This is a genomic window from Alteromonas sp. W12, assembly GCF_001924945.1.
In the GTDB taxonomy this organism is placed as follows: Bacteria; Pseudomonadota; Gammaproteobacteria; order Enterobacterales; family Alteromonadaceae; genus Alteromonas; species Alteromonas macleodii.
Genome location: NZ_LQXH01000010.1, coordinates 230,686 through 273,126 on the forward strand (window position 1 = coordinate 230,686; position 42,441 = coordinate 273,126).

39 protein-coding genes, 1 tRNA gene and 2 rRNA genes (1 of these 42 only partly in view) are annotated in these 42,441 nt (G+C 44.8%); 17 read left to right on the forward strand and 25 right to left on the reverse strand.

The window, feature by feature from the left end:
* The 3 genes from AWH61_RS16480 to AWH61_RS16490 all read right to left on the reverse strand — a co-directional run.
* Nucleotides 1–444: the start of a BCCT family transporter gene (locus tag AWH61_RS16480; protein ID WP_075177663.1), read on the reverse strand. It extends 1,326 nt beyond the left edge of the window; the window shows 444 of its 1,770 coding nt (coding positions 1–444); it begins with the start codon at nucleotides 442–444; its stop codon lies beyond the left edge, outside the window.
* Between the two features lie 103 nt (nucleotides 445–547).
* Nucleotides 548–1,960 (reverse strand): Na+/H+ antiporter NhaC, encoded by a 1,413-nt coding sequence (gene nhaC, locus AWH61_RS16485; RefSeq protein WP_075177664.1) that lies wholly within the window; start codon nucleotides 1,958–1,960, stop codon nucleotides 548–550.
* Between the two features lie 192 nt (nucleotides 1,961–2,152).
* A tRNA-Arg gene (locus tag AWH61_RS16490) sits at nucleotides 2,153–2,229 on the reverse strand.
* Between the two features lie 264 nt (nucleotides 2,230–2,493).
* On the opposite strand from AWH61_RS16490, the gene AWH61_RS16495 reads away from it, so the two are divergent.
* Both AWH61_RS16495 and AWH61_RS16500 read left to right on the forward strand, forming a co-directional pair.
* Entirely contained in the window at nucleotides 2,494–2,901 is a 408-nt protein-coding gene (locus AWH61_RS16495; RefSeq protein ID WP_014947775.1) for a c-type cytochrome, read from the forward strand.
* Nucleotides 2,902–3,004: 103 nt separating this feature from the next.
* Nucleotides 3,005–5,596: a sensor domain-containing phosphodiesterase gene (locus AWH61_RS16500; RefSeq protein ID WP_075177665.1), complete on the forward strand. Its 2,592-nt coding sequence runs from the start codon at nucleotides 3,005–3,007 to the stop codon at nucleotides 5,594–5,596.
* Nucleotides 5,597–5,641: 45 nt separating this feature from the next.
* Here the strand turns inward: AWH61_RS16500 and rep are convergent, their stop codons facing one another.
* Nucleotides 5,642–7,657, reverse strand: a complete 2,016-nt coding sequence (gene rep, locus AWH61_RS16505; protein WP_039226949.1) for a DNA helicase Rep — start codon at nucleotides 7,655–7,657, stop codon at nucleotides 5,642–5,644.
* 112 nt (nucleotides 7,658–7,769) lie between these two features.
* Between rep and ubiK the strand changes: the two genes are divergently transcribed.
* Entirely contained in the window at nucleotides 7,770–8,021 is a 252-nt protein-coding gene (gene ubiK, locus AWH61_RS16510; protein ID WP_014947772.1) for a ubiquinone biosynthesis accessory factor UbiK, read from the forward strand.
* Between the two features lie 101 nt (nucleotides 8,022–8,122).
* Here ubiK and ubiA read toward each other — a convergent pair whose 3' ends face one another.
* Together ubiA and AWH61_RS16520 are read right to left on the reverse strand one after the other, a co-directional pair.
* Entirely contained in the window at nucleotides 8,123–8,980 is an 858-nt protein-coding gene (ubiA, locus tag AWH61_RS16515; RefSeq protein ID WP_075177666.1) for a 4-hydroxybenzoate octaprenyltransferase, read from the reverse strand.
* Nucleotides 8,977–9,546, reverse strand: a complete 570-nt coding sequence (locus AWH61_RS16520; RefSeq protein WP_075177667.1) for a chorismate--pyruvate lyase family protein — start codon at nucleotides 9,544–9,546, stop codon at nucleotides 8,977–8,979. Before AWH61_RS16520 ends, ubiA begins: the two co-directional genes overlap by 4 nt.
* Before the next feature lie 148 nt (nucleotides 9,547–9,694).
* Here AWH61_RS16520 and AWH61_RS16525 point away from each other — a divergent pair, with 148 nt between their 5' ends.
* Entirely contained in the window at nucleotides 9,695–10,108 is a 414-nt protein-coding gene (locus tag AWH61_RS16525) for a flagellar basal body-associated protein FliL (RefSeq protein ID WP_014977897.1), read from the forward strand.
* 55 nt (nucleotides 10,109–10,163) lie between these two features.
* Here AWH61_RS16525 and glpG read toward each other — a convergent pair whose 3' ends face one another.
* The 7 genes from glpG to AWH61_RS16560 form a co-directional block, all read right to left on the reverse strand.
* On the reverse strand, nucleotides 10,164–11,027 hold the full coding sequence (glpG, locus tag AWH61_RS16530; RefSeq protein WP_075177668.1) for a rhomboid family intramembrane serine protease GlpG: 864 nt from the start codon (nucleotides 11,025–11,027) through the stop codon (nucleotides 10,164–10,166).
* 140 nt (nucleotides 11,028–11,167) lie between these two features.
* Nucleotides 11,168–11,479, reverse strand: a complete 312-nt coding sequence (gene glpE, locus AWH61_RS16535) for a thiosulfate sulfurtransferase GlpE (protein ID WP_014947767.1) — start codon at nucleotides 11,477–11,479, stop codon at nucleotides 11,168–11,170.
* Nucleotides 11,479–12,504 carry an L-threonine 3-dehydrogenase gene (tdh, locus tag AWH61_RS16540; protein WP_014947766.1) on the reverse strand — a complete coding sequence of 342 codons (1,026 nt, stop codon included), beginning with the start codon at nucleotides 12,502–12,504 and terminating at the stop codon, nucleotides 11,479–11,481. The genes glpE and tdh overlap by 1 nt, the downstream gene beginning before the upstream one ends.
* Complete coding sequence (locus AWH61_RS16545; RefSeq protein WP_014977894.1) at nucleotides 12,501–13,697, reverse strand: glycine C-acetyltransferase; 1,197 nt, start codon at nucleotides 13,695–13,697, stop codon at nucleotides 12,501–12,503. The genes tdh and AWH61_RS16545 overlap by 4 nt, the downstream gene beginning before the upstream one ends.
* 163 nt (nucleotides 13,698–13,860) lie before the next feature.
* A complete protein-coding gene (locus AWH61_RS16550; protein WP_075177669.1) occupies nucleotides 13,861–16,305 on the reverse strand; it encodes a bifunctional diguanylate cyclase/phosphodiesterase in 2,445 nt (814 codons plus the stop codon).
* A 9-nt stretch (nucleotides 16,306–16,314) separates the two neighbouring features.
* Entirely contained in the window at nucleotides 16,315–17,490 is a 1,176-nt protein-coding gene (locus AWH61_RS16555) for a hypothetical protein (protein ID WP_075177670.1), read from the reverse strand.
* Nucleotides 17,487–17,960: a hypothetical protein gene (locus AWH61_RS16560; protein WP_014977891.1), complete on the reverse strand. Its 474-nt coding sequence runs from the start codon at nucleotides 17,958–17,960 to the stop codon at nucleotides 17,487–17,489. The genes AWH61_RS16555 and AWH61_RS16560 overlap by 4 nt, the downstream gene beginning before the upstream one ends.
* 479 nt (nucleotides 17,961–18,439) lie before the next feature.
* On the opposite strand from AWH61_RS16560, the gene AWH61_RS16565 reads away from it, so the two are divergent.
* On the forward strand, nucleotides 18,440–19,171 hold the full coding sequence (locus AWH61_RS16565) for a 3-deoxy-D-manno-octulosonic acid kinase (protein WP_083605976.1): 732 nt from the start codon (nucleotides 18,440–18,442) through the stop codon (nucleotides 19,169–19,171).
* 99 nt (nucleotides 19,172–19,270) lie between these two features.
* Nucleotides 19,271–19,759, forward strand: a complete 489-nt coding sequence (gene coaD, locus AWH61_RS16570) for a pantetheine-phosphate adenylyltransferase (protein WP_075177671.1) — start codon at nucleotides 19,271–19,273, stop codon at nucleotides 19,757–19,759.
* 18 nt (nucleotides 19,760–19,777) lie between these two features.
* Here coaD and mutM read toward each other — a convergent pair whose 3' ends face one another.
* The 9 genes from mutM to radC all read right to left on the reverse strand — a co-directional run bounded on the left by mutM (nucleotide 19,778) and on the right by radC (nucleotide 26,800).
* Nucleotides 19,778–20,587 carry a bifunctional DNA-formamidopyrimidine glycosylase/DNA-(apurinic or apyrimidinic site) lyase gene (gene mutM / locus AWH61_RS16575; RefSeq protein ID WP_075177672.1) on the reverse strand — a complete coding sequence of 270 codons (810 nt, stop codon included), beginning with the start codon at nucleotides 20,585–20,587 and terminating at the stop codon, nucleotides 19,778–19,780.
* Complete coding sequence (locus AWH61_RS16580) at nucleotides 20,588–21,052, reverse strand: hypothetical protein (protein ID WP_039226967.1); 465 nt, start codon at nucleotides 21,050–21,052, stop codon at nucleotides 20,588–20,590.
* Between the two features lie 266 nt (nucleotides 21,053–21,318).
* Nucleotides 21,319–21,474, reverse strand: coding sequence for a 50S ribosomal protein L33 (gene rpmG, locus AWH61_RS16585; protein WP_012516577.1), 156 nt, complete (start codon nucleotides 21,472–21,474; stop codon nucleotides 21,319–21,321).
* 11 nt (nucleotides 21,475–21,485) lie between these two features.
* Nucleotides 21,486–21,722 (reverse strand): 50S ribosomal protein L28, encoded by a 237-nt coding sequence (rpmB, locus tag AWH61_RS16590; protein ID WP_014947757.1) that lies wholly within the window; start codon nucleotides 21,720–21,722, stop codon nucleotides 21,486–21,488.
* A gap of 337 nt (nucleotides 21,723–22,059) precedes the next feature.
* Nucleotides 22,060–24,162, reverse strand: a complete 2,103-nt coding sequence (locus AWH61_RS16595; protein WP_075177673.1) for a YjbH domain-containing protein — start codon at nucleotides 24,160–24,162, stop codon at nucleotides 22,060–22,062.
* Complete coding sequence (locus AWH61_RS16600) at nucleotides 24,159–24,908, reverse strand: capsule biosynthesis GfcC family protein (RefSeq protein ID WP_075177674.1); 750 nt, start codon at nucleotides 24,906–24,908, stop codon at nucleotides 24,159–24,161. Before AWH61_RS16600 ends, AWH61_RS16595 begins: the two co-directional genes overlap by 4 nt.
* Nucleotides 24,908–25,597, reverse strand: coding sequence for a YjbF family lipoprotein (locus AWH61_RS16605; protein WP_014947754.1), 690 nt, complete (start codon nucleotides 25,595–25,597; stop codon nucleotides 24,908–24,910). Before AWH61_RS16605 ends, AWH61_RS16600 begins: the two co-directional genes overlap by 1 nt.
* Before the next feature lie 94 nt (nucleotides 25,598–25,691).
* Nucleotides 25,692–26,030 (reverse strand): hypothetical protein, encoded by a 339-nt coding sequence (locus AWH61_RS16610; RefSeq protein ID WP_075177675.1) that lies wholly within the window; start codon nucleotides 26,028–26,030, stop codon nucleotides 25,692–25,694.
* A 92-nt stretch (nucleotides 26,031–26,122) separates the two neighbouring features.
* Entirely contained in the window at nucleotides 26,123–26,800 is a 678-nt protein-coding gene (gene radC, locus AWH61_RS16615) for a RadC family protein (RefSeq protein ID WP_014977884.1), read from the reverse strand.
* 209 nt (nucleotides 26,801–27,009) lie between these two features.
* Here radC and coaBC point away from each other — a divergent pair, with 209 nt between their 5' ends.
* Both coaBC and slmA read left to right on the forward strand, forming a co-directional pair.
* Nucleotides 27,010–28,239 (forward strand): bifunctional phosphopantothenoylcysteine decarboxylase/phosphopantothenate--cysteine ligase CoaBC, encoded by a 1,230-nt coding sequence (gene coaBC, locus AWH61_RS16620; protein WP_075177676.1) that lies wholly within the window; start codon nucleotides 27,010–27,012, stop codon nucleotides 28,237–28,239.
* 115 nt (nucleotides 28,240–28,354) lie between these two features.
* On the forward strand, nucleotides 28,355–28,942 hold the full coding sequence (slmA, locus tag AWH61_RS16625) for a nucleoid occlusion factor SlmA (RefSeq protein WP_012516568.1): 588 nt from the start codon (nucleotides 28,355–28,357) through the stop codon (nucleotides 28,940–28,942).
* Nucleotides 28,943–29,199: 257 nt separating this feature from the next.
* Here slmA and AWH61_RS16630 read toward each other — a convergent pair whose 3' ends face one another.
* Nucleotides 29,200–30,837, reverse strand: a complete 1,638-nt coding sequence (locus AWH61_RS16630; RefSeq protein WP_075177677.1) for a M28 family metallopeptidase — start codon at nucleotides 30,835–30,837, stop codon at nucleotides 29,200–29,202.
* A 189-nt stretch (nucleotides 30,838–31,026) separates the two neighbouring features.
* On the opposite strand from AWH61_RS16630, the gene AWH61_RS16635 reads away from it, so the two are divergent.
* From AWH61_RS16635 to AWH61_RS16675, 9 genes are all read left to right on the forward strand, one after another.
* The gene (locus AWH61_RS16635) at nucleotides 31,027–31,362 is read left to right on the forward strand and encodes a DUF1820 family protein (RefSeq protein WP_075177678.1); all 336 of its coding nucleotides are present in this window, start codon (nucleotides 31,027–31,029) and stop codon (nucleotides 31,360–31,362) included.
* 38 nt (nucleotides 31,363–31,400) lie between these two features.
* Nucleotides 31,401–33,152: a DUF885 domain-containing protein gene (locus AWH61_RS16640; RefSeq protein WP_075177679.1), complete on the forward strand. Its 1,752-nt coding sequence runs from the start codon at nucleotides 31,401–31,403 to the stop codon at nucleotides 33,150–33,152.
* A 2-nt stretch (nucleotides 33,153–33,154) separates the two neighbouring features.
* Nucleotides 33,155–33,664 carry a hypothetical protein gene (locus AWH61_RS16645; RefSeq protein ID WP_061438886.1) on the forward strand — a complete coding sequence of 170 codons (510 nt, stop codon included), beginning with the start codon at nucleotides 33,155–33,157 and terminating at the stop codon, nucleotides 33,662–33,664.
* Between the two features lie 247 nt (nucleotides 33,665–33,911).
* On the forward strand, nucleotides 33,912–34,661 hold the full coding sequence (locus AWH61_RS16650; protein ID WP_075177680.1) for a recombinase RecA: 750 nt from the start codon (nucleotides 33,912–33,914) through the stop codon (nucleotides 34,659–34,661).
* The gene (locus tag AWH61_RS16655; RefSeq protein WP_075177681.1) at nucleotides 34,661–36,148 is read left to right on the forward strand and encodes a Y-family DNA polymerase; all 1,488 of its coding nucleotides are present in this window, start codon (nucleotides 34,661–34,663) and stop codon (nucleotides 36,146–36,148) included. The genes AWH61_RS16650 and AWH61_RS16655 overlap by 1 nt, the downstream gene beginning before the upstream one ends.
* Nucleotides 36,149–36,184: 36 nt before the next feature.
* Nucleotides 36,185–39,274, forward strand: a complete 3,090-nt coding sequence (locus tag AWH61_RS16660) for an error-prone DNA polymerase (protein WP_075177682.1) — start codon at nucleotides 36,185–36,187, stop codon at nucleotides 39,272–39,274.
* Between the two features lie 142 nt (nucleotides 39,275–39,416).
* On the forward strand, nucleotides 39,417–40,208 hold the full coding sequence (locus AWH61_RS16665) for a transporter substrate-binding domain-containing protein (RefSeq protein WP_075177683.1): 792 nt from the start codon (nucleotides 39,417–39,419) through the stop codon (nucleotides 40,206–40,208).
* A complete protein-coding gene (locus AWH61_RS16670) occupies nucleotides 40,189–41,019 on the forward strand; it encodes a substrate-binding periplasmic protein (RefSeq protein WP_075177684.1) in 831 nt (276 codons plus the stop codon). The genes AWH61_RS16665 and AWH61_RS16670 overlap by 20 nt, the downstream gene beginning before the upstream one ends.
* A 136-nt stretch (nucleotides 41,020–41,155) precedes the next feature.
* Nucleotides 41,156–41,686, forward strand: a complete 531-nt coding sequence (locus AWH61_RS16675) for an acyloxyacyl hydrolase (RefSeq protein ID WP_014975262.1) — start codon at nucleotides 41,156–41,158, stop codon at nucleotides 41,684–41,686.
* A 390-nt stretch (nucleotides 41,687–42,076) separates the two neighbouring features.
* Here AWH61_RS16675 and rrf (AWH61_RS16680) read toward each other — a convergent pair.
* Both rrf (AWH61_RS16680) and rrf (AWH61_RS16685) read right to left on the reverse strand, forming a co-directional pair.
* Nucleotides 42,077–42,192 (reverse strand): 5S ribosomal RNA (rrf, locus tag AWH61_RS16680).
* A gap of 141 nt (nucleotides 42,193–42,333) precedes the next feature.
* A 5S ribosomal RNA gene (gene rrf / locus AWH61_RS16685) occupies nucleotides 42,334–42,441 on the reverse strand; the annotation flags it as partial.

Sequence of the window (42,441 nt, forward strand, 5' to 3'; positions counted from 1 at the left end):
TTTAGCGGCTTCTGGGGTTTCACCTTCTATGTGAAACGGTGGCGCTTGGTAGTAGTACACCCATTCAATCATGGACCAATACAAAATAGACGCGCCTATGCCTGCACAAAACAACATTGCAGCCCATGATACTGGCGAGAACTCGGGTTTCTCTTCCGGGTCGCCTAGTTTTATTTGCCCGATGTCGCTGAACATGATGTAAACCATGAACCCACCAGCGCCAACGCCAAGCAAGAGGTATAAAACACCTAGTTTACTGGTTACGAAGTCTTTTGCGGCTGCCACCCACTGTGCGCCTTGGTCCGGCCAAATAATTAGGGGAATGGTGACAGAGAGAAGAAGAATAAGAGAGCCAAAAAAAGTGGGCTTGTCGATTACGCTAAACGCGCCTTCCTGTTTAATAATGGCCTTGGAGGAGGCCGCATCTCGGGTATTACTACTCATACACGATCCTTTGTTTTGTTTTTATAGATGCCTTATACGTTTGGCTTTAAACGGGCGATCTAGAAAAACAGTTTATCAGAATTGTGTTAGCTATTGGGTTGCTTCAAATCGATGTGCGTTTATTCATTCGTGCTTTGGTTGTTAGCATGCCCATGCCCAATGCAGCCATAGATACCGCAATAACGCCGTTTAGATAGTTGAAGAACGCATAGGGCACGTAATCGAGCACGTCAACGCCAAGGGTGGCAGAGTAAAACGCACCAGCCGTTGTCCACGGAATAAGGCCTGTGGTCATAGTGGCACCTTCTTCTACCGACCGAGATAGCACAGCGGGGTCAAGGTTTTGCTGTTCATATTTCGGTTTAAACAACTGGCAATTCAAAATGATAGAGATATAGGCCTCGCCCATGGCCACATTGCCTAGAAAACCAGACGCGATGGTCACGGCAATTAGGGTTGCTGTGCGTTTTACCCGTTCAATTATGCCTGTCAGCAACGCAGCTAGAAAGCCTGCACCGTGCAGTATGCCACCCAAAGCGATTGCCATTAAGGCGAGGAGCAACGTCCAGCTCATGCTACTAATGCCGCCTCGTCCTAGTAAGGCATCTAAATTTGCGATACCCGTATTTTGAGGGGTGTTTTCCCACAACGCATTGAGCACGCTAATGGTGTTGGTGTCTTGGTAGAAAATAGCGATGATAACGGCAAGAAGAATACTGCTCGACATCGTTACTTCAGCCGGCACTTTCTTGATGCTCATTACCGTAAGCAACACCAGCGGTAACAGTGTTATATAGGGTGCAAGGTTATAGTGACTGGCGAGTGCTGCTTTTATTTCAGTTATTTCGTCAACATTTAAGCTTTGGTTTGCGTAGCTAAAGCCAATTACCAAGAAAACTACTAAGGTTAGAAGAAAGCTAGGCAGTGTAGTTAGCAGCATGGCGTACATATGCCGATACAGGTTGGTACCCGCGCTCATGGATGCGAGGTTGGTGGTATCAGACACCGGGGACATTTTATCGCCAAACGTCGCACCACATACCACCATGCCTGCCACAATGGGCAGTGGTATGTTCATGGCAGCGCCAATACCCATCAGCACTACACCCATAGTGCCCACCGTACCCCACGATGTGCCTGTAGCTACCGACATTACCGCACACAAAATTAATCCCACCGCAAGGAAGATACTGGGGTTTAGCCAACTTAAACCGTAATAAATTAGCGTTGAGATAGTGCCACTTTGCATAAAGCTGGCGATAACCATACCAATGAGGATAAAAATATAGATTGCTGGCATGGCCCGGGTTAATGCGCTGGTCATTAAATCGCGGATTTGCAGGTACTTGTACCCCAAGCTAAAGGCATTGATACCAGCCCATAGCAAACACAGAAATAGTAATGCATGCAGGCTAATGCCCAGGCCAAACAATCCGCCTGCTATCAGTGCGACAATAACACCAAAACAAAGTAGTGACTGAGTAAAGCTTGGGCGTTGAATAGACTGCGGCGACATTATAGGCACGTTGATACGCTTTAAAATGAACTAGTGAAAAACAGTATAACGACTTTGCTATGCGTTGGAATGACTTTGATGTTGCATTGGATTGGACGTTAGAGTTGCAGCCACGTCTAAGGTAGGCGTGCTCGATTCTGATATAGAAAGGCTGAAGGAGATTATTCCTTCATAGGTCACTAGAAAAGGAAATGGCCCGCCCTAGAGGATTCGAACCTCTGACCTCGGCCTCCGGAGGGCCGCGCTCTATCCAGCTGAGCTAAGGGCGGATCGTGCTTCGGTTGTAATAACCGTGTACGTTCGCAAAGAAAAAATACGCAGTTAAATGTACGCTGCAAACGGGGCGTAATAATACTTACGCGGTGGGTTAGCTTCAACTCATTTATTAAAATCTCTTTAGGTGGCTTGGAACAAGTGTTAAAAATCCTTACTTTTTATGGGTAATTGGCTTCAAATAGTTGTTCAACCCCAATTAACCGTTATAATCTGGCCAGTTATATTTTAAACAAATTCATCATTGCCTGGAGACAGATGTGAAATTAAAGACTTGGTTAACTGTTGCTGCTACTGCGCTAACTGTTTTTGCAGCACAAGCACAAGAAATGAGTAACGATGAAATTGCCGATCGTATTAAGCCGGTAGGTCAGGTACACGTTGCAGGCGCAGCGGCTGAAGGAAGTGCTGGCGCAGCTGGCGGTGCAAAGTCTGGTGAAGACGTTTACAACTCTGCATGTGTTGCATGTCACTCAGCAGGCGTTTTAGGAGCTCCTAAAGTTCACGTTGCAGCAGACTGGCAACCACGTCTAGACGAGCGCGGTCTTGATGGCGTATGGCAAAACGCATTGAACGGTATTAACGCTATGCCTCCTCGTGGTACATGCGGTAACTGTTCTGATGACGAAATTAAAGCTGCAATCGAGTATATGATTGAAGGTATCTAATACCCGCTAAATCGTAACAACTTGATGGAAAAAGTAGCGTTTTACCCTCTAATCGGGTAATTTAACTCTTTGGGGAAACGTTACTTTTTTACTGGCGAGCGGAATGTCACAAGATTCGACGCAACATGAGTTGACGGAAGAAGAACTGCGCGAACTTATACCGCAGCTTCAGCAACTCACTGACAAGTACAAGCGCGCTGAACGTGTTCAGAAGGCGCTTTTCGACATTTCTGAACTTGCCAGTTCTGTAAGTCGCCTTTATTCCGCTATTCATGAAATCATTGCCGATTTTATGAATGCCGATAACTTCTTTGTCGCCTTTTACGAACCCGACAGTAACGTTGTCGATTTCGCTTACTTCATTGACGAATTCGACGAACAAACCGTTCGCCAGCTCCCCGCTGAATCGTTAATGGACGGCATGACCGGTTACATTCTCAAAACCGGCGATCATCTATTTTACAAACGTGACGACGAAGAAAACTTTGCCTCTCAGCATGATATAAAGCTAGTTGGCTCACAGCCGTTTGAGCTGCTGGGCGTGCCCCTTAAACGAGGAAGCCAAGTCATAGGTGCCATGGTAGTGCAAACTTATGATGAAGGTGTGCACTATACGCAAGAAGATTTAGAAGTACTGCTGTTTGTTTCTCAACACATTGTTACCACGGTTGATAGAGTAAAAAACCGTGAGCTCACTGAACGCACCATCCGCGAACGCACCCGCCAACTGCGAAAAATTAACGACGACCTTCAAGAAGAAATATTAGAGCGCCAAAAAGTAGAGTCGCTACAGCAGGCTTTATTCGAGATATCTGAGCTGGCGGCTAACCTTGAAGGCGATATGGATGTGTTTTACTCCAGTCTGCACGAAATTTTAGCCAGGCTAATTAGCGCACCTAACTGTTACATTGCCATTCTTGATAAGGAAAAAGAGCTACTCGCATTCCCGTATTTTAGTGACGCACAAGAAAAGAACATAAGTTCAAGGCCTTTGGGGCTTGGTCTAACTGAATTCGTATTGCGAACGGGGCAAGCTGAGCTGGTTAACCCACCCAGAGTATTGGAGCTTGCAGAGTCTGGCGATTTAGATGTGTCGGTTGCGCAAACCATGCTAAACAGTGCGAACTCGTGGTTAGGTTCGCCGCTTGTTGTAGATGGAGAAATAGCAGGTGTTATTGCTGTACAAACCTACGGTAAACACGCTAAATACAATTCTCGCGACCAAGAGCTTTTGCGTTTTGTATCACACCATATCGCGGTAGCCATTGAGCGTAAGCGCAATACCGAGTCTATGCAGCGCTATAACGTTGAGCTTGAGGAGCGCGTTAAAGAACGCACAGCTGAGCTAAACCGTGCTAATAAGTTCTTAAAGCAACAAATTGAAGAGCGTAAAGAGATTGAGCTTAAGCTTATTCACGATGCGCATCACGACTCGTTAACTGATTTGCCTAACCGCGCCATGTTCACTAGTCGCCTAGAGCTGGCTATTGCCAGTAAGCAGCGTTACAGCGAAAACATGTTTGCGGTGCTGTTTATCGACCTAGATCGCTTCAAGGTTATTAACGATACCCTAGGTCACCACGCGGGCGATGAGTTCTTAATTGAAGTAGCTAGACGTATTGCGCTATGTATTCGTGGTCACGACCTGCTAGCGCGCTTAGGCGGCGATGAGTTTGTTGTACTGCTTGATAACTTTGAAGATGAAGCAGACGTAGAAGAAGTGGCTAGCCGTATAATTTCATCTATTTCCGAACCGTTCTTGCTTGATGGTCGAGAGATGTATTCAGGTGCAAGTATTGGTATTGCGCACTTAGAAACCTACTATCGCGCCGCTGATGAAGTGCTTCGTGATGCCGATGCAGCCATGTATCAGGCGAAAACGCTAGGCCGCGGACGCTTTGTTATGTTCGACAAGAGCATGCGCGACAGGCTTATTGAAGAACTTGAGCTTGAAAATGAATTCAGACGTGCACTGCGCGAAGAAGAGTTCGATTACTTCCTACAGCCCGTTATAAAGCTTAATGACGACAGCACACTGTATAAAGAGATGTATATTCGCTGGTCGCACCCTGCCTACGGCAAGATTGCCAGAGAGCAGTTTAGACAAGTGGCAGAACATAGTGGCCTTACGCTAGATTTAGACCTGTTCCAGCTAACCAAAGCCTGCGAGCTGTTAAACCACTATAAAAACACCGACGACCCGATAAATAAAATAGCGGTTAACGTTTCAATTAATCATTTGCTACAGGCATCTATGGTAAACCAGATGATTAATGTGATTGAAACATCAGGTATTACGCCTAGCCAGCTGGTATTTGAGTTTGATGAAAACGACTTAAATCGCCGCTCTCAGTTCATTCTTCCTGCTATTAAGAAGTTAAAACGTGCGGGCGTAACTTTGGTGTTGGATAACTTTGGAAGCGGATTGGCTTCATTAAGTTATTTGTTTGCCTACCCCTTCGACTTCATCAAAATTGATCATCGCTTTGTTAAGTCACTGCCTCGCTCTCAACGAAACTTAAAACTTATTCAGTCTGTTATGCTTATTTCAGAGCACTTGAAGTTTCAGGTTATTGCTGAAGGCGTAGACTCACAGGCGCAGCTAGATGCACTTAATGAAATTGAATGCATTTATGGCCAAGGCAAAGTATTGAAGCACGCCAAAGTGCTGGATATGACGTCGCTAGCAAGCTGATAGTTAGTACTTACTTGCCAGCATAACCTCATCTCAAATAGCAGGCTACTTTTTCCCTAGAATATCCCGTAGGTTAGCAATTCCCACCTGTGCCTTTTGCTGGCGCTCTTCTTTTGTCGCCTTCGGTTTCTGATTTTCCCACTGTACATCGTCAGGCGGCAGTTCGAACAGAAAGCGGCTTGGCTCTGGGTTAATCACTTCACCAAATTGTCGACGCTCTTTAGCAAGGCTGAATATAAGCTCGCGCTGGGCGCGAGTAATTCCCACATAAGCAAGTCGGCGCTCTTCTTCTACGTTGTCTTCGTCAATGCTGCTTTGGTGCGGCAATAAGCCTTCTTCCATGCCCACTAAAAATACAATAGGAAATTCCAAACCTTTTGAGGCGTGTAGCGTCATTAACTGAACTTGATCCCCTTCCCCGTCGTCTTCGCCGCGCTCCATCATGTCGCGCAATATCAGACGGTTCACCACTTCGGTTAATGTCATGGGTTGGTCTAGGTCATTGCCTTCCAGCATATCGTTAACCCAACCGAATAAGGTACTTACGTTGGCCATGGCCATTTCAGCGGCTTTGGGGCTGGCGCTGGTTTCATATAGCCATTCTTCGTAGCCCATCGTGCGGATCATGGTGCGAACCGCGTCAGCGGTGTTGCCTCGTTCCGCATTGTCCGATAGCTCTACTACCCAACGGGCAAAGGTAGAAACCGAATGAAAGGCTTTGTCTGGCAACACGCTGTTTAAGTTAGGGTGCGTCGCCGCTTCGAACATAGACACACCCAAGCTATTTGCAAAGTTACCCAGTTTTTCCAGCGTAGCGCGGCCTATACCGCGCCCTGGCGTGTTAATAATGCGCAGCAAAGCGTTATCGTCATCTTGGTTCACCAACAGCCTTAAATAAGCCATGATGTCCTTCACCTCGGCACGGCCAAAGAACGACATACCGCCGCTAATTTTGTACGGAATGCGGTTACTCATTAACAGCTTTTCGAAAATACGACTTTGATGATTCCCGCGATACAAAATGGCGTAGTCTTTAAACTGGGTGCGGTTCATGAACTTATGCGCCAGCAGTTCTGCCACCACGCGCTCACCTTCATGCTCTTCGTTCTTCGCCTCTATTACTTTTAGCGGCTCGCCGTACTGCAGCTCTGAGAACAGGGTTTTATCGAACAAATGCGGATTGTTCTGAATAAGAATATTCGCGCAATGCAGAATACGACCTGACGAGCGGTAATTTTGCTGTAGCTTAATGACGTTTAAGCGCGGAAAGTCTTGCTGTAATAGGTGCAAATTCTGTGGCTTAGCGCCACGCCATGAATAGATAGACTGGTCATCGTCGCCCACCACGGTAAAGCGCGCACGCTCACCTACTAATAGCTTTACCAACTCGTACTGACTGGTATTGGTATCTTGGTACTCATCCACCAGCAAGTAGCGAATTTTGCTCTGCCATTTGGCTCTTATTGCTTCGCTACTTTTTAAAAGCAATGTAGGTAATAAAATTAGGTCGTCGAAGTCTAGCGCGTTATATGCCTTAAGGTTGTCTTGGTAACGCTTGTAGGCTTCTGCAAACTCTCGTTCGCCCGTGCTGGTAGCTGATTTTAATAAAGCATCGGGCAAGATAAGGTCGTTTTTCCAGTTCGAGATACAGCTTTGTAAAAGCTGAAGCTGATCTTTATCGCCATCGAGGGTGTCGGACGTCAAATCGTTAAGCAACGCGAACGAGTCTTTATCGTCGAATAACGAGAAACCTGGCTTTAAGCCAAGATCTTTCACATGCGCTTTAATAATGGTTAAGCCCATGGTGTGGAAGGTCGATACTTTTAGCCCGCGCGCCTCTGGCTTGCCCAAGGTCTGCGCTACACGTTCTTTCATTTCACGTGCTGCTTTGTTGGTAAAGGTTACCGCTGCAATGTAGCGAGCTGGCATATCGCAGTTTCTAACTAAATGAGCAATCTTATTGGTAATTACGCGCGTTTTACCACTACCCGCCCCAGCCAGCACCAAACATGGGCCAGACACAAAGGTTACGGCAGACTCTTGAGCTTCATTTAGTTTCATTTAATACCTAGAACAACGTACATTTTTGGCGCGACACAGTTTTCATTGCATGTCGTGTCGATACCGATAGAATAGCTTTCATAATTTGAGCTGCGCATTATAAGGGAATTCCATGTTGGATCCGAAGAAACTCGAAGATTTAGCGAAACAAATTGCTGATGCCGTTCCACCTGGCGTTAAAAACATGGCTGAAGAAGCCGAAGGTCGAGTAAAGGCGGTATTGCAGTCGCAGCTGTCTAAGCTTGATTTAGTGACTCGCGAAGAGTTCGATATTCAAAGCCAAGTGCTTATTCGCACTCGTGAAAAGCTAGACGCTATGGAAAGCCGCATTGCTGAACTTGAAGTGAAGCTAGCGGAAAAGTAGGCGTTCAAAGCTTTTAGAAACTCAAAAAGCGCCTTTATGGCGCTTTTTTTGTGGCTGAATACCATAAACAATGGTTTGTATTGGGCTAGTTACTTTTACTGTTACACCAAATAAAAATGCAGTGCCGTTCCTAGCGTGATGGCTAAACCAATATAGTGATTTTCAATAAACGCGGTGAAGCAGCCTTCACGCTGACGGCGTTTAATAAGCTGATACTGGCGCACGCATAGCAGAGCCGAAAACAGCACGGCTAAGTAGTAAGGCCAAGTTGCGTTAATAGCACAGCCTATACACCACAAAATGGCAAGGGCAGCGGCCTGTAGCAGCATGACTATGAGCACGTCGTTTTTGCCGAACAATATGGCCGTAGACTTGATGCCTATTTGTAGGTCGTCATCGCGGTCTACCATGGCGTACATGGTGTCGTAAGCTACCGTCCATAATAAGTTAGCAATAAACAACCACCAGCCGTAAGCTGGAACTGTTTCCATCACAGCCATAAATGCCATAGGAATGGCCCAACCGAACGCGGCACCCAATACCACCTGCGGTAAATTGGTGTAACGCTTCATGAAGGGGTAGCTTGCTGCCAAGAGTAAGGCTACCACCGACAACGCAATGGTTTGCCAGTTAAGGAATAACACTAAGACAAATGCTAAAGCGATAAGCGCTGCAAAAAGTTGTAGCGCTTGTTTAGCCGATACTTCTCCGGTTGCAAGAGGACGCTGGGCAGTTCGCTTTACGCTACCGTCTACTTTTCTGTCTGCATAATCGTTAATCACACACCCGGCTGAACGCATGACAACTACGCCAGCCACAAAAATGAGCGTAATGCCTAAAGGCGGTAAACCTTGTGCAGCCATAAGAAGCGCCCACAGCGTAGGCCACAGCAGCAAGTAAATACCGACTGGTTTATCAAGGCGCATAAGTCGCGCATAGGCGTTCCAATTGTGCTTCATAATTGCTTTTCGCTTTCCTTTTCGTTTTTAGCAGAGCGGCTATAGGCCGGTGAGGACGGAAGAAATACCTCTGCTACTATCATGCTGTAGTTGCCTAACGTAAACAACGAGCGCCGGCCCCACAAGGTTTGACTACTGTTAATACCAAACTGCGAAGCTGGCACTGTACACAGTTGAAACTCTGAGCGTGTAAAGCGCTTATCATTAAACAAACGTTTTCCTAAAGGTTCTCGACCAAGATCTGAAAGTTCGCTGTCAACAAAGGCTTGAGGGATGATAGAACGTGCAAACACCCACGGCTTATGATCGCCACATAGGAGAATTTCTCGCGCTTGATAATGGGTTTCACCGTTGTCGAGTAACAACGACAGTTCATTGTCGTGAGGAATCTGCTCGTGCTGGCCAATAAGCTCTAGAGAAAAGTGGTTGCTTAAAGACTGCACTCGCTCGGTTAACGACCCAGTGTCTAACAGCCAGTTTTTTAGCTGTACATTAGGAATTGTGATGCCAGAAGGTGCTTGCCAGTCAACCGCCAAACCCACTGGAAAAGTGGCATTAAAACTCACACGAAAAGCCCGAATAATGAATCTGTTAGTATGATAACACGTCATGTTCAATTATTTTCACTCGGTTAAACTTTTGCAGTAGTGTGTTTAATCAGAGTTTTGCTACACTACCAAGTGAATTTACTACTTTGGTGTTTCGGACTTCACTATGCTTAAGTCTTTAGTTTTACGCGTTTTTGCGGTTAGTTTTTTCGTTCTTGGTTGTAACGCAGCAGTGGCGCAAGACAAGGCCAACTATGCTTATTTAGGCTTAGAGCCAGAGATTGTTACCAATTACATTAGCGATAGCGCACAAAAGCTTGGCTATGTACGCGTGTCAGTTGAATTGATGATCCACGATGTTAATCAGCTTGAAATTGCTGAACACCATATGCCGTTACTTCGCTCTACTGCCATTGAAATATTCGGCCAGCAACCGGCAGAGAAAGTTAAATCACTAACTGGTCGTGAAGATATTCGCCGCGCTATTCTTAAAGCGTTGCAAGAGCACATGAAGCAAGAGACAGGCGGCGAAGTGGTGAAGAACGTTATCTTCACCAAATACTTATACCAAGGCGGTTAAAAGTAGATAACGGGCTAAAAGGCTAACGTACGCCTTTTAGCTACATAAAACGCCACTAGCGTTTACCCGACCCAAGACTTAAGGCCCCGGCGAGCAAACATCCAGAAATAAGCCCCGCTGTATGTGCAGCATTCGCCATGTTTACCCACAAAATATCGGCATAACCTAGTACCAACCACACCAACATAAAGCCCACAATTGAATTTGGCAGCGACAAGCCCCAACTTGGTCGCAACCAGCCTAGCCACCACACAAAGCCCATTACGGCATACACCACACCAGACAAGCCGCCAAACAAGAACAGGTTGCCTTGCACAGGATCACTAAATAGCGCTTGTGCGGCGTTCGAAATAGTGGCCGACACTAAGAACACAATAAGCAGCATGCTCATGCCAAGAGTGCGTTCAATTTTAGCTCCCAGCATGCCCCACCACAGCAGGTTAAATATAATGTGCAGCGCCGAAAAATGAATGAATGCAGGGCCTAGTAATCGCCACCATTCGTGATTTTGCGACAAAATGGAAAATGGCTGCATCAATAAATGCTGTGCGATAGGGGCAAACAGCCCAAACAACGACAGTAAATAAACCGCAACACACAGAATAAATACCACCGAGGTAAAAGGCGCTTTCACGGCATCGGCAATGATATTACCCATGGAAAAGCCATTACCCGAAGGCGCCAGCCGTACGTTCTTGCCATTATCCCATGCGGCTTGCTGGTACTTCGGATCGGTAGGGTTTGCCAAAAAGCCATCCGCAATAATTTTTGCGCGGTCGAGATGGTCGTGATTATCTAATACCACCACGAATTCTTTATCGTGCTGTACTACAGCGGCCTGAATGTGCTGACTGGTTAAATAATTGGCGAGAAGATGTGCAGGACTTTGCTGATTGAACGCAATTAAAGGATGAGCCATAAGCTAGTTGTTACCCCGAAGCAGAAGAATATGAATGAGATATGACATATACCAAGGGCGCGGTATATAACCTCTTTATACTGAAATACTTCAGTAGCTGCAAAAAATAAAGGTGCACATTGTGCACCTTTATCAAATCGCTATGCCGTGACTACCGGATTTGCCAGCCGCCATGCTTCGAAGCCACCGTCCATACTATAAACGGTTTCAAAGCCTTGCTGTGCAATGACTTGGGCCGCCTGCTGGCTGCTTACGCCGTGGTAGCACACTACAACCACTGGGATATCTTTGGGCGTTTGGTCGATAAACGCTGCAAAGTTGTCGTTGTTCAGCTGCGCTGCGTTAGGCATGTGTCCATTAGCAAACGATTGAGGATCGCGAATATCCACAATGGTTACGTCACCTTGAAAGTTTGCAACGTCGTTTACGCTAATGTGTGAGAATGTTGTCATTATTGCCAGTCCAGAATAACTTTACCTGAGTGTCCAGACCCCATGGTATCAAACCCTTTCTGAAAGTCATCAATAGAAAAGGTGTGTGTGATGATAGGCGATAGATCTAAGCCGCTCTGCAGCAAGCTCGCCATTTTGTACCATGTTTCGAACATTTCACGGCCGTAGATACCTTTTATCACCAAGCCTTTGAAAATAACCTGGTTCCAATCGATGGCAACATCTTGTGGAGGTATTCCCAGCATGGCAATTTTGCCGCCATGGTTCATTTTATTCAGCATGTCTCTGAAAGCCACCGGCACACCAGACATTTCCAGACCCACATCGAAGCCTTCTGTCATACCAAGTTCGTTCATTACGTCTTTCAAGTCTTCCTTGCTTACGTCAACGGCGCGGGTTGCACCCATTTTTTTAGCAAGCTCAAGACGGTAAGGATTAATGTCGGTAACCACGACATGACGAGCACCTACATGCTTTGCAACTGCAGCAGCCATAATACCTATTGGGCCGGCACCTGTTATCAGTACGTCTTCACCCACCAAGTCGAAACTTAGTGCAGTGTGAACAGCGTTGCCAAACGGGTCAAAGATAGACGCAAGGTCGTCACTAATGTTGTCTGGAATTTTAAACGCGTTAAATGCAGGAATTACCAAGTATTCAGCAAAAGCGCCCGGGCGGTTTACGCCTACGCCTTCAGTGTTGCGACACAAATGTACGCGACCTGCACGACAGTTACGGCAATGGCCACAGGTAATATGGCCTTCGCCCGAAACACGGTCGCCAACCTTAAACCCTTTCACTTCTTGACCCATACCAACGACTTCACCCACATACTCGTGGCCTACAACCATAGGTACCGGAATGGTTTTCTGTGACCATTCGTCCCAGTTGTAAATGTGCATGTCGGTGCCGCAAATGGCGGTTTTGCGAATTTTAATCAGTAGGTCATTGTGTCCTACTTCAGGCTCTGGCGTGTCTTGTAGCCAAATGCCTTTTTCTGCTTTCGCTTTAACTAGCGACTTCATGAAATTACTCCCAATTCACGGCCGACTTCAATAAATGCATCTACCGCTTTATCAACATGTTCAAGGCTATGACCTGCTGACATTTGCGTACGGATACGGGCCTGACCTTTCGGCACAACAGGGTAAGAGAAACCGATAACATAGATGCCTTTCTCAAGCATCTTGTCTGCCATTTCGCTAGCTAAACGGGCATCGCCTAGCATAACAGGAATAATAGCGTGATCTTTACCAGCTAATGTGAAGCCCGCTTCTTCCATACGCGTACGGAAGTGATTGGCGTTGCGCCATAGATTAGCGCGAAGCTCGTCGCCTTCTTTCATCATTTCAAACACTTTGAGCGATGCTGAAACGATAGGTGGCGCAACCGAGTTTGAGAAAAGATAAGGACGCGAGCGTTGACGCAACCACTCTACGACTTCTTTTTTACCCGAGGTGTAACCGCCAGACGCGCCGCCTAGTGCTTTACCTAGAGTACCGGTGATGATGTCTACACGACCCATAACGCCACAATACTCATGGCTGCCTTTGCCGTTTTCGCCAAGGAAGCCCGTTGCGTGACAATCGTCTACCATTACCATGGCGTCATACTTGTCGGCCAGGTCGCAAATAGAGGCTAAGTCGGCAATCACGCCGTCCATTGAAAACACACCGTCGGTGGCAATAATTTTGAAACGTGCGCCATCGGCATCAGCTTGCTTTAACTGCTCTTCTAATGCTGCCATATCGTTATTGGCGTAGCGATAACGCTTAGCTTTACACAGGCGCACACCGTCAATGATACTGGCGTGGTTTAACGCATCAGAAATAATGGCATCTTCAGGGCCTAATAGCGTTTCAAATAAACCGCCGTTCGCGTCGAAGCACGATGGGTACAAAATGGTGTCTTCTGTACCGAGGAAGTCGCTGATAGAGGCTTCCAGCTGCTTGTGAATGTCTTGTGTACCGCAAATGAATCGTACAGATGCTACACCAAAACCATGGCTATCCAGGCCTTTCTTTGCTGCTTCAATCAAGCTTTCATTGTTTGCAAGACCAAGGTAGTTGTTGGCACAAAAGTTAATAACGTGCTCGCCGTTAGCAACACCAATATCCGCTTGTTGTTGCGACGTGATAACACGCTCTTTTTTGTACAAACCATCTTCTTTCGTGGCTTCAATTTGCGATTGCAAATGAGAAATAAATGCCGCAGACATGCCATTCTCCGAGTGTAGGTATATTAAAACCGTTAGTTTAATGAAAGCGCGGTAAAGGGTACACACCCTTGCGCTGTATTTAATGGGTTTGTCGACTAAGTTTGTAAATTATTCAGCACACTACATTGATGAAGCGTGCACCTTTTGAAACGGTAAAGTAGCCCTAGGCGGATTCTTTCCAAAAACCAAACTCTACTTTGTCGCTTAACACGTCCCAAATGTTAACCTCAGGAATAGGTCTGCTGATAAGGTAGCCTTGACCTAGGTTGCAGTCGAAATGACACAGCAACTCGTACTGTTCACTGGTTTCAATTCCTTCTGCCACCACTTGCATTCCCATGTTGCGCACCATAGAAATCGTAGAGTGAACAATGTTTCTATCGTCAGCACTGCTGGCGATATTTGCCACAAACGAGCGGTCAATTTTGATGTAGTCGGCGGGTAACGATTTAAGATAACTCAACGACGAATAGCCCGTGCCGAAATCGTCGATAGCCAGCATGCACCCCATGTCGCGAATATTTTGCATGATGGTGGTTGCACGCTTGATATCTGATACCAATACCGTTTCGGTTAACTCTAAGCAAACTTGGTCGGGCGCTATGTCATTTTTGATAATTTGCTGCTGCAAGAATTCAGGCAAACTCGGGTCTAAGAACTGACCCGCTGACAAATTAATCGCCATCTTCACGTCGGGGTAGCCGCTATTTTTAAGCTCTCTGATTAAATAAGTTGAGCGCGTAATTACCCAGTAATCAAGCTCAAGCATGAATGACGTGTTTTCAAGAAGCGGTATGAAATCGGCTGGGGAAATATTACCCTTTTTAGGGTGATGCCAACGCAATAGCGCTTCAAAGCCCACCAGCCTTCCCGTGTGCATCTCAATTTGGGGCTGAAGCGCTAAGCTAAACTGGTTGTCTCTAAGGGCTTCACGCGCCTCTGACTCCAGCTCAACCTTCTGCATTACTTTAAGGTTCATGGTGGCGTCATACACGCGATACTCCGCCCCTTTTTTGGCTTTGGCTTCGTACATCGCAATATCAGCATGCCTTAGCAGTTCTACTGGCGTGGCGCGAGAGTGGTTGGTAATAGCAATACCGATACTGATAGAAACATAAAAGGTTACGCCATCTACAATGATTGGCTCTTTAAACTCTTCTATCAGCTTTTTGGCTACCGTATCTACGTGCTTTTTGCTTTCGATATTTGAAAGTAAAATAACAAACTCATCACCGCCAAATCGAGATGCAATATCCGACTCTCTGATCGGCTTAGAAATACGCATAGCAGCAGCTTTTAAGAGTTTATCGCCGACGTCATGACCGTGACTGTCGTTAACCTTTTTAAAGTCATCAAGGTCCATGAACATCAGTGCCACTAACCTATCGTCGCGAATTGAACTAGCTAGCTGCTTTTCTATTTGAAACGTCAGCATATTACGGTTGGGAAGTCCGGTTAACACATCGAACATCGCCATTTTTTCAAGCTTCGCGGTGTTAATAGCCATTTGTCCGTCAAAGCTTTCTAGCTGGCGCGCCAGATTATTTGCCGCGTCTTCAACTACGTCCAATTCATCTGTGAATTTGAAAATAGGCGACTTCCTTCGTTTAGCTGCAATGGTGTAAAACTCGCTAAACTTGTGTTCGGCCAGCATAGGCAAACGTTCGCTTACATCTAACAAGCGTATTCTGTATTGATTTAGGAAAAGGTAAAGCAGCGAAGAGAAGATAAAAAATAGCGCAACAGCGCTAGAAATAACTATGTACTGGTATTGTTCGTTTTGACGCACCATGGCCGACACGTCTTGTACAATAAGCAAGTAAGGATGATCACCTGATGCGTGATTAAAAGGCAATAAACTAACCAGCAACTGCTGATTTTCCAGCGCAACATTCATGCCTCTAATAACTAAATCGTCAATTCGCCAATTATCGGGTAACGCATCAAATAGAGATTGAAAGTACTGTCGATTAGCCGCAGACACTTGGCTTGCCACCCTTAATTCTGACAACTCAGATGAGGTTGCTTTGTGCTGGACGACAGCAACTTTGCGCACATCGGTAGCGCGACTAAACAGGTATAGCAGTTCTCTCATCGACGTGGACACAACGATGACGGGCAGTGTTTCACCGTTTGCCATAATTGGAATTGAAATGTAGTGCGTGCATACCGAGTCACAGGACAATAGTGAGCGGCTTTCAAACGACGCCCGAGTGGTATTCACTAGCTTTTCAATGGTTTTATTTACTGGCTGTAGCGGGTTGCCAACAACACCGTGTTCGTCAAACAAGTACAGCGATTCAACTTGAAAGTTAAGGGTCAGGTATTCACTAAGACCGCTAAGCGTTTGTTGTAGCGATTCAAGGCTATCTGCGTTGCCTCCACTCTTATGGCTGATGATATCAATAAGCGTGATCATTCTGCCGTGCAGAATGTCTTCAAAAAGCTGAACCCGTCGTTGATTACTAACTTGGTTTTCCCTTTGCTGGAGCAGAATTCGAGCGTCAGACTCCTGAATAAGAACCGTTGATATAACCACAGCCACAGTTAATACCATAGCCAACAAAATTGTGATGGTTTTAGTGGTGAAAGATACCTGAACCTTCATCTAATGCCCTTAAAACCAATACATCAATTGCACTGACCACATTTCCCAGTGCTTATCGGCATGAGACGCCACATCTAAGTTCAGTAAGCTCACTACCCTTGTCGCACCTTCAACCCAATGATACTCACCTTGAAGTCGCCACTTCGGTGCAATGTCCCAACGCAAGCCTAGGGTATACGTATCTTGATAGCCAAAGTAGGCGGGGATCACGCCGCCTGTCATAGCCTCTAACTGCTTTCCGTCTCGATCTGATTTGTCGTTAATGTATGTGTCGTAGCCAATAAGACCACTTACATTGTTATTAAACAAATACCTAAACTGAACAAAACCGCCTTCGCCCGTGCGTTTAAAGGCAAAACCCGGGAAGAATAGCCCTTTGTTATCCTGAACTTCCCTAACTAGCTCTGCTGACACTTCCCAATTTTCTGCAAAGTATTGCGCAGACAGCATAATACGCTCTATATCTGCTCCGCCAGCTACTCGGTTGTCATCCTGAGAAGGCGTGTATCTGAAATCAGAATTCAACCAACTGGCACCTAGTTTCCATGTCATGGTAGCCGGTTGCCAGAACACGCTGGCTTGATGGACAAAGTCTTGCTTGATGTCGCCTTTTGCTTCGTCGCCGAGTAAAAAATCTCGCTGGGAGTCGTTAATATTAGAGCGACCGTAACTCCAGTTTAATTCCCAGATATTCCGAGTACCGTAGTGTGAGAAACTGGTTTGGATACCGTTGCTTCCCAAAGCAACGTCGCGAAACCCGTCAAAGTACACAGACTGGGGAAGAACAGACGTGTAACGTGTTTGTGGCACATCTCTGGTCACTGAGTACAGCCAGTGGCGATTTTTGAAGCGACCAATGTGGACTTGTCCTTGCCATTTACCGGGCAAGTCAGGCAATTTCCAGTCGATAAACAAATAATCTAAACGAGCACCCTGCTCAAAGCGATTCCCGCCGTCTAAATAGTTAATTTGGCCGGCAACAGAGATGTTTTCCGCTATTCGATAGTAACCATTTAGCCCAACTTCGGTGAGCTCACCTGTTATTGCGTTATCGTCAGTAATAAAGTTACTTCCATGTGACTGAGTAACACCTTGAGAGACATAACCATGCCACGAAAAATCTCCTTGTGAAGCAAGGACAGGCATGCTTATCATGCTAAACGCGAGAGCGATGTATTTATTCATTCTGTTCCTACCTCCACGCGTCTTAATTTCACAATTTCGGTATGTTCAACATAGCCGATAGCGCCTGTGGTACTTTCTAACGCCTCTATCAACGCTTGGTAAGACGTGACCCTAACGGGTGTAACGCCCTGCCCAGAATAGGTGATTTGATCCCATAAGCGAGATAATTGATAAGGGAACATTTGAAGTACTTCACGACAAAACTGCTTGTGGAGCTCATCGTTATCTTGCAATACAAATACCGTGATTTTAGTACCATCGCTCCAATATTGGCGATGGCCGGTAAATATCTGACGAAGCTCAGAGCGGTTTAGCTCTGAAACCATGACACTCTCATTAACCATGACGTTTAGTTCTGCTGCGTGTGCCGCAGGCATGCCTGAAAACAGTGCGATATTCAGTAATAGCACCAGTCTAAATTGAGTGTAAGCAAGAACAGTGGATAGCCATCGCAAAGCGGGCTTTTTCATTCAGTAACGACTCCCTGTTATTTCAAAGGAACACTTCGCAACGCTAAGTGTAGATAATAGTTGATAGTTTTACCTTACAATTAAGTAAATTAAGCGACAATTAGCTTGTGATGGTGCCCTGGTCTATCAACAGTATTTTTTCCTATTGTTCGTATCTTTTAGCACGCACTATGTGAAGCCTATTTGCTCAAGTATTACCTTTTTGCGTCAAATAAATGCTTATTTTTCAGATAGAACTCTCCGGGCCGCCGCAATTTAACATGCTCATTCTAAAATGATGAATATGGTCAACGATACTCGCGTATGAGCATAACGACTTAGGTTTTTATACTTAAGACGTTGAATTAGATTCATTATTTCAACAAATAATTTTAGTACGTAAAAACTATGAGCGCGTAAACAGACTTTTTTACCTCTGAAACGCGGTCGTTGCTGAAAAACCAAAATAAATCATTAGAATAAAGAATTTACCATAAGTTGTGGGCGACATGGCGACAATACGACGAGACATAGGTGCTGGGCACCACTTTATTTTCGACGACACTTTAGTCAGTCATCCCAACGCGGAGATGTTTACCCCCGACTTTTGGCAGCTTCAAGACAAAATAACAGGTCAAGCCAAGGGACGTGGTACAACCATTTTCATTGAGCATGAGGGTCAGCGCTGGGTTTTACGCCATTTCAAACGTGGTGGCTTGGTGGGCAAAGTACTGAGCGACCAATATCTGTTTATTGGTGTTGAGCGTTCTCGCCCGTTTGAAGAGTTCAGGCTGCTCGAATATATGCGAGCACAAGGTCTTCTTGTGCCTGTTCCTGTTGCGGCGCGTATACACCGCCGAGGCCTGATTTACAGCGGCGATTTAATTACTTTAAGTATTCCAAATAGCAAAGATTTACACCACGCACTGTGCGATAAACCACTGGATAAAGATGAGTGGTATGAGGTTGGCCGAGCGCTGGCAGCTATGCACAATTGTCAGGTGTACCATCATGATGCCAACGTTCGAAACATCATGATTGATAGCGACAAGCAAATATGGCTTATTGATTTCGATCGCTGCGAGCAGCGTCAAGGTAACAGCTGGAAACAAGGTAATTTAGACCGTCTGCTGCGTTCTTTACATAAAGAGAAAGCGAAGAACCCTGTCTTTCACTGGCAAGAGAGCGACTGGTCAGCGTGTATGAATGGTTACCGCGAGGCAGTGAAGTAATAAAAAGCACATGTGGTAAGCGGATTGGTATAAGCTAATAATGTGTTACATTAGCCACGTTGAACACATAAACCCTCTACAACGAAAAGATTCGACCTTATGCACACTAGAGCACTTTACCCTGGTACTTTCGACCCGATCACTAACGGTCATGCCGACCTTATTGAACGCGCATCTCAGTTATTTTCTCATGTGATTGTAGCGATAGCTTCTAACCCAAGTAAAAAGCCACTGTTTACGTTAGAAGAGCGCGTAGAAATGATAAAAAAAGTCACTGCTGACTTACCAAATGTTGAGGTAGTGGGGTTTACTGGTTTATTGGCTGATTTTGCTGACGAACAAAATGCCACAATTCTCATTCGTGGTTTACGCGCAGTTTCTGATTTCGAATACGAATTTCAACTCGCAAATATGAATCGCCGTTTAAACCCAAAGCTAGAAAGTGTCTTTCTTACTCCTGCTGAGGAGAATTCATTTATCTCGTCCACCCTAGTAAAAGAAGTCGCTCTTCACCGCGGTGCAGTGAGTGGCTTTTGCCACCCAGTAGTAGAGAAAGCTTTAAATGACAGGCTGAGTAAGAAAGATTAAGCACCAATAGTAAGTGTATTAGCGTTGGCAGTGAGTACAGAAAAAGGTATTTCGCTGCCCAATAACTTTACTTTCAATGGCTTTGCCACACACTTCACAAGGCTCGCCTTTTCTCCCATACACATTCAAGTGCTGTGCAAAATACCCAGGCTTACCGTCGGTTTGCGCAAAGTCTTTTAATGTTGTGCCGCCTTGTTCAATGGCTTTGGCCAATACTTGCTTAATGGTTGCAGTTAACGACTGATAGAGAGCAGCGCTGATGTTGCCTGCGGCTCTTCGCGGGTCTATGCCAGCTAAAAACAGTGCTTCGTTCGCGTAGATGTTTCCTACACCTACCACAATGGCGTTATCCATAATAAAGTTTTTAACGGGGCCTTTTCGATTGCGCGATAGTTTAAATAAGCGCTTATCGTCAAAGTCGTCTGTAAGCGGCTCTGGGCCCAAGTTATCAAGCATGGCTATTTGCATATCAGGGGCCTGAAATAACACTGCACCAAAGCGCCTTGGGTCGTTAAAACGTAAGCACTTACCTGTGTTTAAAACAATGTCTACATGGTCATGCTTAATAATTGGTGTCGACGCATCGATAACGCGTAACTTACCCGACATACCTAAATGTAAAATTAACGTGCCTTTGGCTGTTTCAATAAGTAGATATTTAGCGCGGCGTTTTACAGCAATAACGCTCTGCCCTTCAACGTTCGCTACCTCTTGTGGAATGGGCCAGCGCATTCTTCGCTCACGCACCACCACCTGCGTAATGGTATTGCCAATAAGATGTGGAGAAACGCCCAAACGGCTTACTTCAACTTCTGGTAGTTCAGGCATTTACAGTATCCAAGGTAAAAGATTATCAAGTTCGGTGTTGGTTAATGTGTACCAATTATTTTCAAATTTGATCACAACAGGTGATGTATTCGGATAGATGGCGTAAACATTGCCGTTATTATTGCCTGCGAGCCATACTACGACGATATAAGGCTGTACGTTGGTAATCGCTTCGGGTACGTCAGTGGCCGGCTCAAGCCTTGCCCGTTGCCAATGGGAAAACTGAACATCCGGCTTGATGGCGAGGACTGTATTTTGACCTGACTGGCGCCACTGCTGTCCAACTCGCTCTAAGCTATGGCCATCGTGCTCTATTTTTAACACATAAGCGTCTTCAGGTAGCAGGCTGCGAGATTGAACAACGTCCTTCTTAGGTACAAGGCTGTCTAAGTTGAACAATGCAATCATGATAAGCATGGCAATGATGACCACGTTATTCATTGCTCGCTGAGAAATTCTAGCCACCTGACTTTCCGTTAAATATGAGTCCTGAAATTAGGAATATAGTAATACCTAGCCAATATATAAGCTAATTCAATTCAAAGAAAACCTAGGACCTGCTGGAAAAAAGTAAGTGGGAGAAAGCAGTGATCGCAAGACAAACTCAAGGGATCGTGGTCAGTCGAATATGGGATCCGGTGGGATCGTGACGTGATGAAGTAGAAATATCTTCTTCAAAAAGCAAAAAACCCAGCAAGGGCTGGGTTTTCGTGGAGACAAAAGCAAGCTAATTACTTGATTTTGGCCTCTTTGAACATAACGTGCTTACGCACAACGGGATCATACTTTTTGATCTCCATTTTGCCAGGCATGTTACGCTTGTTTTTATCAGTAGTGTAGAAGAAACCTGTACCTGCTGAAGAAACTAGTTTAATTTTATCACGCATTGTCGGCTTCCTTAGATTTTCTCACCACGGGTACGGATGTCAGTTAGTACTGAATCAATACCTTTCTTGTCGATGATACGCATGCCTTTTGCAGACAAACGTAGTTTTACAAAACGGTTTTCGCTCTCAACCCAAAAACGGTGTGTTTGAAGGTTTGGCAAAAAGCGACGACGAGTCGCATTTCTTGCGTGTGAACGGTTATTACCAACCGTTGGACGCTTACCTGTTACTTGGCATACTCTTGACATTGTATTTGTCTCCAGAACAACGATAACTGTCGCGTCAGTTAATCCCAAGCGCTCAAACAGTGGTTGGGTCAAATGACGTATTACTATAAATTAGAGGGCGCATTTTATACAGCAAAGGCAGGATCATTTCAATAAGAAAGTACAAAAAGGTTACTTTTTGGCTTTTTTTTGCTCGAAAAACTACCAGCTCTCATTTTTCACGGCCCGTATTGTACTTTTCCCTAAGCGGTTAGGCTATGAATAAATACGCAATCTACGCTTTAATTTTATATTCGCATTGCAGCATCTAAGATATCCGCACGAGAATAAACGCCACGCGAACGCGGCGTATTACTATTTAATCAAAAAATGGTGACCTTATTTCAGTCATGTCAATCAAACGAGTGGGTCGACGCAGCATTTGACCGCCATCACGAGAAATCGGCACCCATGGGAATAATCCGCGACCTTTGGTAGGTTCTAACAAGAACAGATCTGTAGGTATGGAAATGTAGAAGCCTTTGGTGAAGCTTCCCTCGCCGTATTCTTCTGACGATACATCAGTGAATGCCGCATATGCACCAACAATGATACCGCTATCGAAACGCTTCGCATAATCGATATTCACGCCTTTATCTTTGGCTAAGAATTGTCCAGCACTTACGGTAATTTGCGTGTCGTCTAAGAATTCTGGCTGCCAATAGACACTAGCGTGTCCAGTGACCGCTGTGTAGTCTTCCAGACCTGTTTGACTGTAAGGATCGCGCTGTTTTACGTGAGCGATATCAAGTCCGTAAGCTAGATTACTATCAACGGGACGATACAGTATTTCACCGCCTACACCAGCAAACATGGTTTCTAGATAACCCGCGTACGCTTGAGCATAAAGGTCTTCTGCAATGGTGTCTTTGTAATGTAAGAATGTTGTATCTAGCCATACATCGTTTGCTGACACATATTCACGAACTCGAGTACGCACGCGAGGTAGCGACACTTCTTCGTTATCTACCAAGTAGTTAAACTTGTCGAAGTTATCTAGAAGCGTAACCCTGGCGCTGCTCATGATTGCGAAGTTTTCGTTAAAGGCATAACCGCCGTTTAGCAATAATCCGGTTTGATACAGGTAGAAATCTTCTGGGTTACCGAATGATTGGGTAAAGAAGAAATCTGCGCTGTAGTAGAAGCCAGATGTATTGGCAGGATCATAGGCGTCGAGCACTTCTTTTGAGGGTGATGTTCTGACGTAGGTTTCAGTGATATCTGCGTCAACAGATTCGTAACGCGCTGCAGCAATAAAGGCCTCGGCATCCACCTGCGTGTCTACTAAAGGAAGACCTGCGCGATTGTCTACTACATGATAGGTTTTTACGGAATCTGGAAGCTCTGAGGCCGCCACGCGACCAATTCGCTCAATGGCTTCATCCTGGTCACGATAGGCAACCTGTGTACCGTAAAACGTAGCGCTGTCCTCTTTAATTTCAGCATCAGACAGTACAAAGCCCCCCGACCGGTAAAGGTCATTGTAAAGACGGGATTTATCAACATCTTTCACGTCTTGTGGCACCTTTCTACCCATCAGGTTCTTAGGTGGTTCATCGAACTTTATTTGCGAAGCCGTATTCATATTAAAGCGATACGTAACGCCGAAACCAACAGTATTACCTCGTTGATAGTTCAACGTGAAATCGAAGTCTTTATAACGATACACTGCACCAACATTCCATCGAGAATCTTGCTCTAGCTGTCCAGCTCTGTCACGAGAATAGTCATTCCCTTCGAACTCAAGCTTTAGCGTTAGCGGCTCCCATGGTGTTTGGTATTCCACACCACCGAAAAATGCGATTGTTCCTTTAAAAAACTGGTCGTAGTCTACCTTACCACCGCGGCCAGAGAAGCCCCCTGGGCGTTCACAGAAGCTGTCTTTAAGCTCGCAAAACGGGTTGCTGATGTCATCGGCTGTACCGAGATATCCCCAGCCTAAGCCAAGGTGAAAGTCGAATGGACCGATAGATTTACTGGCGTTGACGTATTCACTTTCAAAAAAGCCTGTTCCACCAAAGTCTCTGAAGCCGACACTGATATCTGGCAGATAGTAGCTTTCTTTCCACAACCTGAATTTAACGTCTAAGCCTTTATCTTTCAGCGTTTGATCACCACTGAATGATTCAACTTGACTGTAAAGTCTTGTGCGCACGTCAGTATAACGGGCAGTTGCTTCCATCCAATCATAAAGCTGAATGTTAACGGACCAGAAGCGATATTCGCCGTTGTCGGTATAGTTAATGGCCATTCCACCTTCGTCTCGCATACGAGCCGTTGGTGTTTGAATAAGACCATTTCCGCCCTGCACCATCTGCGAAGGAGTAACGCGAACTTGAGTATCAGCAAAAGCGGTAGAAGAAAGCGCGCTGCCAATTACAAGCGCGAGTGTTTTTTTCTTAGAAAGTAGTGGCGCACTCATTGAGGTAAAACCCTATGTACTGCTAAAGCGGCTACGCGCTCATTTAATTGCTTAAGTTTATTGCTAAAGAGTTCTGATGAGATAGGAACATAGACTTGGCTGCCCGGCATCAGCTGCCCAAAATCTAAATTCCAATAAGCAATACCCTTTTCTTCAATATTTCCCATTGGATCAATTACGTAGACATGACTTCTGTCGGCATCAACCGCTTTTTTCACCGTGTGAACAGCCGTATAAACCGACGTATCGCTTTGATGCTTGTACGCACCAGGCTTTACTACAGCGCCAGAGAAATGCACAACGTCAGGTCTTCCATTTAGTCGAATCCAGTATTTGCCTGGCTGAAACATAGGGTTGTCTTCAAAAAACAACCTTGCTCGATTGTAGGAAATTGGCATGTCTATGCGTGTAGACACCGTCCATGAGCTTACCTGATCATAGAGATTTTGAAGGGCTTTATGTGTTTCAGAATCGGCATCAAATTGATTGAGCAGCCCGCTAATTTGAGATAGCGCTATCTCTTTCTCTTCTTCAGCTTTAGGGTTAGCTAAATCAAAAGCTGAAGCTGAAGGCCAGTACCAATCACCATTATCAGCAACAATGGACAGTATGCTTGATAGTCGTATTGGCCTGTCGAACTGATAGGTTTGCTTGTTTATCATGACACTAACAAGGTTATCATTTGCATATAACTTGGTAGCTGCAGTAAGGCCTAGGGCAATAAAAAGCGTATAGATATACTTCATTATTGCGTTGCTCCTTGTGTCTTCATCTCACGTACTACTCGGCTTAAATAAACCATATCGTAAACGTCTCCTTCAGGGCTGAACTGCTGCTTTGAGGCCAGAAGTTCCTTCGAGTATTTGTGCAAGAAATACGTGTTTTCCCACGACAACCCTACGTCGATAAATGGCGTGTATTCAGAAAATTCTACGGTTTCGATAACCTTAATTACCGGAACAGAAAAACCTAAATATTCGCGAGTTTCTTCCCCTTCTATTCGCCAAGATGAGTCAACCGGCACACCGTAACCTATGGAAGCAATATCAACTTTGCGTTTCCAATTGAATGGCAGAACATTGTTGGTGGCAAGCGGGTTGTGCTGAAGATTTCCCGTGTAGTATAGGTCGTGATCCAAACCTTCAGTTTTAACGATAATGCCATGGTGCATGGTGAAGATGACTTTATCACCAGATACCCACCGGTACTTTTCACCATCGATATACGCAAGGGCAAGCGAGGCTGCATCTCTTCCGCCCGCTTTAATTTGCATAAGATCAGCTTTACTAGCAGCAATCTCTTCAACGGTATAACTAACTGTTCTATCTTTTAGCGCGAGCTTCAGCGTGTTGTAATACGCTAGTGACGTGGTGGAACATCCGGAAAGAAAAAGGCAAACAACACCCGAAAGGGCAAATAAAGTGTGTAGTTTCATTAAAATGCGCCGACAAAAACTAAAAACAAATGAACTTTGCTATAAAAATAAAAAAAGCCGCTAAAAAAAGCGGCTTTTTCGAATACTCTTAAATTTACTGTACGGTCGGTGCGTAAGTAAATGTAACAGGTACGGTGATGGTTTTTGTGCCAGATACAGTAACAGTGTTAGTAGTACCTACACACACACCATCAACAATTTGATCGTCACCTTCGCAAGTAAGTACCGGAGTAGTGCCGCCATTTCCTGGTGCATCAGCAGAGTTGTTGTTTACAACACCCGCAACGATACCCGCAACAACAACACCAGACGCGATCATACCGCCGCTTACGCCGCCGATGCCAGTAGTACCACTACCACCTTCACCGTCTTGTGCGTTAACGCCTGCAACCATAGTTGCAGCTGCAAATAATGCAATGATTGACTTCTTCATAACAGTCCTTTAATAAAATAACCCACTAAATCCTATGCTAAATCATTTTCAACCATTTGACTAGATTATAATCGACAAATGACTTAGATTTCTTATCTTAACAAGCCTCGCTGTGCGAATGAAACAGTTTCTTTATCACCAACCACAAAATGATCTAAAACTGGCACATCGATCGACGCCATTGCGCTTTTGATCTCTGCGGTTAATCGTATATCCGCATGACTAGGCTCAGCAACGCCTGAAGGATGATTATGAACCAAAATGATCGCGGCTGCATTATCGATCATTACTTGTTTGATCAATTCTCTTGGATAGACCGCTGCGCTGTTAATCGTACCGTTAAACATAGTGCGAAAAGCAATAAGCTGATGTTGGCTATCAAGCATTAAAAGCGCGAACTTCTCACGCTCACAGTCTCTTAGCTTTGCCTGTAGATAACGTTTAGTATCATCTACATTATTAAAAACGTCCTGACGCTTCAGCTTTATTTCCAAATTGCGTTTAAATATTTCAAAGCCCGCCTGAAACTGCGCATACTTGCACGGTCCAACTCCCGTTATTTTGGCAAACCGTTCTTTCGTTGCTGTTACCACACCCCGTAAGCAGCCTAGCTCATTGAGAAGTTCATGTGCCACAGACACAGCGCTTTTTCCTTTCACACCTTTTCCCAGCAAGACAGCGATGAGTTCAGCATCACTTAAGTTTTCAGCCCCATGCTGCAATAATTTTTCTCTTGGCCTTTCATTCTTTGGCCATACTTTTATCGACATTCATCTAGCCCGACTATTCTATAAAAGGTTGTTTATAGATGAATGGTGACAAAGAAACGACTGTATAAAAGGCGGGTTTATCATTGATTTTTGACACCGGTAGGCACTGCTTACATGCCACTGTCGAGATAAGACCTACTTTCGTTCAGCTATCCGATTTTTTGTCACCATGGTAGGCTAACGCTAATTTCGAGATTTTGTGTTCTTCTATGTCTATTGCTAACAAAAATATTTTGCTAGGTGTTACTGGCGGGATTGCCGCTTATAAAGCACCTGATCTTGTGCGCAAGCTTACTGCGTTAGGCGCAAACGTGCGTGTGGTTCTAACAGACTCTGCCGCAGAGTTCGTTAGTTCATTATCACTTCAGGCTGTGTCAGGAAATCCAGTGCATCGCCAGCTGCTTGATCCTGCTGCTGAAGCCGCAATGGGGCATATTGAATTGGCAAAGTGGGCTGATATCTTACTTGTTGCCCCCGCAACCGCAAACACCATTGCTAAGCTTGCTCACGGTATGGCAGATGACTTGCTGACTACACTGTACCTTGCAACAACAGCGAAACTCTTTATTGCTCCTGCCATGAATCAACAAATGTGGAAAGCGGTAGCAACAAAGCGCAACATCGGTATTTTAAAAGAGCACGGCGTAACCTTTATTGGCCCGGCAAGTGGTGAACAAGCCTGTGGCGATGTGGGCTCAGGTCGAATGGTTGAGCCTGTTGATATTGCCAATGTAATAAATGACGCAGAGAGAGACGCTTTATCCCTTTCTTCGTCGCTAAAGGCCTTATCGGGAAAGAATATTACGATAACAGCGGGGCCAACCAGAGAGCCTTTGGACCCTGTACGATATATTTCAAATCACAGCTCAGGAAAGATGGGGTTTGCCATCGCTCAAGCAGCAGTACTCGCGGGGGCAAATGTAACCTTAGTGGCAGGTCCTGTGTCGCTTGAAACGCCCGAACGCTGTGACCGTATTAATGTCACTACCGCAGATGAAATGCTTAATACTTGTCAAACGCTTAAAGCCTCCACAGATATATTTATTAGTACGGCTGCTGTAGCAGATTACAAGGCCGTGAGCGTTGCCGACAATAAAATTAAGAAAACCGGTGATGAGTTAACACTTACTTTTGTTAAAAACCCTGATATTCTAGCAACCATATCCACCAGCCAAGACAGACCATTTTGTGTGGGCTTTGCGGCCGAAAGCCAAAATGTAGAAGATTATGCGCGCTCGAAGCTAGCCAAAAAGAAGCTAGACATGATTGCGGCTAACGATATTACTGCCGAGGGTCTGGGGTTTAACAGTGATAAAAATGCACTGCACGTAATATGGCAAGATGGTGATAAACGATTACCTGCAACCAGTAAAAACGAGTTAGCGGGTCAATTACTTGCACTTATTGCAGAGCGCTACACTTTAAACAATAAAAACTAACAGATGCTTATTAAGTGTCGATAATAAAAACGATAAATATAAACGCTTTGGTGTAAGCCAACTTAACATGGAGCCCGAGTTGCTATAACTCGGTAGCGGAGGAAATACTTTCGTCATGCCTGCTGTCAAAAAAACAAATCGCAGAGCTCAAATTCTGCAAGCACTTGCTGGAATGTTAGAAACCAGCCCAGGTCAACGTATCACTACTGCTAAATTAGCGGAAAAAGTGGGAGTGTCTGAAGCGGCACTTTACCGTCACTTTCCAAGTAAAGCGCGAATGTTTGAAGGGCTTATCGAGTTTATTGAAGAAACACTTTTCACGCGCATCAATAAGATTGTGAATGAAGAGAAAGACTCGCTTACGCGTTGTCAGCTTATTCTTCATCTTATTTTGGGCTTTGCTGAGAAGAACCCGGGTATTACTCGAATATTAAATGGTGATGCGTTAATGGGTGAACAAGACCGGTTGCGCGCGCGCATAGCAAAGCTTTTCGAGCGTTTAGAAACGCAGCTTAAACAAGTGCTAAGAGAGCGCAAGCTACGCGAAGGTAAAACCCTTTCTGCAGATGAAGCGATTATCGCCAACATGATGATTTGCTATACCGATGGCCGTATTAATGGCTTTATCCGCAGTGGATTTACGCGTAAGCCAACTGAGCAGTTCAATGAACAATGGGCTGCTTTCAAGCAAATGTTTGTTTAGAACCCAACTAAGTTACGACTAAGGGTTACGACTAAGGCGCTTTCAAGCGCCTTTTTTATTGCTTGTTTCCCATTCTATATTGCATTGACACATTTCAAAATTAATATGGAAAGTGCAATGAAATCAAATAGCTGCCGAGCTCAGCCCTCAGCGTTCAAACATGCACATAATTCATTACTTCAGTCACTATCCATAAACTACAGGCACAAAAAAAGCAGCATAAAAATGCTGCTTTTTAATGTTTAATAAATATGGACTTACTTGCTAAACGTGTTTCCAAAGAAATCGCCGTCGTTCCACTTAGGCTTGTTCTTTTGGTTTGCTAGTATCCAACCAATTTGCGCGTTAACCTTGGTGAAAGTCTCTGCCGCATTCCAGTTGAATGGCTGGTTAATGTCATCGCTAGGCTTATGGTAGTGCGTAGATAAGAACTGACCAAACACCTTGCTGCCATCTACGTTAGGATCTTTAGACTTCAGACCCGGCACCATAAACACTGAAGGCACACCTTGCTTTACAAACGCATAGTGATCTGAGCGAGTGAATAACGCTTGCTCAGGCCATGGGTCAGGGCTTAGTTCAATGTTGGCATTCGCCGCCGCTTTTTCCACTGATTCTTGCAAATCACTGTGGTTCGCGCCAAACGCAATAACGTCTGCAAACTCGTAAGTCAAAATTGGCATATCTAGATTTACGTTCGCCACCATTGAAGTAACCGGTACAGTTGGGTTACGAGCAAAATAGTCTGCACCTAGCAGGCCCTTCTCTTCACCCGTTACTGACACGAACAGAATTGAGCGCTTTGGCTTTTCTTCCATTTCGCTAAACAGGCGTGCAGTTTCTAACATCACTGACGTACCTGACGCATTGTCCATGGCGCCATTGTTAATGTTGTCTTTCTTCACTGTTTTAGCAAAACCAATGTGATCTGAGTGAGCAGAGAAAACTACGTATTCGTTTTTAAGCTCAGGGTCTGAACCTTCTAATATACCCACAACATTTGGGCTAGTAATGGTGTCGTGTACGCTCGTCTTACTGATATCAACCACGCCATTTAACGCAAAGCCTTGCGGTACTTTGTCGGCTTCAAGCTGTGCATAAACGTCATCAAGGCTCTTTTCCGCGCCTTCAAATAACTTACGCGCAGCGCCTTCACTCATGTAAGCGCCACCTTTAAGCTGAGAAAAGCTGTTTGCAGGCTGACCACTGTCGTCTAACCAGGCCATACGCGGCGTATGGATGTAGTTCAAACGGCTTTGATAAGGGCGTACCTTTTCATTTTTAGGCGTTGTGATAGTGATCATGCCAATAGCGCCATTGTCTACCGCATACTTTTGCTTTTGATAGCCAGACGCAAAGTGAGCGCCCTCTTCTGATGGAAAGTCACTTGGCTTACCAGCAAGCGCTACAACAACCTTACCTTTTACATCTAAGTCTTTGTAATCGTTGTGAAATAGCTCGTCTGCCACAATGCCGTAGCCCACAAAGACCATTTCACCTTTTACATTAGCCTCGGTGCTAAGCAAGCTCGGGCTAGCTAGATATTCTTTCGGATAGTCAAAATCGACGGTTTCGCCGTTTTGCGTGAAAGTAAACTTGGGAGACTCTTGAACCAGATTCGCTTTGCGAAACGCTACGTTTTGCATGTAGCCGTCTGTACCCGCTGGCTTCAAACCATATTTAGCAAATTCGGTCGCAATATATAGCGCCGCAATTTCATGGCCACGAGAGCCCGTGTCACGACCTTCAAGCAAATCATCTGCTAGGAAAAACAGGTGCGATTTGATTCGCTGTGTATCAGGGTTAAAAGCATTGTCTGTCGATGCGTGGTTATGGGCAGTAGCAGCAAAGGTCATTGCTGTCATTGCACTACCTATTAGGAGTTTTTTTATCATTCTAATTTCACCATATAACTAAGTGTGCATCATGGTAACGCAGTTAATAGGCGGAATACCATTAAACTGCTTACGTTTACCATGTGTTTCCTACCGTTGCTCGCATTTTATGAGCAAGGTAAAATTGTCAGTCGCATGCCGGCTCCGTTTCCGGATATTGTTATGTTTTTTTAGTGAAGAGCAGCATCTATGTCGAAAGACGATATTCTTTACCGCGTTCAGTTCATCAGCAATGGAGAACGTTACGAACTTTACGTTAGAACCCTTACTCAGGGCGCTTTGTTTGGCTTTATCGAGATAGGTGACTTTGTGTGGGACACCCACACAAGTGTTGTTGTAGACCCTAGCCATGAAAGGTTGAAAACCGAATTTTCTGAAGTAACAAAAACTTATGTACCGATGCACAACATTTTGCGCATTGACGCCGTAAATAAAAAAGGTTCAGCCAAAATTACTAAATTAGAAAATAAATCTGATAAAGTAACTGCTTTCCCTAGTCCAATATATACACCAACGAAAGAGTAACCGCCGGGTCATTCCGGTGAAGGTTGCCGGAGACCCTTATGTATCGCTATGTTTTAGCAGCATTATTATTTATTTGCAGCGTTAGCTCATCTGCAAAGGACCTTAACGATGAAAGCTTGTATCAACTACTTGATGACATTTGGCAATACGAGCTTTCGGTTTCCCCGCTTCTAGCTTCTCGCGAAGGCGATACTTCACTCGCTCACGTATTACCAGACAACTCACCCAAAGCCCTGAAAGCACAAAATGAACAATGGCGTACTTTTCAAAAGGCCTTAAGTCAGTATAAAAAAGAAGACATCTCTACTGATGCTTATATTGCCTTGCTGATGCAACAATATCGTTTAGCTAACTATGTGGACGAATATACGTATCGCGCGCATTTAGTGCCTATCAATTCAGAATATGGCTTTCACGGTGCAATGGCCTCGCTTCCCAATTTATCCACCTTTAAGCGCGTAGAAGATTATCAGGCCTACATTAGCCGCCTAAATGCGCTTAAGCCTTATTTTGACCAACAAATTGCGTATATGAAACAGGCGCTAAAAGAAGGCTACACGCAGCCTAAAGTCGTGCTGAAAGGGTTTGAGAACTCGGTGGCGTCATACATTGTTGAAAATGCCGAGGACAGTGGCTTTTATTCTCCATTTACCCGCTTTCCAGAGTACTTTACTGCCGAGCAAAAATCAGCGCTAACGGAGCAAGGCAAGGCTGCCATAACCAGCAGCGTATTGCCTGCGTATCAAATGTTCTACGACTTCATGGTAGATGAATACATTCCTAATGCCCGTGAAGATATTGCCGCGAATAACTGGCCTGATGGCGTTGCGTATTACGCCAATAGAGCCAAGCATTACACCACCACGGATATGACGCCTCAGGAAATCCATGATTTAGGGTTGTCTGAAGTAAAACGCATTCGCGCGCAAATGCAGCAAATTGTGGATGAGCTTGGCTTTGATGGCGACATTAACGACTTCATTGCGTTTTTACGCGAAGACCCGCAATTCTATGCCACCAGCGCTGAAGATTTACTAAAAGAGGCGTCGTTCATTGCAAAGAAAATGGACGCAAAGCTTCCTTCGCTCTTTGAGTATCTGCCAAGAACACCCTACGGTGTAGCGCCTGTACCAGACGCTATCGCGCCCAAATATACAACGGGCCGTTACATTCATCCTAGCCGCGATGATCAGCCAGGGTATTACTGGGTAAACACGTATGCCCTCGATAAGCGCCCTTTGTATGCATTGCCTGCACTGACCTTGCACGAAGCAGTGCCTGGCCACCACCTTCAAATATCGTTGGCAGCAGAGCTTGAAGACTTACCGATGGTACGTCGTAACACCTATATTTCAGCGTTTGGTGAAGGCTGGGGTCTGTACTCTGAGTTTTTGGGTATTGAAGCAGGTATTTACGAAACGCCGTACGACAACTTCGGTCGCTTAAGCTACGAAATGTGGCGTGCGTGTCGTTTGGTTGTGGATACCGGTATGCACACGATGGGCTGGAGCCGTCAACAAGCGGTTGATTATATGATGGAAAACACCGCGCTTTCAGAACACAACGTAAATACTGAAATAGACCGCTATATCTCTTGGCCAGCGCAAGCCTTGTCTTACAAGATTGGTGAAATCAAAATTAAAGGCCTTCGCAAGAAAGCAGAGAAAGCATTAGGCGAGCGTTTTGATGTGCGTAAATTCCACCGCGCCGTGTTAGAAAACGGCTCAGTTCCACTGTTTATCTTGGAGCAAAACATCAACACGTTTATAGAAGAACAAAAGGCACAATAAACATGATCGTTGCATTTGGTGTTATTGGATTACTTATCCTGTTTTTAATTTACTTTGTGCTGCGAGCGCAGAATTTACAGAAAGAGCTGGCGCTATTGCGTCACTCGAATAAACAGACCAACAACAAGGTTACGTATGCTTACCGCAACCTTGTTCTTGTTACAGATGCGCTGGAGAAAAATCTTACTGCGCGTATTGAAAGTGCCTATAAAAGCCGCCTTATCGACCAAACTCAATACAATGCGCTGCACCCGCTTATGCGCAACTTTTCGACTATCGTCATGGCCTGTTGTGAGAAAGGGATGTCATTTGAGGAGTCACTGAATAAGGTGCTGCTTAATGAAGAAGTGACGCTTGAGGAAATTCGTGAGGTGGTGAAAGCACTCCCTAGCAACGTACGTATGGTGTGGTCAAAAAATACGGCCGACGGCTTCATTGCTTTTTGCCAAACCGTTACAGCAACAGTAAGTGGCACGACTACAAAGGCTCAAAAAGAACCATCTGAAGAGTAACATTTTACTCTATGTCCCTCGTTAGCGCTTATACAGCGCTAACTGTATGGCAGGGTCGTCTGCTTTGCTATGTAGTAAGGTCAGCGACCCTAGCCATGTTCCTACACTTTTAAAAGTTTAATCTTTTTACCTTTCCAGACTAATCAGTAAGTTAGCACTTAAAACAACAAGCCAAAAACCTTTTGTCTTGAAAAGGGTTATTGCTGCACTATAATACTGTATAAAAATACAGTTCATTTTGAGTGCCATGAATAAATCGTTATCCGTGCTTAATAACCACCCGCATATTTGGCGGGCCAGAGATCAGAGACAAAGTGAAACCAAGTTTTCACTGGGTTTTCCGCGTCTGGATAAAGCTCTTAACGGTGGCGTTGCATCTACAGGTCTTGTCCGTATCTCTTCGTTAACCGGCATGGGTGAACTTTCACTCTTTAAACAGGTTATATGCCAACACCGTACGCATAAGCTGGTGGTATTTATTAACCCTCCCGGGCTACTACAGTCGCCGTGGTTAGAAAACTTGGGGCTTAAAGCGCAACAAGTGCTGGTAGTAAAACCAGGTTCTGAACAAGAGTCGTTGTGGGCAGCAGAGCAATGTTTAAAAAGTACGGCTTGCCATTGCGTAGTGCTGTGGAGTAATGCTGTAAATCAAAAAGAAGCACGACGCCTACAGGTAGCAGCAACGCATAATGATGCGCTGTGCTTACTGTATACTCCACCGCAACAGCAGGCCTCACAGTTAGGTTATCCGAAGGCCAGCTTAAGTGATTCACAAGCCACTCCTTCGAATCAAAGCAACGGTGCATTACCCATTACGTTGGATATTGCGCTAAAGGGTAAACCCCACGCTTTGGCAGTGAACATACGCAAGCAGCGTCATGGGTGGCCCAAAGATAACATTGTTATTTCCCATCGGTGGACCCCCGACAATCACGCCATTAAATGGGCCATGGCACACAACACGCTTTCCGATCAGGCATTACACTCTGTGAGCTAATGATGCTGTGGGCCTATATTCATTGCTATCAACTTACTTTAGATAGCCATATCAAAGCGGCTAGAAGTAAAGGTGCACATAGCCAATTGCCGAAGCACGAAACTAACAACCAGTATTCATCGTTAGCGTCGAATACTCCCGTTGCAGTGTACTGCAGTAAAACAAACAAAATTACGCAGTGTAATGATATTGCGAAAAAAGAAGGCATTGAAATTGGGCATGGGCTAGCCCAAGCGGCGGCGTTATGCCCTTACGTGCATATTCTGCCTTTCAGTGAAGAAGCCGAAAAGCATATGCTGACGCAGTTAGCCCATCGGCTTTATCCGCTGGCTTCTGATATCGTATTAGACAACCACATTCACTCAAATAGTTTCAGCGGTCTAGCAGTAAGGCTAGATAACCTAACCCATTACTATGGCGGTCATAAGCCACTGTGGAAAACCTTAACCCAAGCTCTGGCAGAAGCAGATATTCGCTATCATTTTGCTAGCGCATGGACGATAGAGGCCGCAAAAGTATTAGCGCTTCATAAATTTAACACCTACTTACATACACCCGATGACATAAAAAAAGCGCTAAGTGCGTGCCCGCTTTCTATTACGGCTCTATCTCCCAAAGTCATTGACTCGCTGGCAAGGGTGGGCGTTTCCTGCGTACAACAGTTGCTTGCCATGCCGGTACAAGAGCTGGGACGGCGCTTTGACAATAACACCATTATGTATCTTACTGCGTTAAGGGGAGAAACCTTTCCACGCGTTACGTTATTTAGGCCTTTGGAGCACTTCGATAACTTTATCCTATTGCCTTTTGATATTGAAAACACGCAGCATCTAACCCCTTTTGTCACCCAGCAGTTTGAGCATTTGTCTCACTATTTACGGGCAAGAAACTTATATACATCCAGCATCAGTGTACATATTCATTTCAGAGAAGCACCTGTAATGGATATTAATATACGTTCGGCACTGCCTCAGTCCTCAGTACAAAGTTGGCTGCCCTTGTTTAGTCTTAAAACTGAGAATCTAGAGCTACCTGAACCAGCCACAGCCATTGCGCTTACCTGTCAGCAATTTGAAGAAATGGATACGCAGAATGGCGACTTTTTTAGCGACAGATTTAACGATATTGCACAAAAGCAATTAATTGGGCGCTTAAACGCGAAGCTAGGCGATAACAGTACGTTTCAACCTCGCGCTGCCGACAGCCATCAGTTTGAATATATGACGGTGACGGAGTCGAGCACCGGTAACTGCACCCGTAATTATGCTTATAGCAGTGACATTACGCCCACCTTCACTTTTGATGTACCTAAACCGCTTATTCAGGCTACCCAAATTTGCTTTGGCCCCGTGCGATTACATAGCGAGTGGTGGCATGACAGCCCAACAAAGCGTGATTATTTCATCGCCCAAACTGAGCAATGCGTAAAGCTTTTAGTGTTTAAAGATGAAGAGAGCCGCTGGTGGGTGCAGGGCCTTTTTTGCTAGCGGTATGCGGTTAAAGAAAAAGGTAAAGGCAATATCATGAAATACAGTGAGCTCTTTTGCCAAAGCAATTATAGTTTTCTTTGCGGTGCCTCTTCCCCCGCAGAGCTTGTTACCACGGCTTCTTTCCTTGGTTACGACGCACTTGCCATTACCGATGAATGCTCAGTAGCGGGAGTGGTACGGGCTTTCGACGAAATTAAGCATCAGGGCCTACCGATTACGCTTATTGTGGGTAGTTACTTTGTATTTGATGACACTTTATCTTTTGTGCTGTTGTGCCCGAACAAAGCGGCCTATAGCGAACTATGCCGAATTATTACTAACGCGAGGCGTCGCTCTGAGAAAGGTGAATACCAACTAGCCGAGTGGGACTTGCGTACCATTCGCCATTGCAAATTCATTTGGCTACCAAGTGGCAAAGAAGCTAAAGACAAGCATTGGGCTGAATGGCTGCAAAAACACCCGAGCATTGATACTTATATTGGCGCTCAGCGCCTATTAGACGGACGAGATCACCACAGGTTTGCGCATTACAATCATCTGCAGTCTGCTTATCCTTTTCCTGTTATTGCCTGTACAGGTGTACTCATGCATCACGCTGACAGACTGCCGCTTCAACATGTATTGCATGCTACTAACGTGCATACCAGTGTAGATAAAATAGGTCGGGATGCGTTGAGTAATGCAGAGCGTAGTCTGCGAACCGTACAAAAAATTAAAAAGCTTTACCCTGAGAAATGGATTGCCAATACCAATGCCCTTGCCCACGGATTCACATTTTCTTTAGAAGAGCTGCGCTACCACTATCCTGCAGAGCTTGTACCTGAAGGGTATACGCCCACTTCGTATTTGCGGGAACGTGTAGAGGCCGGCATAAAAGTGCGCTTTCCTGAAGGTATAACCCCTGATATCCGCCAAACCATAGAAAAAGAACTTACGCTTATTGCCGAACAAGAGTACGAGTATTTCTTTTTAACCATTTACGACATTGTTCAATTTGCCAAGCGACAACGCATTTTGTACCAAGGGCGAGGTTCGGCAGCTAACTCTGTAGTGTGCTATTGCCTAGAGATAACGGCCGTAGATCCAAGGCAAATAAGCGTACTGTTCGAGCGCTTTATTTCCAAAGAGCGTAACGAGCCGCCCGATATTGATGTTGATTTCGAGCATCAACGCCGTGAAGAGATTATTCAATATATTTATCAAAAATACGGCAGAGAAAGAACCGCTATCGCGGCTACCGTTATTTGCTATCGCTTCAAATCGGCTTTTAAAGATGTGGGTAAGGCGCTGGGCTTCAGCGAGTCACAGCTTGATTTTGTGGTAAAGCAGATTAATCGCCGAGACAGCGTTATTCCGTGGAAGTCTCAGCTGGCGGGGCTTGGGCTAAACCCTGAAGAGCCTAGGGTGCAGCAGTTAATTACCCTTACCGAAGCTTTACTGGGCACGCCCCGACATTTGTCGCAACATGTAGGCGGTTTTGTTATTAGCGCAGGGCCCCTCTACGATCTTGTTCCTGTCGAGAACGCCGCGATGGAAGAACGCACTATTATTCAGTGGGATAAGGACGACATTGAAACCTTAGGCCTATTAAAAGTCGATGTGCTGGCACTTGGGATGTTAAGCGCTATTCGTCGTGCATTCTCGCTTATCAATAAACAGTATCCTGTTGAAACCAGTATTCCGTTCATTACTAAGCTTGGAGATGACAAACAAGTTTTCAATATGATTTGTCGGGCCGATACGGTAGGCGTTTTTCAAATAGAATCACGGGCTCAGATGTCTATGCTGCCAAGGCTCAAACCTCGTCGCTATTACGATTTGGTCGTACAAATAGCCATTGTACGGCCAGGTCCGATTCAGGGTGATATGGTTCACCCTTATTTGATACGCCGACACGCTAACGAAACCATTAGCTACCCATCTAAAGATGTGGAGGAAGTTCTGTCTCGCACCATGGGCGTGCCTATCTTTCAAGAGCAAGTGATTCAGCTTGCCATGGTTGCAGCTGGCTTCAGTGGCGGAGAAGCTGACCAGCTGCGTCGCGCCATGGCGAGCTGGAAAAAAGACGGCAGAATTTTTGAGTTCAGAGACAAGCTTATTAAGGGGATGACGGATAAAGGCTATGACAGTACGTTCGCCCACAACTTATTTGAACAAATAAAAGGCTTTGCAGGTTACGGCTTTCCTGAATCGCACTCAGCATCTTTTGCCGTATTAGCTTATGTGTCTTGCTGGTTGAAGTTTTACTTTCCCGTTGAGTTCTACGTAGCGCTGTTAAATAGCTGGCCCATGGGGTTTTATTCTCCGTCTCAGTTAGTTCAAGACGCTAAGCGTCACAACATACGGGTAGAAGCGCCCTGTGTTAACCAATCTGACGTTGAGCATTCTCTGGTGGTACAAGGCCAAGAAAAATACATTCAGCTTGGCCTTAAGCTTATTAAAGGCTTAAGTGAAGCATCGTCTCAGCTTATCGTGGAAAACCGTTCAGACAAAAGCTACACCAATGTTGAACAATTACAGCAGCTATCGCTTAAAAGTCACGAACTAGAGGCACTTGCTAGCGCCGATGTTCTTCGCACGATTTCAGGCAATCGGTATGAAACCCGCTGGCGAATTATGGATACTCAAACGCGTTTACCACTGTTTGATACTGACGATTTTTATGCAGATAAAAATGTCACACCGCTGGGTGCTGCACCGACCGAGGCAGAAAACTTACTTGAAGACTATGCCTCAACCGGCTTATCAGTAAATAACCACCCTATTTCTTTACTCAAGAAGCAGCATAAGCTTAAAGACATAAGCTGGTCCAATTCACTTAAAGACAAGACCAATAAATCTGTTGTAAAAGTGCTTGGCGCAGTAACAGGTCGACAGGCCCCGGGTACAGCCGCAGGCGTTACCTTTCTAACTTTAGAAGATGATATAGGCAATATGAACGTTGTGGTGTGGCAAGCTACCGCTCGTGCTCAACAACAAACATTCTTAAAAGCTAAACTGCTACAGGTAAATGGTATTATTGAACGCTCCAAAGAGGGAGTTATTCATATCATCGCAGGTAAGCTTATTGATCGGACGCCGTGGCTCGAAAAGCTGTCATTAAGTTCAAGAGATTTTCACTGAGTATTTTACACCCGCAAAACGATAAATTATGGTGTATAGCTATGCGATTTATTTTTGTATTAAAAAACTTCCTCTCAAGGAAATGCTTCAAAGATAATTTGTTTGTATATTGTAAATTGCTGTAGTCATTTTGGAGTTTAGAATGATGCGATGTATTGGGCTTTTCATTGGCTGTTTGTTTAGCCTTAATATTTATGCAGATAAATATGTGATTGGCGCACAAAACTTAGCTTATTTCCCCCATTACGATTTTGCATCATCAACAGATAAAGGGGTTGCTTGGTCAATTTTAGAAGCTTTTTCTGAAGCTTCGGGACACGAGTTTGTGTATTTAAGCTTGCCTATAAGACGGCTTCAACTCGAGTTAGTTAAAGGTAATGTTGACTTTGTATACCCTGATAATAGGGGCTGGTATAACAGCATTACCACTTCAAATGACAAGTACTTTTCCCTCCCATTAACCAGCGCAGTAACGGGGACAATTGTAAAACGACAGAACGTTGGGAAAGGCATCGAAAAGATAAAAAACCTCGCTATGCCGTTAGGCTTCACACCGGTAAATTGGCAAGAAAGAATAGACACTCAACGAACCCAAATAACTTGGGTTACGGATATTCAACAAGGCTTGGCGCTTTTGTACCAAGAACGTGTAGACGGGTTAGATTTAGAGTATTTCGTTAGCCAGCGATCTGCTCCTCTATCATATGAGCAAGATGCATTTACTTTAGATTTGACGCTTCCACATAATGAAATTCCTTTTTCCCTATCTACGCTTTATCATCAAGATATTATTAGTGAACTTAATAAGTTCATATCCTCAAATCCAGAATTAATTGATAGTATAAAAACAAAATACGGAATAACCCCTTTCGAGCAGTTGTCTCAGAAGCTTTTGATAGAACAAGGATTGAAAATTGAAGAGGTTTGGAAATAGTATTCGTCGCTTTGTGCAAATGGTTGTACTACCAGTTACATGCACACTTTCAAGCCCTTTTATTTCAGCTGATACCTATATCGTAGGCGCTCAAAATATTGAATATTATCCGTATTACAACTTTTCATCGGATCATGAAAAGGGGTTGGGTTGGGCTATTCTTGAAGCATTCTCAAAGCAAAGCGGACATCGCTTTGTATACTTGAGCATGCCAGTTAAACGCCTTCAGATAGAATTGAAAAAAGGCAATGTAGACTTTGTCTTTCCTGATAACGCCAGATGGTATGATCAAATAACCCATAGCCTTAACAAAGTGTATTCAGAACCTCTGGCAGAAACATTCGCCGTGACTTTGGTTAAAACAGATAACCTTGGTAAAGGAATTACTCACATAACAAAACTTGCCACGCCAGACGGATTTTCCCCTGTAAAGTGGGAACAGCAAATTAAGAACGGTACCGTTAAGGTAACAGGCGTAAACAGTATTTATGATGGGCTTAATCTTCTACAGAGCGATAAAGTAGATGCTTTAGATGTGGAATATAATGCCGCTAAAAACGTTACTCGTCGCTTTCCGCAAATGGGACCATTTGCCGCTGATTTAACCCTGCCACACAACATTGTCTCATTTTCGCTATCAACCTTAAAACATCCCGAGATCATTGCCGAGCTCAATACATTTATACTTTCAGAATCTGAAAGCATAAATAAAATTAAAGCGAAGTATGGTATTGAAGATACAAAGCAACTGATCGAGCGTCTGATGGAAGAGCAACATGTAAGTGCAGATACACGCTGGACACCTTTGTAAAAACTTCAACAGTGTCAGTAAATTACACTACTCGCGTGGAATAGTTCGGCATTTAGTTTTTATTATCTCTTTGAAATTACGATAATTTTTAATTGGAAAAAATTTTGCTTGTTGATTATCAGATCAAGGAGCAATTATGAAACAGGCATCACTACTTCTATTTTCTTTTTTCATTATTTTCACCGCAAGTAGCGTACAAGCGAAACAAACCGTGAGTGTAGATTATATGCACGGCTTTGACGATATCGATGGTATGCGCTTCGCGTACAGGCCACTTGAACAAACGCTTACTACTGATTGGTTTGGCGACCTAAAGCTATACTGGGAAGTGAGTGCCGTAGTGTGGGAGTATGGTGAAAACGATACGCATAGTACAAGCTACGGCGCGTCATTAACTCCTGTATTTATGAAACAGGTTTCAACGCTGTATGACAAATATCCCGTATATATAGAAGCGGGGATAGGAGCGAGTTACATAGGTAATCAGAAAGTCGCTGGTAAAGATATTGGATCTAACTATCAGTTCGAAGACAGATTAGGTGTGTTTGTAGAGATCGATAAGAAACAACATGTCGCACTGCGCTATATGCACTTTTCAAACGGCGGCTTCAACAATGACAACCCCGGATTAGACTTCCTGAACCTATCCTACGCCTACCACTTTTAAAGAAATGGGGTCAGAGTACATTTCTACACTGCAAACAACGACGCTAGGCTGCGTTGTTACGCTGTTAAGGTCATTCATTCAATAAAGTACACTGCCCCCCTTATTCTATATTCGAGATGATGTGCCTCAACCTCTTTATGATAAGGGAGTAAAGCCTTTAGGCTGCCCATAAAATGTGATGGAAAAACTTTGGGGTCAGAGTACATTTTTATTTCTCGAGCATTTCGTTAAGGGCTGTTTTGATTTCGAGGGGTATTAGAAGTATTAATGTACTCAGACCCCTTTTTGATGTTTTAAAGGGGGAAGATTGGGGATTAATGTACTCTGACCCCATTTTTTGTTCCTTCCAAACGCAAAAAACCCGCCGTTAGGCGGGTTCTTCTTATTGGGACCTGGCAGTGTCCTACTCTCACATGGGGAAACCCCACACTACCATCGGCGCTAATACGTTTCACTTCTGAGTTCGGAATGGAGTCAGGTGGTACCGTATCGCTATGGCTGCCAGGAAAAACTGGTTTGCAGTAGCGTTTACTGCGTAAAGCTGATGCTCTATCAACTTTACTAAGTTCTGTTAGCTCGCATACATAAAATGCTATAGCTTCTATATAAAGCAAAAAACCCGCCGTTAGGCGGGTTTCTTTAATGGGACCTGGCAGTGTCCTACTCTCACATGGGGAAGCCCCACACTACCATCGGCGCTAATACGTTTCACTTCTGAGTTCGGAATGGAGTCAGGTGGTACCGTATCGCTATGG

Bases quoted from the DNA above. Each gene is read 5' to 3' on its own strand.
- nhaC (WP_075177664.1), bottom strand. From the start codon at position 1,960: ATGTCGCCGCAGTCTATTCAACGCCCAAGCTTTACTCAGTCACTACTT.
- AWH61_RS16500 (WP_075177665.1), top strand. From the start codon at position 3,005: ATGTCACAAGATTCGACGCAACATGAGTTGACGGAAGAAGAACTGCGC.
- rep (WP_039226949.1), bottom strand. From the start codon at position 7,657: ATGAAACTAAATGAAGCTCAAGAGTCTGCCGTAACCTTTGTGTCTGGC.
- ubiK (WP_014947772.1), top strand. From the start codon at position 7,770: ATGTTGGATCCGAAGAAACTCGAAGATTTAGCGAAACAAATTGCTGAT.
- ubiA (WP_075177666.1), bottom strand. From the start codon at position 8,980: ATGAAGCACAATTGGAACGCCTATGCGCGACTTATGCGCCTTGATAAA.
- AWH61_RS16525 (WP_014977897.1), top strand. From the start codon at position 9,695: ATGCTTAAGTCTTTAGTTTTACGCGTTTTTGCGGTTAGTTTTTTCGTT.
- glpG (WP_075177668.1), bottom strand. From the start codon at position 11,027: ATGGCTCATCCTTTAATTGCGTTCAATCAGCAAAGTCCTGCACATCTT.
- glpE (WP_014947767.1), bottom strand. From the start codon at position 11,479: ATGACAACATTCTCACACATTAGCGTAAACGACGTTGCAAACTTTCAA.
- tdh (WP_014947766.1), bottom strand. From the start codon at position 12,504: ATGAAGTCGCTAGTTAAAGCGAAAGCAGAAAAAGGCATTTGGCTACAA.
- AWH61_RS16545 (WP_014977894.1), bottom strand. From the start codon at position 13,697: ATGTCTGCGGCATTTATTTCTCATTTGCAATCGCAAATTGAAGCCACG.
- AWH61_RS16550 (WP_075177669.1), bottom strand. From the start codon at position 16,305: ATGAAGGTTCAGGTATCTTTCACCACTAAAACCATCACAATTTTGTTG.
- AWH61_RS16555 (WP_075177670.1), bottom strand. From the start codon at position 17,490: ATGAATAAATACATCGCTCTCGCGTTTAGCATGATAAGCATGCCTGTC.
- AWH61_RS16560 (WP_014977891.1), bottom strand. From the start codon at position 17,960: ATGAAAAAGCCCGCTTTGCGATGGCTATCCACTGTTCTTGCTTACACT.
- coaD (WP_075177671.1), top strand. From the start codon at position 19,271: ATGCACACTAGAGCACTTTACCCTGGTACTTTCGACCCGATCACTAAC.
- mutM (WP_075177672.1), bottom strand. From the start codon at position 20,587: ATGCCTGAACTACCAGAAGTTGAAGTAAGCCGTTTGGGCGTTTCTCCA.
- rpmG (WP_012516577.1), bottom strand. From the start codon at position 21,474: ATGCGTGATAAAATTAAACTAGTTTCTTCAGCAGGTACAGGTTTCTTC.
- rpmB (WP_014947757.1), bottom strand. From the start codon at position 21,722: ATGTCAAGAGTATGCCAAGTAACAGGTAAGCGTCCAACGGTTGGTAAT.
- AWH61_RS16595 (WP_075177673.1), bottom strand. From the start codon at position 24,162: ATGAGTGCGCCACTACTTTCTAAGAAAAAAACACTCGCGCTTGTAATT.
- AWH61_RS16600 (WP_075177674.1), bottom strand. From the start codon at position 24,908: ATGAAGTATATCTATACGCTTTTTATTGCCCTAGGCCTTACTGCAGCT.
- AWH61_RS16605 (WP_014947754.1), bottom strand. From the start codon at position 25,597: ATGAAACTACACACTTTATTTGCCCTTTCGGGTGTTGTTTGCCTTTTT.
- AWH61_RS16610 (WP_075177675.1), bottom strand. From the start codon at position 26,030: ATGAAGAAGTCAATCATTGCATTATTTGCAGCTGCAACTATGGTTGCA.
- radC (WP_014977884.1), bottom strand. From the start codon at position 26,800: ATGTCGATAAAAGTATGGCCAAAGAATGAAAGGCCAAGAGAAAAATTA.
- coaBC (WP_075177676.1), top strand. From the start codon at position 27,010: ATGTCTATTGCTAACAAAAATATTTTGCTAGGTGTTACTGGCGGGATT.
- slmA (WP_012516568.1), top strand. From the start codon at position 28,355: ATGCCTGCTGTCAAAAAAACAAATCGCAGAGCTCAAATTCTGCAAGCA.
- AWH61_RS16630 (WP_075177677.1), bottom strand. From the start codon at position 30,837: ATGATAAAAAAACTCCTAATAGGTAGTGCAATGACAGCAATGACCTTT.
- AWH61_RS16635 (WP_075177678.1), top strand. From the start codon at position 31,027: ATGTCGAAAGACGATATTCTTTACCGCGTTCAGTTCATCAGCAATGGA.
- AWH61_RS16640 (WP_075177679.1), top strand. From the start codon at position 31,401: ATGTATCGCTATGTTTTAGCAGCATTATTATTTATTTGCAGCGTTAGC.
- AWH61_RS16645 (WP_061438886.1), top strand. From the start codon at position 33,155: ATGATCGTTGCATTTGGTGTTATTGGATTACTTATCCTGTTTTTAATT.
- AWH61_RS16650 (WP_075177680.1), top strand. From the start codon at position 33,912: ATGAATAAATCGTTATCCGTGCTTAATAACCACCCGCATATTTGGCGG.
- AWH61_RS16655 (WP_075177681.1), top strand. From the start codon at position 34,661: ATGATGCTGTGGGCCTATATTCATTGCTATCAACTTACTTTAGATAGC.
- AWH61_RS16660 (WP_075177682.1), top strand. From the start codon at position 36,185: ATGAAATACAGTGAGCTCTTTTGCCAAAGCAATTATAGTTTTCTTTGC.
- AWH61_RS16665 (WP_075177683.1), top strand. From the start codon at position 39,417: ATGATGCGATGTATTGGGCTTTTCATTGGCTGTTTGTTTAGCCTTAAT.
- AWH61_RS16675 (WP_014975262.1), top strand. From the start codon at position 41,156: ATGAAACAGGCATCACTACTTCTATTTTCTTTTTTCATTATTTTCACC.